Below are 42847 nucleotides of genomic sequence, written 5' to 3'. Positions count from 1 at the left end.
CCCCCCGTGGCACGGACCCGAGGACGCCCCTGCCACACACCGGCAGACAGTCGCGCGGCCGGTCCCTTCAGGTGACCGGCCGCGGCGGATGGATCAGAAGCGGTAATCGAAGCCCAGCGTGAAGTAGCGGCCACGCAGGTCGTACTGGCTGAAGTCGTACGGCGCGCGGATGCCCGGGAACGAGGCGTCGTACGGCGGCGTCTTGTCGGCCAGGTTCTGCACCTTGGCGTACATGGTCAGCTTGTCGATGCCGGTGTAGGCCAGGTACAGGTCGTACTGGCTGTAGCTGCCGACACGCTGCTGCACGGCCTTGGCGGCGGTACTGGCTTCCTGGCGGTAGCTGCTGGTGTAGTACCAGGTCACGGCTGCGTTGAAGTCGCCGTACTTCCAGTCCAGCGTGGTGGTGGCCTTGTCCTTGGGCAGTGTTGCGCCCAGGTTGCTGCCGGCGTAGTCCACCAGTGGGCCGCCGACCACGGTCGGGCGACGGTAGTCGCGCACGTGGGTGTAGGCCGAGGACACGGTGAAGTCACCCAGCGCAGCGGTCGGGATGCGCTGGCGCAGCTCGACGTCGATGCCCGAGGTCTTCAGCTCGCTCAGGTTCTGGTAGCGGTTGTAGACCGCCTGCAGCTTGCCGCGCTCATCGCGCTGCACGGCGCCGGCCACGTTGTCGTTGACCAGGGTCTGGGTGTTGTTGGTGCCGACCAGGTTGTCCAGCTGGATGCGGTAGTAGTCCACGCTCAGGTTGGTGTTGGCCCACGGCGACAGCACCACGCCGAAGTTCACGCTCTTGGTGCGCTCGGGCTTCAGTTCGTTGTTGCCGACGGTGAAGAAGGTCGGGTTCTGCCGCGAGCCCGGCACGTCCGGGTCACGCGGATCGACCACGCTGCCGTAGGCGATGCTGGTGCTGTTGGAGTTCTCCGACAGCGACGGCGCACGGAAGCCCTTCGACGCCGAGGCACGCACCAGCAGGAAGTCGAGCGGCTGCCAGCGCAGGCCGATCTTCGGCGAGAACGCATCGCCGAAATCATCGTAGTGATCGGCGCGCGCGGCAGCGGACAGCTCCAGCGTCGATGCCAGCGGCACGTTCACTTCGGCGTAGGCCGCACTGACCTGGCGTTTGCCGTGCACTTCGGCGATGGCCGGGCGCACCTGCAGGCCGGCGTCGATCTGCCACGGGTTGTTGGAATCGAGCTTCTCGCGGCGCCACTCGGCACCGGCGGCGAATCCGATCTCGCCGGCCCAGGTATGGCCCAGGCTGCCGGAAATCTTCGCATCGATGCCCTGCAGCTTGGACTCGGCCGGACGCAGCGTGGCGATGTTGATCGAGTCGCGCACCGACTGCGGCGTGGCGGCCGGGTTCAGCAGGTTGTAGCTGCCGGTGGCCAGCGCATCGGCCAGCGCCCAGCGGTTGGCGAAGCCACCAGAGACGCTCTCGCGCTCGCTGCTGCGCGCGCCGAACGCTGCGACTTCCCAGTCCCACTTCGCGGTGGTGCCACGCAGGCCGAGCACGCCGCGGTAAGCGGTGGAGCGATTGGTCTTGAGGGTGCCGCCCAGGTCGAAGAAGGTGTACTCGATCGGGATCGCACGGCCGTACGGGTTGTACGGGTTGCTGGCCGGCAGCAGCGACGACACCGGCTCGGCCAGGCCACTGTCCGCGTTCAGTGCGAAGCGGCCGCTCTCCAGAGTGAAGAACGGGCTGCTGCCAAACCATGCGGTGCTCTTGATCTGGCTGTACAGCACTTCGCCGAAGGCTTCGACGTTGTCGTTCAGGCGGAAGGTGCCATTGGCATAGGCCTGGTAGCGCTTGGTCGAAGGGATCAGCGTGGTGAACGGCGCCTGGTTGAAGCCGCAGGTATCACCGGCCAGGCCGTCGATCGGCGCGCTGGCAACACGGGTGGTACCGGTCGGGCAGTTGCCGTTGGCATCGAGCATCGGCACCGACACGCCGTTGACCAGGTAGCGCGCGCCCTTGGCCGACCAGCCGTTCCAGCGGCCGCCGGGCTTGTCGGTGTAGATGCCGCTCTTTGTCAGGTTGCGTTCGTCCTGATCCAGGCGTTCGCGGTTGTAGCCCTGCAGGCTGAAGAGGATGTTGTAGCCATCGGTATCGAGATCACCGAGGCCGCCGACGAACTTCAGGTTCTGCTCGTGCAGGCCGCCCTGGTCGGCGCCGCCGAAGCTGCCGCCGATCTCGGCGCCTTCGAAGTTCTGCCGGGTGATGATGTTGACCACACCGGCCACGGCGTCGGAGCCGTAGACCGCCGAGGCGCCATCCTTGAGCACTTCGATGCGTTCGACCGCGACCAGCGGAAGCGCGTTGAGATCAACAAAGGTGTCGGACAGGCCACCGGCCGGGAAGCCGTAGTTGGCCAGGCGACGGCCGTTGAGCAGCACCAGCGTGTTCTTCTGCGACAGGCCACGCAGGCCGATGCCGGCCGAGCCGGAGGCCCAGCCGTTGTTGGTGGTTTCGTTGCTGGCGTTGCCGGTGTTCGCCGAGATCGAGCGCAGCACATCGGCCACGGTGGCCTTGCCGGTCTGTTCCAGCTGCTGGCGGCCAATCACCTGCACCGGGTTGGAGGCCTCGGTATCGGTGCGCTTGATGTTGGAACCGGTGACGCGCACGGCAGCCAGGGTGCTGGCTTCGCCACTGGCGTCGGCGGAGGTTTCGGCGGCGGCGGACAAAGGCGCGGCCAGAGCGACGGCCAGGGCCGCCACGAGCAGGGTGTGCTTGGGCATGACGATGTGGGGGAGGTGGTAAGGGCGACGAAGTTCCGCAGTAGTCCATGCCTGGCCGGGGTCCGGCCAATAACATCTCTTCATACGGATATAAGAGAAACTATCATCTCTTCATCCGGATGGAAAGACTTGCTTCACGAAAGTCCAACATCCGCTCAGGCTGGCCGGCCACCTGCGGCGTACAATCGCGTCATGGAAATCTTCAAAGTCTTCATGCTCGAGGCGGCGCACCGCCTCCCCAACGTGCCGCCGGGGCACAAGTGCGCGCGCCTGCACGGCCACTCGTTCCGGGTGGAACTGAAGGTCGAGGGCGAGCCGGGTGCGCAGACCGGCTGGATCATGGATTTCGGCGACGTGAAGGCGGCCTTCCAGCCGATCTACGACCGCCTGGACCATCACTACCTCAATGACATCCCCGGCCTGGAGAACCCGACCAGCGAGAACCTGGCGGTGTGGATCTGGAACGAGCTCAAGCCGAGCCTGCCGGCGCTGAGCGAGATCACCGTGCACGAAACCTGCACCTCGGGTTGCCGTTACCGCGGCCCGACGGCCTGATCAACCCATTGATCTGAAAGGTGTTTCAAAGGCGCCGTGGGCGCCTTTGTTATTTTTGTTGCATTGCCGCATCAACGGCGTATGCTGCACTGCGTCAAGCCACTCCCTGATGCCCCCATGGCCACCGCCTTCAGCGATCGCTTCAGTGATGCCACCCGCCAGCTCGCCGCCGCGGCAACGCGCGCGAACCGGTTGGCGTTGGAGAACGCGGAAAGCATGTTCGGGGTGCAGCTGAAGGCGATGGAGCGCAACCTGACCGCGACCGGCGGCTGGCTCGGCGAGCTGGCCCGCAGTGACGACGCGGCCGGGGTGCTCAACAAGGGCGCACAGCTGTGGCAGGACAACCTGCAGCGGCTCGGCCAGGCCCAGCAGGACGTGGTCGGGCTCGGCCTGCAGGCCGGCAAGGCCTGGTCCGAACTGGTGCAGGGCTACAACGAATCAACGGCGGACGCGAACAACCACTGACGCGACGCAACGCTCATTGCGTGGGTCCCTCCCCCCACGCAATCCGGACCCGGCAGATCCCTCCCTCTGCCGGGTCTTTTTTTGCCTGGCGTCTGGATTGAAGAGCGCTTCTTCGCCTGGATTCCCTGCGAGCTGAGGGGCCCCGCCGGGGCAGGCAGGGGGCTGGGCAAATGTCCCCCGGCGCCGGCCGTTGGCCGTCACCTCCTCCTTTACTTTGCCCAGACCCCTGCCCCCCCCGACGAGGCTCGGCGTGCGGTGAGGAGAGCGCAACGCGCGCGGGCGACTTTCAAGGAGGCGCCGACGAACTCCGAACGCAGGGCGGATGCCCTTGCGTGCGAAGTAAAGGGGGAGGCGACGGCCACAGGCCGGCGCCGGAGGACATTCGCACGCAAGGGCATCCGCCCTGCGCCGCACAGATTGAACCCGCCACACGCGATGCAGAAACCGCTCAGCGCCCGCGACCACCGTGCCAATGCTGGTGCCACGCCTGGAACATCAGCACGTTCCACAGGTGCGTGTGCCACTTGCGCTCGCCACGCAGGAACGCCTCCCAGATACCGCGCACGCGCGCAACATCGAAACACCCCTGGTTGCGCAACAGCTGCGGGTCCAGCAGCGCCTCCGCCCAATCGCGCAGCGGGCCCGCCAGCCAACGCGCCATCGGCGGGCCAAAACCGCGCTTGGGGCGGTACACCAGCGGTTCCGGCAGGTAGCGCGCCAGCAGGTGCTTGAGGATCCGCTTGTGCTCACCGTCGTGGTACTTCAGGTGCTGCGGCAGGCGCCAGGCCAGGCGCACCACTTCCATGTCCAGCAACGGCGCACGCGTCTCCACGCCCGCCGCCATGCCCGCACGATCGACCTTGGCGAGGATGCCCTCGGCCAGATCCATGCGGAAATCCAACAGCTGGATGCGCGCCTCGGCCGGCAGCGCGGTGTCCTGCTGCTGGAAGATCGTCATCGGCTCACGTGCGCCCAGCACCACCTGCGCCGGCTGCCGCCAGCGGGTGACACGTTGCAGGTAATGCCCTTCCACATCGTTGGCGGCAACCTCGGCCACCAGCGCACGCCAACCGCCCAGGCGGCCACGTTCGACGTTCATGCGGTTGCCACTGCGTCGCGCCAGATCACGCACCCAGTCCGGCAGGCCACCGCACAGCCGTGCATTGCGCAGCGCCCGGCCATAGCTGGGATGACCGAAGAACAGTTCATCGCCACCGTCGCCGGTCAGCGCCACCGGCTTGCGCGCGCCCAGCAGTTCGCTGGCCAACAGGGTCGGCAGCTGCGAGGCGTCGGCGAACGGTTCGCACCAGACCTGCGGCAGGCGCTGCAGCAGGTCCAGGCCCTGGCGCGCATCCATCCGGTGCAGATGGTGCTGCACGCCCAAGTGGCGAGCGACCTGCGAGGCCCAATCGCTTTCGTCGTGGCCGGGATCGTCGAAGCCGACCGTCCAGGCCTCGATCGGCAGCGTCGACTGCGCCTGCATCATCGCGGTCACCAGCGACGAGTCGGTGCCGCCGGACAGGAACGCACCGCAGGCCAGCGGCGAATGCATGCGTGCCGCGATCGCCTTCTGCAACACCACTTCCAGCTGGTCGGTGGCCTGTTCCAGGCTCGGCGCCGGCTGCAGGGGTTCCTGCAGCGCACTCTGCATCGCATCGCGTGCGCACCAGTAGCGCGCGCCCCCTTCCGCCGCCTGGCTGGAACCGCCGGCAGCGTGGTCATCCAGATCGACGCGCAGCACTGCGCCGGCCACCAGCTTGTGGATGCCCCGGTAGATGGTGTGCGGCGCCGGCACATAGTCGTGGCGCAGCAGCAGGCTCAGCGCATCCTGGTCGATGCTCGGCGCGAAACCGGCGAAGGCCTGCAGCGCCTTCATTTCCGAGGCGAACAGGAACTGGCCCTGGAACCAGCCGTAATACAGCGGCCGCTCGCCCACCGGATCACGCGCCAGCCACAACGCTCGCGACTCACGGTCCCAGACGCTGAAACCGAAGGCGCCCTCGATGCGCGACAGCGCCCGCTCTACGCCCCATTCAACGATCGCCTGCAGCAGCAGCCGGGCGTCACTGCAGCTGCGTGGCAGCTCGCGCAGCTGCGCCTGCAGGTCGGCGCGGTTGTACAGGCGGCCGTCCAGGCACAACACGTAACGGCCGCAGTCCGAGCTCAGCGGCTGCAGCGGGGTATCGGTCGGCGCCCGGCAGTGACCCAGCGCCAGGCCGGCCTCGGCGTCGGTCCAGTAACCGATGCGGCCCCGGCCACGCTGCTGCAGGGCGCGCAGCATCGGCGCCAGCTGCTGCAGCAGATGTTCGTCCTCGGCGGGCGGCAACCAGGCCCCGACCACGCCGCTCATCGGGCACCTCCGCAGCGGCAGCGGCGGGACGGGTTCAGCAGGCAGGGGGCGGCGAGCGACATGGGAACGGCACGCGGAGCGGAGGAGACTCCATGCTCGGCGCCCCACCTGCCCCGCGTCAGTCGCTTTGCTGTCAGCGATGGTCACCAGACGTATCACGAAGGTAACGTTTTGTAACGGCAACAAGCTATGCTGGACGTCAAGTTGTTGCCAGGCCTGAGGCCCGGCCCGAGCGCCAGCAACCCCGGCTGAATGGCGCCCGCCCCCGGGACCCGGGCGGCCCGCAGGCTGGGATAGCATCGCCGCGCTCGTGCCGTGGCGGTACGTTTGCGCCCACGGAGGCCTTGAAAATGCTGGATATCGTACTGGTTGAAGACGATGCCCGCCTGGGTACGATGGTCAGCGACTATCTGCAGCGGCATGGCTATCAGGTAGCCCATGAGCGCAGTGGTGAGCGCGCGGTGGCCCGGATCCTGGCCGAGAAGCCGGCCCTGGTCCTGCTCGATGTCGGCCTGCCCGACCAGGATGGTTTCGAAGTGTGTCGGCAGATCCGGCCCCACTATGACGGCATCATCTGTGTGCTGACCGCCCGCACCGACAACATCGACCAGGTGCTGGGACTGGAGCTGGGGGCCGACGATTACATCGGTAAACCCATCGAACCGCGGGTGCTGCTCGCCCGCCTGCGTGCCCACCTGCGCCGCCATCGCCGGGTCGAACCGCGCGACGGCAGCCTGCGCTTCGGCGAGCTGAACATCGACCCGTCCACCCGCAACGTGCACCTGCAGGGCGGCCTGCTGGAGCTGACCACGGCCGAGTTCGACCTGCTGTTCCTGCTGGCCAGCAACGCCGGCCAGATCCTGGACCGCGATGCGCTGCTGCGCGGCCTGCGTGGCATCGCCTTTGACGGCCTGGACCGTTCGATCGATGCGCGCATCTCGCGCCTGCGCCGCAAGCTGGGCGACAACCCTGAACAACCGGAGCGGATCAAGACCGTCCGTGGACGCGGCTACCTGTTCAGCCGCTCGGCATGGGGATGAAGCGCACGCACTCGGCGATGCGCGGCCACGCCTTCCACTTCCTGCGCTACGGCATCGGCTTCCTGGTCGCCCACCTGCTGCTGATCGTGCTGGGCCTGTGGGCCTGGGATGCGCTGCTGGAAGACCGCACCGAAGCCAGCCTGCTGGCCGAGATGCGTGGCACCCATGCGCTGCTGCAGCAACGCTTCGCGGAAACACCACGTGACCAGTGGCCGGCGCTGGCACGAGGGCTCGACGCCGACTTCGCCTATGCCCTGCGAATGGTGCCGCTGGCCGAGGCGGAGAAAGCGCTGTCGGCCAGCCAGCGACCGCCGTTCAACAACGGCCGTGTGCAGATCGACCTGGAACACATGCGCAGCCTGCAGCGGATCGGCGACAGCGACTATGCCGTGATGCTGGGGCCACTGGATGAAGCGTTGCCTGAGGAAGGCTGGCAGGACAGCGAAGTGTCCGGCGTGGCGATCCTGCTGCTGATCCTGATGGTGGCCGTGGCGCTGCCGATGTATGTAATGGTCTACCGCCTGTGGCGCGATGTGTCGCAGCTGGCACAGGCGGCGCGGCAGATGCGCGACGGCCAGCTGGATACGCGTGCGCCGCGTGCCGGCACCGCGCTGGTGCGGCCGCTGGCCAATGCCTTCAACCACATGGCCGAGCAGCTGCAGCAGCTGCTGGAGAGCCAGCGCGTGCTGGCGCAGGCGGTCGCGCATGAAGTGCGCACGCCGTTGGCGCGGATGCGCTTCGGCCTGGCCGACCTGGAGGACACCGCACTCGACGAGATCCAGCGCGATGCGCTGGGTGGCCTGCGCACCGACGTCGATCGCCTGCAGCACCTCACCGATGCCGGCGTCGAGTACGCCGCGCTGGGCCGCTGCCATCAGCTGACCCGCCAGCGCCTGCAGCTGGCGGCACTGGTCCGTGGCGTGGTGGCCCAGTTCGCACCGCTGCCGCTGCCGGTACAGCAGGCGCTGTCGCCAGCAGGCCTGGTCAACGTCAACCGGCATATGCTGGAACTGGCGCTGCGCAACCTGCTCGGCAATGCCCTGCGTTACGCACGGCGGCAGATCCGTATCGCCAGCACGGTCAACGACGGCTGGCTGTGCCTGCAGGTGGAGGACGACGGCCCCGGCATCGCGCCCGAACTGCGCGGCCAGGTGCTGCAACCCTATGTGCGGCTGGACCCGGGCAGCCCCGGTTTCGGTCTCGGCCTGGCACTGGTGCAGGTGGTGGCCGACAAGCATGGCGGCCACGTTGAAGTGACCGATTCGGAGCTGGGCGGTGCCTGCATCCGCCTGCACCTGCCGCTGGAAAGCGGCGGTGCCGTGGAGAGCGAGACGACCTGCTAGACCGCCGGTTCCGCGCGCGGCAGGGCAAACACGAACAGCGCGCCCTGCTCACTGTCGCGCAGTTCGATGCGGCGGCCATGCAGCTGCACGATGCGCTGCACGATCAGCAGGCCCAGCCCGCCGTTATCGCCGCGCCGCGCGCCCAGCGCGGCCGGCGCCTGGAACAGCTGCGCACGCAACGCGGGAGCTACTCCGGGGCCATCGTCGGCAACGCTCACCTCAACGCTGTCCTGCGTCGCGCGCAGGCGCACCTCGATCTGGCCACCCTCGGGCGCATGCCGCAACGCGTTGTCGAGCAGATTGGTCAGCACGCGCTCGACCAGGCCCAGGTCGGCACGTACCAGCGGCAGGCCGGGCGGGAACGCGGCGTGCAGGTGCTGGTTGCGCGCCTGCGCGGCCAGCTCGAACTTCTGCAGTACGTCCTGCAGCAGTTCCGGCAGCGCGAACACTTCCCACTCCAGACGCACTTCGCCATGCTCCAGCCGCGCCAGCTCGAACAGCGCGCGCGCCAGCCGACCAACCTTGGCGCTCTGCGCCAGCGCGATACCGAGGTAACGGCGGCGCTCGTCCGGGGACAGCGTGGCGTCCTTCAGCGCCAGCGTTTCCAGGTAGCCGTGCAGCGACGACAACGGCGTGCGCAGATCATGCGAGATGTTGGCCACCAGTTCGCGCCGCTGCAGGTCCTGCTGGCGCAGCTGCTGCCATTGCTCCCCCAGGCGCTGCGCCATCTGCGCATGCGCGTGTTCCAGGATCACCAGTTCATCGCGCTCACCGGGCCGCAGTGGCTCCGGCGGCGGCAGTGGGGTCGGCGCGTCGATGTCGAACGCCTGGATGCGTCGGGTCAGGCGCCGCAGCGGACGCGTCACCCAGTAGAACGCCACCAGCCCGGCAAACAGGCCGAGGCCCCCCACCAGCACGACTGACCACAGCGTGGTGTTCCATTGGCTGCCCGCGGCAAGATCGTCGGCGAGCATCTGCCGGTGCTCGCCGACCAGCACCACGTATACATAGCCGGCCGGCCGGCCCTGCACGATCAATGGTGCGGCGCTGAACACCTTGCGGCCATCGGCGCTGCGCGGGTCATCGCCGAGGATCGGCAGTGGCGCACCAGCCAGCAGGCGGCGCAGCGGTGCCACGTCCACCTTGTTTCGCACCAGATGACCACTGGGCGCATCGTGACCGAGGATGCGGCCCTGGTCGTCCAGCAGGTAGACCTCGACGCTGGGATTGACCGCCATCAGCTGGCCGAACAGCGCACGCACCGCCGCATCGCGCATGCCGCTGGTGTCCATCAGTTCGCTGCGCTGGGCGATGTGTTCGGCCAGGCCCAGCGACAGCCGCTGCACCACTTCCTGCTCATGGCGGGTGTTGGCGCGCATCTGCAGTGCCAGCAACGCCATGCAGCACATCAGCATCAGCGCGGCGATCACCACCGCCAGCTTCTGCCACAGGTTGGGCTTGATCATGCCGCCGCCCCGGCCGGATCGACCAGCTTGTAGCCGCGTCCCCACACCGTCAGCAATCGCCGCGGGTTCGCCGGGTCGGGTTCGATCTTGCTGCGCAGGCGGTTGATGTGGGTGTTGACCGTATGCTCGTAGCCATCGTGCTGGTAGCCCCAGACCTGGTTGAGCAGTTCCATGCGCGCGAACACCTGGTCCGGATGACGGGCGAAGAACAACAGCAGATCGAACTCGCGCGGCGTCAGCTCCAGCGCGTTGCCATCCACCGAGGCGGTACGCGCGACCGGATCGAGTTGCAGCCCACCCAGCTCGATCGCGCCGGCATCGATGCGCGCGCTCTGCGCCATCGCCTCGGCGCGGCGCAGCAGCGCGCGCACCCGTGCCACCAGTTCCGGCATCGAAAAAGGTTTTGCCAGGTAATCGTCCGCGCCGAGTTCCAGGCCGACGATGCGCTGCGTTTCGCTGCCACGTGCACTGATGATGATGATCGGTACATAGCGCGCCATCGCGCGTGCACGCTGGCACACCTGCAGCCCATCCACGCCGGGCAGCATCACGTCCAGCACCAGTGCATCCCACGGGCCGTCCTGCTCGAGCAGGCGCAGGCCGGCATCGCCGCTGGCGGCATGGGCGACGTCGTAACCCTCATCGCCCAGATGCATGCGCAGCAGGTCGGCGATGTGGGCATCGTCTTCAACGATCAGCACGCGTTTGGTGGACATCGGCAGCTCGGGGCCAGTGGGGAGGCTGGCTGCATTGTGGCGCGGGACGGCCGCCGATACCTCACGAAAAATTGAATCCTGCGTGAGGATTCGTTGACCCGGGCGGGCGCAGCATGGCCCCGTCGCCCCTTCCCGGAGTCCGCCATGTCCCTCTCCCGCCGCCATCTGCTGGGCCTGGGCGGTGTTGCCACCGCCGCCGGCCTGCTCGGCCTGGGGGCCTGCAGCCGCGCCGCCCCGGCCGCCGCCGAAGCGCGTCCGTCGCGACAGTTCGAGGTCATGCGCAGCGATGCTCAGTGGCGCCAGCAGCTGACCCCGGCGCAGTACGCGGTGCTGCGCCAGCAGGCCACCGAGCGCCCGTACAGCAGCCCGCTCAACAAGGAACATCGGCAGGGCACCTTCGCTTGCGCCGGCTGTGCACTGCCGCTGTTCTCCTCGTCCACCAAGTTCGAGAGCGGCACCGGCTGGCCCAGCTTCTGGGCACCGCTGCACAACGCCATCGGCGAAGACCGCGACGTCACCTTCGGGATGCTGCGGGTGGAGGTGCATTGCCGCCGCTGCGGCGGCCATCTCGGCCATGTGTTCAACGATGGGCCACGCCCGACCGGGCTGCGCTACTGCATGAACGGTGCGGCGATGGTGTTCGTTCCCGGTGCCACTGATGGCACTGCCGACGGCTGGCGGGTGCCGGTCGGTTCTTCCCCTGCTTCCGGAGCCTGACGATGCTGCTGTTGCTGCTTGCCTACCTCGGGGGCGCGCTGACCCTGCTCAGCCCCTGCATCCTGCCGGTGCTGCCGTTCGTGTTCGCGCGTGCCGATCGCCCGTTCCTGCGCAGCACGCTGCCGTTGCTGCTGGGCATGGCGCTCACCTTCACCGTGGTCGCCAGCCTGGCCGCGGTGGGCAGCCAATGGGTGGCGCAGGCCAACCAGGTTGGACGCTGGATCGCCCTGCTGCTGATGGCGTTGTTCGCGGTCGCCCTGCTCTGGCCGCGGCTGGCCGACCATCTGCTGGCGCCGTTCCAGCGTGTGGGTGCACGCCTGAGCGCGCGTGCCGATGCCGCTGATGCCGCGGGGCACGGCGGCGCGTGGACCTCGCTGCTGATCGGCATCGCCACCGGCCTGCTGTGGGCACCGTGCGCCGGGCCGATCCTCGGCCTGGTGCTGACCGGTGCTGCCCTGCATGGCGCCAGCGTCGGTACCAGCACCCTGCTGCTTGCCTATGCATCGGGTGCGATCACCGCGCTGGCGCTGGCGGTGTGGGTCGGCGGCCGCGTGTTCCGTGCGCTGCAGGCGCGGCTCGGCCTGGGTGACGTACTGCGCAAGGTGCTGGGCGTAGCCGCACTGCTGGCCGTCGTAGCGATCGGCCTCGGCTGGGATACCGGCCTGCTGACCCGTCTTTCGACGGTCAGCACCGCGCGCATCGAGCAAAGCCTGCTGGACGCAGTACCCGGCGCGCAGCCGGCGGCACCACCGATGATGATGATGGCCGGCGCCAATGCAGGTGCCGATGCACCGCTGCCGGTGGAAGGCACCCTGCCCGCGCTGGACGGTGCCACCGGCTGGCTCAACAGCCCGCCGCTGAGTGCACAGCAGCTGCGCGGCAAGGTGGTGCTGGTCGATTTCTGGACGTACTCCTGCATCAACTGCCTGCGCGCGATGCCGTTCGTGCACGAATGGGAACACCGCTACCGCGACCACGGCCTGGTGGTGGTCGGCGTGCACACGCCGGAATTCGCCTTCGAACGTGACCCACGCAACGTGATGAAGGCGGTGCAGCAGCTGAAGGTCGAGTACCCGGTGGCGCTCGACAACCAGTACACGATCTGGCGCGCGTTCAACAACCGCTACTGGCCGGCGCAGTACTTCGTCGACGCGCAGGGCAATATCCGCGGCCACCAGTTCGGCGAGGGCAACTATGCGCGCTCGGAACAGATGATCCGTCGCCTGCTGACCGAAGCCGGGCAGACCAACCTGCCACCACCGGCCGATCCGGCTGCCGCCGACCTGAAGGGCGTGGCCGTGCAGGCCGACATGGGCAACCTGCGTTCGCCGGAAACCTACCTGGGCCACGCCCGCGCCGAGCAGTTCGCCTCGCCCGGCGGGCAGCGCAGCGACACCGCGTTCGACTACACGCTGCCCACCACTCTGGCGTTGAACCAATGGGGACTGTCCGGGCGCTGGACCGTCACCGACGAGGCCGCACAGCTGCAGCAGGCCGGTGGCCGCATCGCATTCCAGTTCCACGCACGTGACCTGCACCTGGTGCTGGCACCGAACGAGGACGGCAAGCCAGTGCGCTTCCGCGTCTGGCTGGATGGCAAGCCGCTGCCTGCCGCCGATGCCGGCAGCGATGTCGGCGCCGATGGCAGCGGCGTGGTCAACGAACACCGCCTGTACCAGCTGGTGCGCCAGCACGGCGCGGTCGGCCCGCATCGCTTCGAGATCGAATTTCTCGATGCGGGCGTGCAGGCCTATGCCTTCACCTTCGGTTGAAACGGGAGCACACGATGAAACTCTCTTTTGAACAAGGTATCGCCGCCGGTGTCGCCGGCTTGGTAGCTACTGCATTGATCGCTGGCGTGCTGCTGGTCGACCACGGCGCAGTCGCGGCACCGCTGGAAGCCAGCGCGCAGGCCAAGGCACTACCGGCGCCCAGCGGCGACGCCGCGTTCCGCGATGACGCCACCCATGCCAGCGTGGTGTTCGCCGGCGGTTGCTTCTGGGGCGTGCAGGGCGTGTTCCAGCACGTCAAAGGCGTGAGCAATGCGGTGTCCGGCTACATCGGTGGCAGCGCGGCCAATGCGCGCTATGAGCGCGTCAGCGGTGGCCAGACCGGTCATGCCGAGGCGGTGAAGATCGACTACGACCCGCGCCAGGTCAGCTATGGCCAGCTGATGCAGGTGTTCTTCTCGGTGGTGCACGACCCGACCCAGCTCAATCGGCAGGGGCCGGACCAGGGCAGCCAGTACCGCTCGGCGATCTTCAGTGATGACGCACGCCAGCAGGCGGCCAGCCGCGCCTACATCGCCCAGCTCGGCCAGGCCGGCAGCTACCGCGCACCGATCGTCACCCAGCTGGTCAGCGGCCAGCGCTTCTACCCGGCCGAGAGCTACCACCAGAACTACATGACGAACTACCCGCAGGCGGCCTACATCCGCTACTACGACGCACCGAAGCTGGCCGCACTGGGCAAGCAGTTCCCGGCGCTGTACCGGCGCGACGCGGCACTGGTGCCGATGCGGTAACGACCCGGGTAGTGCCGGCCGCTGGCCGGCTCCTGCGGATCTGGGGATCGCCGGCCAGCGGCCGGTACCACCTCCAAAAAAAGACGCACGGCCATCCAGCCGTGCGCTTGGGAAGTATCGGCCGTGCCCCGATCAGGCCCGTCCGACAACGACATGCTAGGCTCGCCATCATCATGGGTACAGAACCAGATGGTGGGAAGTTCGATGGATACAGATGACCAGAGCGCGATGATCCCACCCCGCTACCAACGGCTGTCCGACGAACTGGCCGAGGCCATCCACGGCGGACGTCTCCCGGTCGGCAGCCGCCTGCCTTCACTGCGGCAGATGGCCCTGCAGCGAAGGCTCAGCCTGAACACGGTGATCGCGGCCTATCGCCAGCTGGAGGACGCCGGCCTGGTCATTCCGCGGCCCAAGGCCGGCTTCGAGGTGGCGCCGCGATTGTCGGTGCCGGAACGTTCGTTGCGCGACACGCCGTCTGCGCCCACCGCGCCGCTGCAGCAGGTGTTGATGGCGCGCGTGCTGGAGGCACAACGTCGCTCCGGAGTGATCGACCTGGCCTTCGCCGGTCCGCGCGGTCGCCAGTTCTATCCGGGCGCGCAGCTGGCCCGGCATACCGCGCAGGTGCTGCGCCACGGCCAGCAGACAGTGGAAACCTACGCGCGCCCAAACGGCTCCCCCAGGCTGCTGGCGCAGATCGTGCGTCGCGGTCCACGCATGGGCCTGCACACCCATAGCGAGCGGCTGCTGCTGACCCACGGCGCGATGGAGGCCCTGCAGCTGGCGTTGCGCGCGGTCACCCAGCCCGGCGACGCGGTCGGCATCGAGGCGCCGTCCTACTTCAACCTCTACCCCTTGCTGGCCAACCTCGGCCTGCAGGCCATCGAGCTGCCCACCCACCCGCAGCACGGGCTGGATGTCGACGCATTGGATGCGCTGCTGGAGCACACGCCGCTGGCCGCACTGGTGGTGATGCCCACCGTGCACAATCCGCTGGGCTGCACCATGCCGACACCCGCCAAGCAACGCCTGGCCGAACTGGTCAACGCACGGCAACTGCCGCTGATCGAGGATGCGGTGTACGCCGAGCTGCAGTTCTGCGAACCGCCGGCGCCCTTGCTGAAGGCCTTCGATCGCGATGGCTGGGTGATGGTGGTCGGTGGGTTCTCCAAGACACTGGCGCCGGATTACCGTATCGGCTGGCTGGATGGCGGCCGCTTCGCCGAGCGCATCGCGCTGCTGAAATTCCAGTCCACCGGTGGCGAGCCTCAACTGCTCGGCGATGCGGTGGCGGCGTATCTGGAAGCCGGAAGCTACGAGCATCACCTGCATCGCATGCGCCGGCTGTACCGCGAACAGGTGGGACGGCTGCGCCAGCTGGTGGCCGAACACTTCCCGGCCGGCACCCGTGCCACCGAGCCGCAGGGCGGCTTCCTGCTGTGGCTCGAACTGCCGGGCGTGGATACGCGTGAGCTGTTCGAGCGTGCGCTGGCAGAGGACATCGTGTTCATGCCCGGCCAGGTGTATTCACGTGGTGCGCGCTATCGCCACTGCCTGCGGCTGTCGTGCTGCCAGACGCTGGATGCGCGCTTCATCGGTGCGGTGGAGCGGCTCGGTGCGATCGCGAAGGAGCTGGCGGCTGCGGCACGGTAACGCCGGTCGCTGGCCGGCAACCTCGGGATCGCCGGGTGGATGCAGTTGCCGGCCAGCGGCCGGCACTACCCAGGGTCACTCGAGCAGGTACGCGCTCAGTGCTTCGCCATCCGCTCCCGGCAGATACGGCAGCCGCCCCCAGCACGGCATCGGCAGGCGCTGCTGCAACGTCGCGATGTTCTCATCCTGGCGCTGCATCACCGGGTCGATGTGGTTGCCGATCCAGCCCAGGCACTCCACGCCGCTGGCCTGCAGCGACTGCGCAGTCAGCCGTGCGTGGTTGACGCAGCCCAGCCGCATGCCGACCACAAGTACTACCGGCAGATGCAATGCACGCACCAGGTCAAGCTGGTCCAGCGTGGTCGAGACCGGCGCCAGCCAACCGCCAACACCCTCCACCACCACGACATCGGCCTGCGCACGCAGACGTTCGAACGCGGCCACGATCGGTGCCAGCTCCACCTGCACGCCATCCTCGGCAGCGGCCAGCTCCGGCGCCAGCGGTTGCCGCAGCGCGTACGGATTCAGGTCGGCATAGTCCGGCACCGGCCAACTGGCCGCCTGCAGCGCCAGCGCGTCCTCGTTGCGCAGGCCCTGCCCCAGATCCTCACTGCCACTGGCCACCGGCTTCATGCCGACTGCACGCAGGCCGCGCCGGCGCAGTGCATGCAGCAGCGCGGTGCTGGCCGCGGTCTTGCCGATCTCGGTATCGGTGCCGGTGACGAACAGGGCAGGCGGCAGCGTGGCGGGCAACGGCATCGATAAGCTCCAGCGGGGCAACAGAGCCTGCATTATCGCCGGCCCGGCGCGCTTGCTAGACTGCGGGCATGTTCGCCAATGCCTCGCTTACCGGCAGCAAGCCGGAACAATACGCCCAGCTGCTGGAACAGGCCCGCGGCCTGGTCTACGCCGAGTCCGACCGCATCGCCAACGCGGCCAACCTCTCCGCACTGGTCTATCACGCTCTGCCCGACCTGAACTGGGTGGGCTTCTACCTGTACGACGGCAAGGAACTGGTGGTCGGCCCGTTCCAGGGCCTGCCGGCCTGCGTGCGCATCCCGCTGGACAAGGGCGTGTGCGGTGCCGCCGCCAGCCAGCGCGTGACCCAGCGCGTGGAGGACGTCGATGCCTTCCCCGGCCACATCGCCTGCGATTCGGCCTCGCGTTCGGAACTGGTGGTGCCACTGCTGCGCGGCGATGAACTGATCGGCGTGTTCGACATCGACAGCCCGAAAGTCGGCCGCTTCGATGCCGACGACCAGGCCGGCCTGGAAGCCATCGCCCGCGTGTTCGTCGAGGCGCTGGGATGAGCGCACCGAAGCTGCGCAACATCGGCCCGAAGAGTGCGGCGTGGCTGCGTCAGGTCGGCCTGCGCAGCCGCGAGGATCTGGTTGCGATCGGCGCGGTCGGTGCCTTCGTCAAGGTCAAGCGCGCCGGCTTCAAGCCCAGCCTGAACCTGCTCTATTCACTGGAAGGCGCGCTGCTGGACTGCCATTGGCAGGAACTGAGCGAGCCGCAGCGTGAGGCGCTGGTGCAGGATTACGAAGCGCGCATCGCTGCGCATCCGCTGAAGGCGGCCGGCCCCGCTTCGGGCCCGGTGCATGAGCAGCACTTCGATGCTGACGACGACGCTGAGGACAGCGTGGCCGAGCGCGCGGACGAGGATTGAGGCCTCCGCGTTCCTGGGGATGCCGGCCAGCGGCCGGCACTACCACTGTGATGCGGGATCGGTAGCGCCGGGTCATGCCCGGCGAGTGCGGTCAGGGCTGCTGCAGCTCCAGCAGTTCGCCCACCAGCCCGACCTCGCCGCGCTCCAGCCACACCCGCAGGCGTGTGCCGTGGTCAATACGCAGGGCCCAGCATAGCGACATCGGCAGGCCGCAGACCTGTGACAGCACCATGCGCAGCGGGCCGCCGTGGCTGACCACCAGCGTCGGCACCGGATCGTCATCATCCAGCAGGCGATCCAGCGCGCGCGCGATGCGCCGCTCGAAGTGGCCCCAGCTTTCGCCGTTCGGCGGCGGGAATGCATGCGGGTCGGCATGGAAGGCCGCCAATGCGTCCTCCGGCAGGTCGAACAGCGACTGCCCGTCCCAATCGCCGAAATCCAGCTCTTCCCATTCCTCGTCCGCTTCCACGTCCAGCCCGCGCGGCGTGGCCAGGGCCATCGCCGTGTGCAGCGAGCGCAGCCGCGGCGAACTGATCACCCGCTCCCAGGGCTGCGCAGCGTAGGCGTCGACCAGTTCCTGCGGCAGGCGGGCCAGCTGCGGTGGATCGCTGCGGCCATCGAGGAACTCATCGCGACCGTTGCCGGCATGGCGGACCAGGTCGAGGATCATGCGTGCGTCCTGTACAGGCAACGCGGGAACAGCGGAAAACGGGCGGACATCGGCAACGGCACCACGGGATCGAGGGACCATTCTAAGGGCACAGCAAAGGCAGTCGAGCAGGCTCGACGCTACGGGCCGCCTGCGATGCCGTAGACTGCGCGCACTTCCAGGTGACCTGCGGCCACGGCCGGCAGGTTGAAACGGGAAGCCGGTGACGCGTGATTCCACGCCAGGCCGGCGCTGCCCCCGCAACGGTAAGCACGTCAGTTCCAGGCAACAACGCCACTGTGCCGCAGGCATGGGAAGGCGCCTGGACGGTGGCCTCGCGCCACCCGGCGGCAAGCCCGGAGACCGGCCAGGAAGCCTCAGGTCGCGATGCGGTGGGCATGGCGCTGGATGACCGCAGCCTGCGCTGCGGCGTCGGCGCATGCCTGCCTTCGCGGCTCCTCCCCTTCGCCACGCGGGCGTGCGTGGCACCTGGAGTCCCCCATGAAGCTGCAGTCCCGAATGCTGTCCCTGGCCGTGCTGGCCGCCCTGCCCGCGCTGGCCCAGGCCGCCGATGACACCACCGCGCTCGACCAGATCCTGGTCACCGCCACCCGCACCCCGATCGCCCTGCAGGACAGCATCGCGCCGGCCCAGGTGATCGACCGCGCGCAGATCGAATCCAGCCAGGCCACGTCGCTGCAGGAACTGCTGCGCGGCCGCGCCGGCATCAACCTGACCAACTCCGGCGGCCTCGGCAAGCAGAGCTCGCTGTTCCTGCGCGGCACCAACTCGGGCCACACCGTGGTGCTGGTGGATGGCGTGCGCATCAACAGTGCCGACCTCGGCCTGGCCATGTACCAGGACCTGCCGCTGGCGCAGATCGAGCGCGTCGAAATCGTACGCGGCCCGCAGTCCAGCCTGTACGGTGCCGACGCCATTGGTGGCGTGATCCAGATCTTCACCCGCCGCAACCAGGGCGATTTCGCTCCGCACTTCCAGCTCGGCGGTGGCAGCAACGGCCTGCGCGAAGCCAGCGGCGGCATCGGCGGTGGCACCGAACGCGGCTGGTTCGGCGCCGACATCGCCTACCAGCATTCCGACGGCATCGATGCCTGCCGCGGCTCCGCCTCGGTGTTCACCGCGGGCTGCTTTGCCGACGAGCACGACCGCGACGGCTACCGCAACCTGTCCAAGAGCCTGCGCGGCGGCTACAGCTTCAACGACCAGTGGACCGTGGAAGGCAGCGCACTGCGCGCCGACGGCAAGAACCACTACGACGGTTACTACAACTATTCGGAAACCCGCCAGCAGGTGCTCGCTGGCAAAGTGCGCTACACCCCGTCTGAACGCCTGGCTTTCACAGCCAACGTCGGCCGCAGTGACAACGAGTCGGACAACTTCGGCGCACCGGGGGTGTTCGGCAGCGCCCAGACCCATCGTGACAGCGCCTCGCTGCAGGGCGACTTCGGCGTGGCCGAGGGCCAGCTGCTGAGTGCAGGCGTGGATTGGAGCGAAGACAACCTGGACGGCAGCAGCGCCGGATATCTCGTCGACAGCCGCCGCAACACCGGTGTGTTCGTGCAGTACCAGGGCCGCTTCGGCCGCCACCAGCTGCAGGCCAGCGCGCGCAATGACGACAACCAGCAGTTCGGCAACCATGCCACCGGCAGCGTGGGCTGGGCGATGGAACTGGAGCACGGCCTGCGCGTCAATGCCAGCTACGGCACGGCGTTCAAGGCGCCGACCTTCAGCGACCTGTACGACCCGTGGAGCGGCGTGCCGACGTTGAACCCGGAGAAGTCCAAGAGCGCCAACCTCGGTGTTTCGCAGCAGGGCCAGGGCTGGCACTGGGGCCTGGACGTCTATGAGACCCGCATCGATGACCTGATCACCTACGATGCCTCCACGATGAAGATGCGGCAGGTGGAGAAGGCGCGCATCCGTGGTGCCGAGCTGACCGGTGGCGTGCTGTTGGCCGGCTTCGACATCAACGCGCAGCTGAGCTATACCGACCCGCGCAACCGCACCCACGGCAGCACCCAGTTCGACAACTGGCTGCCGCGCCGCGCGCAGCAGACCGCACGCCTGGACATCGACCGCCGCTTCGGTGACGTCCGCGCCGGCCTGACCGTGCAGGGTGCGGGCAAGCGCTATGACAACGCCAGCAACTCGGTGAAGGTTGGCGGCTACGGTACGCTGGACCTGCGCGCCGAGTACGCGCTGACACCGTCGTGGTCGCTGCTGGCGCGCGCCGCCAACGTGTTCGACCGCAAGTATGAAACCGTGGCGTGGTTCAACCAGCCGGGCCGCGAGTACCAGCTGAGCGTGCGTTACCAGCCGAAGTGACCGCGACGGTCATGGTAGTGGCGGGGGGGGGGGGGGGGCCGGCGGGGGCGGGGGGGGGCGGCCCCCGCGGGCGGGGCCCCGCTCCTGGTTGGCCGGGCCGCGCCCCGCAAACACACTCACTGGCGGCCCCCCACCCCGGGGGGCGGCCCCGCGGCCGGCACTACCCATTGCGTCAGCCCGGGTTACCGGCCGGCGACCAGGGATGTCCGTTGCATCAGCCCTGCAACCCCGGCAACTCACGCAGGTCGTCGATCACCGCCACCGCATGCGCGGTGGCCAGGTCCAGGCCGCGCGGATAGCCATAGCGCACCAGCGCGATCGGCATGCCGGCCGCTTCGGCGGCACGGTAGTCGGTCAACGAATCACCCACCATCAGGCAGGTGTCCGCCGGCAACCCGAAGTGCGCGGCGATGTGCCGCAGCGGTTCGCCACTGGGCTTGCGCTGCGGCAGCGAATCTCCGCCCAGCACCAGCGCGAACGCATCACCAATACCCAGATGCTGCAGCAGCGGTGGCACCAGCGCTTCGGGCTTGTTGGTGCAGATCGCCAGCGGCACGTTGCGCGCACGCAGCTGCGTCAGCGCTTCGGCCACGCCATCGAACAGGCGCGGGCTGCGCAGCAGGCACTCACGGTAGTGCACCATGAACACCGGCATCACTTCGGCCAGGTCCACCTCGCGGCCGGCCGCATGCACGGCCTGTTCAACCAGGCGGCGCACACCGTCGCCGATCCAACCGAGCACCGTGGTTTCCGGCACGCGTGCCACACCGATGTCCTCCAGCGTGCGGTTCAGTGCTTCGGCGATATCAGCTGCGCTGTCGACCAGCGTGCCATCAAGGTCGAACACGACCAGCGGATAGGGATACGACAAGGGACGGCACCTGCATGACGTGGGGCCGTCCATTGTACGCCGCTGGTTTTTGCGCCGATCCGCCTCAGCCGATCCGGCGCGCGCGGGTCGCCAGGAAGGTGGGCAGATAGCGATCGATCAGGAAGCGCGGCTGCGGCTGCCAGTCTTCCATGAAGCGATCGATGACGAAGCCGGCATCCAGCTGCCCACCGATCAGTTCGGTCAGGCTGTGGCCGAAGGTCAGCGCGTCACCCCGTGCCAGCTTCGCCTCGCGCTCGGCCGGCGCCAGGTCTTCCAGGTCCGAATAGGGAATGGCGTACTGTGGCCGGATCAGGCCTTGTGCATCCAGCTGCGGATCGCGCGCGCCAACGAACAGCACCGGGTTGTAGAAGCTGGCCATCAGCATGCCATCGCGTGCCAGCACGCGGCGGCACTCGGTCCACACCGGGCGCACATCAGGCACGTACAGGTTCGAGATCGGGTGGAACACCACATCGAAACTGTCGTTGGCAAACACGTGCAGATCGCGCATGTCGCCCTGCACGGTGCGCAGCTGCAGGCCATCGCGCGCGGCGACCCTGCGGTCCTGTTCCAGCTGCCCGTCGGAGAGATCGAACACGGTGACGTCAGCGCCCGCAGCGGCCAGCACCGGTGCCTGCTGGCCACCGCCTGAGGCCAGGCACAGGATGCGACGGCCCCGCACATCACCCATCCAGTCCAGTGGCAACGCGCGGGGCGTCAGGTGCACCTGCCAGCGGCCTTCGCGCGCGGCGGCAATCGTTGAGCTTTCCACCGGGCGCGACCATTCGCGCACTTCGCTGGCCTGGCGGTCCCAGGCAGCACGGTTGTGGTCGATCAAGGCCTGTCCATGGTTCATGTGTTCTCCTTGCCCGGTGGGCGCCAATCCAGATCCTGGAAGGCCGGGCTGGCGAAACACTCGCCCAGGAAATCCAGGAATCGCCGCATGATAGCGGGCTGCTGGCGCCGTGACGCGTACACGGCATGAATGCCGAGTTCGTCCAGGCTGAATCCGGGCAGCAGTTCGATCAGCTCACCGCTGCGCAGCAACGGCGCCACCTGGTAGGTCGGCAGCATGGCGATGCCGGCACCGGCGCGCACCGCCTCCAGCAGCAGCGAGGCCTCGTTGGCACTGATGTTGCCGCCCACCGCCACCGACAGCGAACGCCCATCGCGGTGCAGCTGCCACAGGCTCTTGCCGACGTAGTGGTGAGTCAGGCAGTTGTGCGCAGCCAGATGCTCCGGCGCGGTCGGCGTGCCACGCGCCTGCAGGTAGGACGGCGTCGCGCACAGTACCGAGCGGCAGGTGGCCAGTCGCCGTGCGATCAGGCTGGGGTCGATCTGGCGCGCGATGCGCACGGCCAGGTCCACCCGCTCCTCCACCAGGTTCACGGTGCGGTCGACCAGCAGCAGCTCGATGCGCGCCGCTGGGTGGCGCGCCACGAAGCCGGCCACCGCCCGCGCCAGGTGGCTTTGCCCGAACGAGACACTGGCGGTCACCCGCAGCGTGCCATGCGGCTCGGGATCATCACTGGCCAGCTCGCCCTGCAGTTCTTCGCCGATCGCCAGCATCTGCCGGAAGCGCGCCAGCGCCGCCTCACCGGGGCCGGTCAGGCTGACCCGGCGCGTGGTCCGGTGCAGCAGGCGTGCGCCCAGCCAGCTCTCGACCTCGGCCAGGTAGCGGCTGACCATCGCCCGCGACATGTCCAGCACCTCGGCGGCGGCGGTGAGGCTGCCGCGCTCGGCCACCTCGACGAACACGGTCATGGCGGTCAATCGGTCCATATGCTCGATCCATGCAACAAACAAGCGCGTTATACGCTGTTTTTCGAGCAACTGCAGCAGCCTAGAGTGGCCCCATTCCCACCCCACACCGCCCCACGGAGTCCTGCCATGAAAATCGCCCTCGTTGGTTCCACCGGCAACATCGGCCGCCAGATCGCCCGCCACGCGCTGGCCCGCGGCCACGAACTCACTGTCATCGTGCGCAGCGCGCAGGACCTGCCGGCCGAGCTGGCCGGTGCCCATCCGGTGATCGCCTCGCTGGATGACCAGGACGCGCTGGTTGCCGCCATCACCGGCCACGACGTGCTGGCCAGTGCCTACGGCCCGCGCCCGGGCGATGACATCGGCCGCGTCGGCGAGATCGCCGCGCAGCTGGCCGCCGCCGCACGCAAGGCCGGCGTGCCCCGCCTGGTGGTGGTCGGTGGCGCCGGCAGCCTCGAAGTCGCACCCGGCGTGCAGCTGGTCGATACCCCCACCTTCCCGGAGGCCTACAAGCCGTACGCACTGGCCCACCGTGAGGCGTTCAACCGCCTGCAGGCAGTGGATGACCTGGACTGGACCTTCTTCTCGCCGGCCGCCGAAATCGGCCCGGGTGAAGAGCGCGGCCAGTACCGCGTGCAGGCCAAGGCCTTCCTCGCTGATGCCAGCGGCCACAGCCGCATCAGCTACGCCGACTACGGCGCGGCGTTCGTCGCCGAGCTGGAAGCGCACCAGTACCCGAAGCAGATCATCACTGCGGCGTACTGATGCCAGGCCGCCGGGCATGGCCCGGCGCTACCCACCTGTGAGCCAGGCCCACGCCCGGCTCGCCGTCCGCCACAAGGAATGCCCCATGCGTACCGCTGCCCTGCTGCTTCCCCTCGCCCTGGCCGCCAGCTTCACCAGTGCGCCACTGCTCGCCGCGCCGGCCGCCGCAGCGCCGGCCACAGCCACGAAATCCCAGCTGCACCTGCAGACCTTCCATCCCGGCCCGCAGGCGATGTTCTCGGTGTCCTCGGTGCTGATCGAAGGCCGCCACGACGCGATCCTGGTCAATGCGCAGTTTGGTGCCAGCGACGCGCGCAAGCTGGTCGAGCTGATCCGCGCCAGCGGCAAGCAGCTGACCACCATCTACATCAGCCACGGCGATCCGGACTACTACTTCGGCCTGGCCACGCTGCAGGACGCGTTCCCGCAGGCGCGCATCGTCGCCACTGCGCAGACCGTCGCCCACATCCAGCAAACCCAGGCCGGCAAGCTGGCCTACTGGGGACCGAAGATGGGCGCCGACGTGCCGGCGCGCATCGTGGTGCCGCAGGTGCTGGACGGCGATGCCCTGCAACTGGAAGGCCAGCGCCTGCCGCTGATCGGCCTCGATGGCCCGACCCCGGACCGCACGGTGCTGTGGGTGCCGTCGCTGCGCGCGATCGTCGGTGGTATTCCGGTGGTGGCCGGTGAACACGTGTGGATGGCCGACACGCAGACGCCGAAGTCGCACACCGACTGGCTGCAGACCCTGCAGCGGCTGCAGGCACTGAAGCCGAAGGTGGTGGTGCCGGGGCATTACGCGCCGGGTGCGGCGTTGGATGCCAGTGCGCTGCGCTTCACCTCGGACTACATCCGCGCGTTCGATGTTGAGGCGGCAAAGGCGAAGGACAGTGCGGCACTGGTGAAGGCGATGCAGGCGCGCTACCCGAAGCTGGCGGGCGTGGCGTCGCTGGAGTTGAGTGCGAAGGTGGCCAAGGGCGAGATGCAGTGGCCATGAGGTAGGGAGTTTTCTTTTGCAGGGCTGCGCCCTGCACCTGCTCAATGCAACGGCAACAGCCGAAGCAACAGCAACAGCTGGCTATCCGTGGGATTCCGTGGGATGGCGGGGTGGGTCCGGTTGCGGGGGACGCCGTGAATCCGTCCATGGAGGCTCGGTCGCGCCATCCATGGCGCTCACGCCCCCGCAACCGGACCCACCCCGCCTTCGACAGTTCTCTGCGATCTGCCTAGATGGCATGTCTCCGCAACCTGTCTGGATGGCATGACCTGCTCTTGGTAGGTGTCGACCTTGGTCGACACGAAGATCAGCTAGGTGGGGACTCGTTCGGCCCGTGCTCGAACAATTCGCCCTGCACCATCGGTTCCTTTTCGCGGAAGCCGCCCAGCCCGACGCCGACCAGGCGGTAACGTGTCTCCGCCGGCAGGTCGACGCGGGCGCGCAGGGCCAGGGCGATGTCGCGCAGTTCTTCCATCGATTCCGGCGGGCGCTCCGGGGTGAAGCTGCGGGTGAGGATGCGGAACTGCGCGGTCTTCAGTTTCAGCACCACGGTGTGGCCGACGCGTTCGGTCTTGCGCGTGGCATTCCAGGTCTTCTCTGCCAACTGCACGATCGCCTCCCCCAGGTCTTCCAGCGGCAGATCCTCGGCGAAGGTGTCCTCGGAGGAAATCGACTGCACCTGCTGGTCCGGCTCCACCGGCCGCTCGTCGATGCCGCGTGCGCGGTTGTACAGGCTGCGGCCGAAACTGCCGAACGCCTCTTCCAGGTCGATCAGTGCCCACTGCCGCAGGTCGCCGCAGGTGACGATGCCGCGCGCGGCCAGCTTGCCTTCCATCACCTTGCCGACGCCGGGCACGCGGTTCACCGGCAATGGCAGCAGGAAGGCGTCCACCCGCTGCGGTGGAATCACGAACTGGCCGTCGGGCTTGCGCCAGTCCGAAGCGATCTTGGCCAGGAACTTGTTCGGCGCGATCCCGGCTGAAGCGGTCAGGTTCGTCTCCTCGCGGATCTGCGCGCGGATGGCACGGGCGATATCGGTGGCCAGTTCGATGCCGCTCTTCGGCTCGGTCACGTCCAGGTAGGCCTCGTCCAGCGACAGCGGCTCGACCCGGTCGGTATGGCGCAGGAAGATCGCGCGTACCTGTTGTGACACCGCCTTGTAACGCGCGAAGTCCGGCGGCACGAAGATCGCGTCCGGGCATAGGCGCTCGGCACGGACGGCAGGCATCGCCGAACGCACGCCAAACACGCGTGCCTCGTACGACGCCGCGCACACCACCGAGCGCGCGCCGCGCCATGCCACAACCACCGGCTTGCCGCGCAGTGACGGATCGTCGCGCTGCTCCACCGACGCGTAGAACGCGTCCATGTCGACGTGGATGATCTTGCGCAGTCGGGTCATGTCAGGCGGAAAGGGCGGGGGCGTGCCGAACGGGCCACACGCCGAAGTATGGTCGTTGCACATCAACAGGATGCGCGTATTCCATTGAAAACACTACGGTTGCGTACGGTTGAAATGTTTGATCGGCGCAGTTTCCACGGGCATCCTCGAGCGCTTGTTTCCCTGTTTCCCCGCTTCCAGGATTGTGCTTCATGACCCGTCTCCACGCGTTCAACCGCGAACAGCTGCTGGCCAGCGCACGCGGTGAACTGTTCGGCACCGCCGCCGGCCGTTTGCCCAACGATCCGATGCTGATGTTCGACCGCATCACCGACATCCGCGAGGACGGCGGACCGCATGGCAAGGGCATGGTACGCGCCGAACTGGATATCCGCCCGGACCTGTGGTTCTTCGGCTGCCACTTCATCGGCGACCCGGTGATGCCCGGCTGCCTCGGCCTGGATGCCATGTGGCAGCTGACCGGCTTCTTCCTGACCTGGCTGGGCGCCCCCGGCAAGGGCCGCGCCCTGGGCTGCGGCGAGGTGAAGTTCACCGGCCAGGTACTGCCGGAGGCCAAGCTGGTGCGCTACGAGATCGACATCAGCCGTGTCATCAACCGCAAGCTGGTGATGGCCCAGTCGGACGCCCGCATGTACGTGGATGACCGCGAAATCTACAGCGCGCGCGACCTGCGCGTCGGCCTGTTCACTGAAACCGGGAGCTTCTGATGCGTCGCGTCGTCATCACCGGCATGGGCATCACGTCCTGCCTCGGCAATGATCTGGATACCGTTTCGGCTGCGCTGCGCGAAGGGCGCTCGGGCATCACCGCCCTGGCCGACCACGCCGAAGCGGGCCTGCGCAGCCAGGTAGGCGGTCGCGTCGACCTCGACCTGGAGGCGCTGATCGACCGCAAGCAGAAGCGCTTCATGAGCGATGCGGCGGCCTTCGCCTACCTGTCCATGCGCGATGCGATCGCCGATGCCGGGCTCAGCCCCGAGCAGGTCAGCAACCTGCGCACCGGCCTGATCGCCGGTTCCGGCGGCGGCTCCAGCGAATGGCAGATCGGCGCAGTCGACCTGCTGCGCGAACGCGGTGTGCGCAAGGTCGGCCCGTACATGGTGCCGCGCACGATGTGCTCGACGGTCTCGGCCTGCCTGGCCACCGCCTACCAGATCAAGGGTGTCAGCTACTCGCTGTCGGCCGCCTGCGCGACCTCGGCGCACTGCATCGGCGCCGCCGCGGACATGATCCGCCATGGCGCGCAGGACATCATGTTCGCCGGTGGCGGTGAAGACCTGCACTGGTCGATGAGCGTGATGTTCGATGCGATGGGTGCGCTGTCGACCAGCTTCAACGAGACCCCGGCCAGCGCCTCGCGTCCGTACGACAAGGACCGCGACGGCTTCGTCATCGCCGGTGGCGGCGGCATGCTGGTGCTGGAGGACTACGACCACGCCGTTGCGCGCGGTGCGCACATCCATGCCGAGCTGATCGGCTATGGCGTGACCTCCGATGGCGCCGACATGGTCGCGCCGTCCGGTGAAGGCGCGGTGCGCTGCATGAAGATGGCGCTGCAGGGCGTCGATCGTCCGCTGGACTACCTCAACACCCACGGCACTTCCACGCCGCTGGGCGACGTCACCGAGCTCAACGCGATCCGCGAAGTGTTCGGCGATGCGGTGCCACCGCTGTCCTCGACCAAGGCGTTGTCCGGCCACTCGCTGGGTGCGGCCAGCGTGCATGAGGCGATCTACTGCCTGCTGATGATGCGCGATGGCTTCGTTGCCGGTTCGGCCAACATCGGCGAACTGGACCCGAAGGTGGAAAGCTTCCCGATCCTGCGCGAGAGCCGCGAGCAGAAGCTGGATACCGTGATGTCCAACAGCTTTGGCTTCGGTGGCACCAACGCGGCGCTGGTGTTCGGCCGGGTGTGATGGGAAGGCGTGCCGACCAACGGTCGGCACCCGTAGAGTCGAGCTTGCTCGACTGCATTGAAAAGCGTGCCAACCAAGGTTGGCACCTACCGGGGCGTTTGGGCGTGCCAACCAAGGTTGGCACCTACCGGGGCATTGGGTGTGCCAACCAAGGTTGGCACCTACCGGGGCATTGGGTGTGCCGACCCACGGTCGGCGCCCACCGTTACCTCGGCAGCAGCGGCAGCAGCAGCGCGTGCGCGTCCACCAGCGAGCCGACGATGCGGTGGCCCAGTGCGCGCAGCTCTTCATCCGGATGCACCAGGTCCGGCACCTGGATCACGGTCATGCCGGCCGCCAGCGCTGCACGCGTGCCGGCCGGTGAGTCTTCCAGCGCCAGGCAGCGCTCGGGCACCTGGCCCAGCCGCTGCGCGGCCAGCAGGTAGATATCCGGCGCCGGCTTCGGCCGCGCCACATCACCACTGGTGATCACGGCATCGAAATACGGCAGCAGGCCGGCAGCGGCCAGCTTGCGGTTGGCCCGCGGCTGCCGCGTGGTGGTTGCCACCGCGCGCGGTACCGCGTGCGCTTTCAGCAGCTCCAGCAGCTCCAGAATGCCCGGACGCAGCGGCAGGCCGGTCTGTGTGCGTGCTTCGTACAGCTCATGGCAGCGTGCGGCCACCGCTTCGATCACGCTGTCCTCGATACCCTGCGCACGCAGCAGCGCGTGCGTGTCACGGTCACCGAGGCCGACCATGCGCAGGAACACGGTCTCGTCCAGGCCCAGCCCGAATTCGTCGGCCGCCTCGCTCCAGCAGGCCAGCGAGACCCGCTCGCTGTCGATCATCAGGCCGTCCATGTCAAAGATGACGGCGTCGGGCAGGAACGGCAGCGCAGCGATGGTGGTCATGGAGCGAACAGCGTATCCAGATCGGTGGAGGTGAGCTGCCGCCATTGCCCCTCGTCCAGTCCCTGCAGGTCCAGCCCGCCGACGCGGCTGCGGTGCAGGGCCTGCACGTGGTTGCCGGTGGCGGCGAACATGCGGCGTACCTGATGGTAGCGGCCTTCATGCAGTACCAGGCGTGCGCGACGCGCATCCAGCACTTCCAGTTCAGCCGGCAGCAGGGGGGTCTTCTCGGACTCCAGCATCAGCGTACCGCTGGCGAACAACGCCACTTCGTCGCCGCGCAGGTCGTCGCTCAGTTCCACTTCGTAGACCTTGGGCAGCTTCGACTTCGGCGAGATGATCCGGTGCAGCAGGCCGCCATCGTCGGTCAGCAGCAGCAGGCCGCTGGTCTCGCGGTCGAGGCGGCCCACGGTGGACAGCACCGGATCGCGGTCGCGGAAGCGCGGCGGCAGCAGGTCGTAGATCAGGCGGCCGGTGTCCTTGGTCGAACAGGTGTAGCCGGCCGGCTTGTGCAGCGCGATCGACAGCCCCACCGGCGGGTCCAGCGGCTCGCCGTCGACCCGGATCGCCTCGTGCGGCACCTGGTCGTCGGCATACAGCACCTCGCCGTCGGCGTCGGTGACGCGGCCTTCGCGGAACATCCACTGCACCTGCTTGCGGCTGCCATAGCCCAGGTTGGCGATAAGCTTGACCAGCTTCACTTGCCCTTCCCCTTCACCGCTTCCACCAGCTTGAAGCCATCACGCTCGGCGATCACGCGCACCGCGCCAAAGCTCTCGTTGAGCGTGTACTCGTACGGCAGGTGGCGGTTGGCCACCACGTACAGGCGTCCGCCCGGGCGCAGCGCCTGCGCGGCCACGGCGATGAAGCGCTGGCCGATGTCCGGGCGATCGGCGCGCGAGGGCGTGTGGAACGGCGGGTTGCTGATGATGACGTCGTAGCCCGGCTCGATGCCGGCGGTGACGTCCTGCCACAGGAAGCGCAGCGGCAGCGCGCGCGGCGGCGGCGCCAGGTTCAGTTCGGCCAGGGCCAGCGCACGCTGCTCGGCTTCGTACAGATCCAGCGCGGTGATCTTCGGGCAGCGTTCCAGCAGCTCGCGCGACAGGTAGCCATAGCCCGCGCCGAGGTCGGCGGCACGCCCGGCCAGGTCGGCCGGCAGGTGCTCGGCCAACAGCGCCGACGCCGGGTCGATGCGATCCCAGGCGAACACGCCCGGGCGGCTGAGGAAACGGCCGCCGACGATCGGCCGCACCGCATCCAGTGCCGACCAGCGCTTGGCCAGGTCGGCGTCGTGCTGGCCCTGCATCGGGGCGGTCCAGTACACGCGACAGTGGTTCTTGGTCAGGCTGCCGCCGAGGCCGGTCAGTTGCTTGAGGTCACCCTCGCCCGAACGTGCGCCTTCGTTGTTGGACTGGCAGGCGACGATGCGGCCGCCGTCGGCGACCAGCGCCAGCGCGCGCGCGAACAGGGCACGGGCCTCCTCGCGCTGGCGCGGCGGCAGCACCAGCACCAGCGGGTAGCGGCCCTTGCCGGCCACATCATCCAGCTGGCCGCTGACGGTCCAGCCGGCGGCCTGCTGCAGCGGCTGTGCGAACGGGGCAAAGCTCTGCTCGCAATGCACTTCGCGGTTGCCGGCCACTTCGCGCAGCGGCCAGCCGTCGCGGGCACGCAGGAAGGCCACCGGGCCCTCCGGCCAGCGCAGGGCGCCTTGGGAGAACGGCAGGAACAGGGTCTGCAGGGGGGCGTCGTCGCTGGAGGCCATCGGCGCGGGTACTTCAAGCGTGAGGGCCGTCCATTGTACCGGCTTGGCCGGGCCGGCCCCGGCGGCCGCTTTGCGAAACCCGAACGGGGCCTTGATCTGCCAGCAACATTGAAACGTTCAGGGTAGAGGCTCCCCCGGAAACCCAGGAGAACCTGCATGCGAGCCTTGTTCGTCGGTGGCGTGGTCGACAACAGTGAAATGGACCTGGAAGGCAGCCATCCGCCCGTGCATTACCCCGAGGACACCGGCGGTGGCCACTCGCGCTACCGGCTGCACCAGGTCGGCCATGGTGCCGACGGAAGCGTGGCCTATGCGGTGTACGGCGCACCGGACCTGGCCGACGACGAGGTGGCCCGGGTCGCTGAAGAACGCGCCTACGCGCGCCGTTTCGAGGCGACGCCTACGTTGTTCGAGCATTGATCCCAACAGCCACGCATGGCGTGGCTCTACTGCAACCTCTGGAAAATCCACGCTGTGCGTGGACGGCATGAGGCCTGGCCGATGACGAGGTCACGCACATCCATGCGTGGCCCTTTCCATTTCCGTAGATCCACGCCATGCGTGGATGGGGTTGGCAGGTTGCCGTCAGACCCTGGGCGGCAACCTGCGGATGCTGGCGATCTCGTCCAGCCACACGTGGTGCTGCTGCACCGGCGTATCGTAGTCATCCAGGCGCAGCTGGCCGTTGCTGCCTTCGTCGCCGGCCTCGTTGCGGTATTGCTGCACCGTCGGTTTCACGGCGACGGTGCCGAGCAGTCGGCGACCATCCTGCAGGGTCAGTTCCACCTGCGTTTCGCCTTCCAGCTGCGGCAGCAGGGCTTCCAGGCGCGCGATCTGCGCCGGATCGGTATGGATGCGGGGAGCTGTACGGGACATCGGCGACCTCCTGCGTGCAGGGTCGCCGATCGGCCGTGAATGCTCAGTGCAGCGCGCTGTCCGCGCGTGGCACCTGCACTTTGCGTACCGCAGCCACCAGCTGTGCCACCGAGTACGGCTTGGCCACGTGTTCCTGGAAGCCCGACGCCAACGCTCGGCGCCGGTCATCGGCACGTGCCAGCGCGGTCACGGCAACCGCCGGCAGGGTCATCGCATCCACGCCCATGTCCTCGCGCAGCGTGCGCACCAGGCCATAGCCATCCATGCCCGGCATGCCGATGTCGGTGAGCATCACGTGGTACTGCAGGTGCCCGGTATCGGCCAGCAGCGCCAGCGCTTCACCGGCCGAGCTGGCTGCCGACACGCTTGCGCCCTGCTCTTCCAGCATGCGCCGCAGGTATTCCAGCACTTCCGGCTGGTCTTCCACCGCCAGCACGTGCATGCCACGCAGCGGATACGGCTCGACGATCACCGGCTCCAGGATCGGTCCGCTGATCACTTCGCGCAGCGGCCGCCGTTCGGCATCGGGAATGTGCTGCGGCAGGCGCACGGTGAAGGTGGCGCCGTGGCCATGGCCCTCGCTGGCAGCGGTGACGGTACCGCCATGCAGTTCAACCAGCTGCTGCACGATGGCCAGGCCCAGGCCGAGGCCGCCATGGCGTCGGGTGGTGGTGCCATCGGCCTGGCGGAAGCGGCTGAACAGATGATTGAGGAATTCGGGCGCGATGCCGTCGCCGGTGTCGCGCACGGTGATCACCCAGTGGTTGCCGTCGGCCTGCAGCTGCAGATCGATGCGGCCTTCGGCCGGGGTGAACTTGATCGCATTCGACAGCAGGTTCCACAACACCTGCTGCAGGCGGGTGGCATCGCCCAGCACCAGGCTGGGCTGCTCCGGCAGCTGCAGGCTCACGTCCAGCGCCTTGCCTTCGGCGACCAGCTCCTGCGCGCCGATGGCTTCGCCCAGCAGGTCGCGCAGGTCCAGTATCTCCACCTCCAGCTGCACCTTGCCCAGCAGCATGCTGCTGAGGTCGAGCATGTCCGAGATCAGCCGCTTCTGCGCACCGGCGCTGTTGGCGATCACGTTCAGGCCCTTGTACAGCGGGCTGGTGTTGTCCACGCGCTGCAGCAGCAGTTCGCTCCAACCGAGGATGGTGGTCAGTGGCGTACGCAGTTCATGCGACAGCGTGGCCAGGAACTCGTCCTTCAGCCGTGCCATGTTCTCGGCTGCGCTGCGCGCGGCACGCTCGGACTGCAGCAGCTCCTCGCGGGCCAGTTCGATCTCGCGGCGTTCGGTCACGTCCGGGCTGCTGCCGGCCAGGCCGATGAAGCGGCCCATCCGCGAGAAGCGTGGACGCGCGTTCATCTCCAGCCAACGCCAGTCGCCATCGGCGCGTCGGGCCCGCACCAGCGCATGCATCGACCGCTGTGCCTTCAGCGCTTCCTGCAGTTCGTACTCGAACACCGACGCATCGTCCGGGTGCACCAGGCCACGCCAGACGTCTTCCGGCACGCGCGTCTCGTCGCCGCCGAAGAACTCACTGAAAGCGCTGTTGACGAAACGGGCGTGGCCGCGCTCGTCGAGCACCCACACCGGCATCGGCAGGCCATCGGCCAGCGCACTGAAGCGGGCTTCGCTTTCGCCCAGCTCCACTTCCATCTGCTTGCGCGCGGTGATGTCGAAGAACAGGATGCCGACCTTGTCCTCACCCGGGCGGCCCACGCGCACCGCATCCACCGCGAACGAGCGGCCCAGCGCACGCGCTTCCATCTCGAACTGTGCCGGCCGGCCACTGCGGGCAACTTCGCCGTAGATGCGGAACCAGTCTTCCTCGTGGCCCGGTTCCAGCGCCGTCATGCGCTGGCCACGCGCATCCTTCAGGCCGGTGTGGCGCTCGAAGGCGTCGTTGACCTCGATGAAACGATAGTCGACCGCACGATCGCCCTCGAACAGCACCTGGATCACGCAGAAACCGGCGTTGATGCGCTCAAGCACGCCATGATGCAGGTCGGGTTCGGGCGCCGGCACCATCATCGGTGGGCGCTCCACGAGGGGCGGCAGTGTGGACAAGGGCGTCAGTGCAGGCCGGGTTGGAGGCACAGCATCTTCCAAAGGGCGTATTCACAGCGTCAAGCGCCGTCAGTCATGGTTGACGACGATGAATTGGCGGCAACCACTCTTGTGCATGACGCAATCTGCCATTGCGGCGGCCCGGCCGCAGGATCACACTCGATCCGTGATCAACATCGTCCCCATCGCGGGGACGCAGGAGACCGTCATGAAACGCTCACTCGCGATTGCCCTGCTGGCAGGCGCCCTGGTGGCGGGCGGCGCCAACGCTGCACCGCGCACCGTGACCGATGCGGACGCGCCACGTGCGTTGCAGGCCGATGGCCCGGTCAGCGTGAAATGGGAGGACCCGGCCAAATTCACCGAGATCCGCCAGAGCACCAACCGCTTCGAGGCCGAGCGTGGCGACTGGGTACAGCAGCTGGCACGCTACCTGCAGACCACCGCCGCCAAGCCGCTGCAGCCTGGGCAGACCCTCGATGTGACCCTGGTCGACATCAAGCGCGCCGGTGACTACGAGCCGTGGCACGGCCCGCGTGGCCGCGACATCCGGATCATGCGCGACATCTACCCGCCGCGGATCAGCCTGCAGTACACGTTGAAGGATGCCAGCGGCCGTATTGTCAGCGAGGGCGATGCGCGCCTCAGCGATACCGGCTACCTGCACAACCTGGGGCTGAAGAGCGACAGTGACCCGCTGCGCTACGAGAAGCGCCTGATCGATGACTGGGTGAAGCGGCAGCTGGCCAGCCAGGCCACCGCCGCGCGATGATCCCGGGCGGCGCGACCCACCGGTAGGTGTCGACCTTGGTCGACACGCATTCAAAGCGCCGACCAAGGTCGGCCGCTACCAGAGCCGAGCGCGCCGACCAGTCCCTACCGGTAGGTGTCGACCTTGGTCGACACGCATTCAGAGCGCCGACCAAGGTCGGCCGCTACCAGAGCCGTGCGCGCCGACCGGTCCCTACCGGTAGGTGTCGACCTTGGTCGACACGCAATCACGGCGCCGACCAAGGTCGGCCGCTACCAGAGCCGCGCCCGGCGACCACTGCGCGTAAAGCCCGTCGGTAGGTGTCGACCTTGGTCGACACGCATTCAAAGCGCCGACCAAGGTCGGCCGCTACCAGAGCCGTGCACGGCCAGCGTTCGGTCAATCCTGATAGACCTTCGCCACGCGCTTGACCGCGCAGGGCAGCTGGTACGCACTCACGCCGCAGCGCGGCGCCAGTTCGGACAGCGTCGGTGCACTGCCCCACAGTTCCACCACGCTGCCGATGCCGGCCTGCGCGTGCGCGGTCAGGTCCACGGTCAGCATGTCCATCGACACGCGCCCGATCAGGGCACCGGGCTGACCATCGATCAGCACCGGGGTGCCATTCGGGGCGAACTGCGGATAACCGTCGGCATAGCCGAGCGCGACCACGCCCACGCGGGTGCGTGCCTTGGCCACGAAGCGCGCGCCATAGCCCACCGGCTCACCGGCCTCGATCCAGCGTTCGGCGATCACCTTCGACTGCATCGTCATCACCGGGCGCAGGCGCTCGGTCAGCGCGGTGTTGTCCGGCAGCGGGTTGGCACCGTACAGCATCAGGCCCGGGCGCACCCAGTCGCTGCGTACATCCGGCCAGCCCAGCAGCGCCGGCGAGTTGCACACACTGGTCTCGCCTTCCAACCCGTCAGTGGCGCGGGCGAAGGTCGCGGCCTGCTCGTGGGTGCGCTCGCTGTCCAGCTCGTCGGCGCGTGCCAGGTGGGTCATCAGCACGATGCGTTCGACCTGCGGCAGCGCCAACAGGCGTGCATGCGCCGCACGGAAGCTGTCCACGTCCAGGCCGAGGCGATGCATGCCGCTGTCCAGCTTCAGCCACACCGTCAGCGGGCGCGGGCTGTCGAACGCGACCAGGGCTTCCAGCTGCCACGGCGAGCCCACCGCGAACCAGAAATCGTGTTCGGCCACCAGCGCCATGTCGCTGGGCTCGAAGATGCCTTCCAGCAGCAGGATCGGCGCACGGATGCCGGCCTGGCGCAGTTCCAGCGCCTCTTCGATGGTGGCCACGCCGAAACCATCGGCCTCGCCTTCCAGTGCCTGCGCACAGCGCACTGCGCCGTGGCCATAGGCATCGGCCTTGATGATCGCCAGGGCCTTGCCACCGCCCAGTTCACGGGCGAGCCGGTAGTTGCTGCGCAGGGCGCCCAGATCGATCAGCGCGCGGGCAGGACGCATGTGCGGTTCTCTTGTTGCGGCGCGTGACCGTACTGGCCGTAGCGGAAAATATCCAGGCCTTCGGTGCTGATCTGCGGCTGGCGCGCGCTCATCAGGTCGGCCAGGTAGCGGCCCGAGCCGCAGGCCATGGTCCAGCCCAGCGTGCCGTGGCCGGTGTTGAGGTACAGGTTGCGGAATGGCGTGGCGCCGATCACCGGCGTACCGTCCGGCGTGGCCGGGCGCAGGCCGGTCCAGAACTGCGCGCGCGTCAGGTCGCCTCCCTTCGGGTAGAGATCGCTGACCACCAGCTCCAGGGTCTCGCGACGGCGCTGCGACAGCGACAGGTCGAAGCCGGCCACTTCGGCCATGCCACCGACGCGGATGCGGTCGTCGAAGCGGGTCACCGCCACCTTGTAGCTCTCATCGAGGATGGTCGAGGTCGGCGCCATCGCCGGGTCGGTGATCGGCAAGGTCAGCGAGTAACCCTTCAGCGGATACACCGGCAGGCGCATGCCCAACGATGCGACCAGCGCCGGCGAGTAGCTGCCGAGCGCGACCACGAAGCGGTCGGCGGTTTCCAGCTTGCCGTCGATGCGCACGCCAGTGATGCGGTCGCCATCGAATTCCAGGCCGGTGATGTCCTGGTCGAAACGGAACTCGACACCGGCATCCACGCACATCTGCGCCAGGCGGCGGGTGAACAGCTGGCAGTCGCCGGTCTGGTCACGCGGCAGGCGCAGCGCGCCGACCAGGCCATCGACATGGGCCAGGGCCGGTTCGGCCTGGATGATGCCGGCGCGGTCCAGTACCTCGTACGGCACGCCGTACTGGGCCAGGATCTCGATGTCCTGCGCCGAGGCATCCAGCTGCTGCTGGGTGCGGAACAGCTGGGTGGTGCCCAGGTCGCGGCCTTCGAACTCGATGCCGATCTGCGCGCGCAGCTCGTTCAGGCAGTCGCGGCTGTACTCGGACATGCGCACCATGCGCGCCTTGTTGATCGCGTAGCGCTCGTGGGTGCAGTTGCGCAGCATCTGCCACAGCCAGCGGTACTGGGCCAGGTCCATGCCCGGCTTGATCGCCAGCGGCGCATGCTTCTCGAACAGCCAACCGATGGCCTTCTTCGGCACGCCCGGGGCGGCCCATGGCGAGGTGTAGCCGAACGACAGCTGGCCGGCATTGGCAAAGCTGGTTTCCAGCGCCGGGCCGGGTTGGCGGTCGATGACCGTGACTTCAAACCCGGCCTGTCGCAGGTACCAGGCACTGGTGGTGCCGATCACGCCGCTGCCGAGAACTAGGACTCGCATGGGACTTCTCCAACCCGATCATTCCCTGCACTGGAGCGTGCCGGGACCATAATTGGGGAAGTATAGACAGCCATTCCCAGTTGATTTGCCTGATTTGCAATCAACCGGCAGGATGTTCTCCTGCAATTCATTCCCCAAGGTTGACGGCCATGGCCACCCGTACCCGCGAACTGGACAAGATCGATCGCAAGATCCTGCGCATCCTGCAGGCCGAGGGCCGTATCTCCTTCACCGAACTGGGCGAGCGGGTCGGCCTGTCCACCACCCCATGCACCGAGCGCGTGCGCCGGCTCGAGCGCGAAGGGGTGATCACCGGCTACCACGCCCACCTCGACCCGGCGGCGGTGAAAGCCAGCCTGCTGGTGTTCGTGGAGATCAGCCTGGCCTACAAGTCCGGCGACATCTTCGAGGAGTTCCGGCGCGCGGCCCTGAAGCTGCCCAACGTGCTGGAGTGCCATCTGGTCTCGGGCGACTTCGATTACCTGCTGAAGGCGCGGATCAGCGAAATGGCCTCCTACCGCAAGCTGCTCGGCAGCACCTTGCTGACACTGCCGCATGTACGAGAGTCGAAGAGCTACATCGTGATGGAAGAAGTGAAGGAAACGCTGAGCCTGCCGATTCCGGATTGAGTCCGGAACGGTAGTGGGGCCAGATCCCGTGCAGCGGGCTCTGACCCCCGGGTCCGTCAGCGCTGCTGCGGATGCTTCTGCGAGCGCTGTTCCTGCTGCTTGCCGCCCTTGTGCGGCTGCTGCGGGTCCATCTGTTGCTGTTGCTGCTGTTGCTGCGGGTTGCGGCCCTGCGGTTCCTTGCCGGGATGACGGTTCTGCTGGTTTTTCATGATCGCGATCCAGTGGACGAAGGACATGCGGCGGCGCAATGCCGGCGCACGGTCACGTTGGTCCCGGAACGGTTAATCGCAGGCGAAAAAGCAGTGATCTGCAGCAGGTTGTTTTCGTGCGTTCAGGCCGGACAGCGTGCGGTAGCAGCCAACCTCGTCTGGCACCCGAGATCAGCGCTTGATCTGCTGGCCATCGCCGGCCGGCACGCTGTCGTAATAGCGGCCGGTACGCGAATCGAACACGCGGTTCGGACCGGCCGGGCGTACCCCGGGGACGATGCGGCCATTGCGGTCGTACACCTTGTCGGCCGGCTTCGGTGCCGGGGTGGGCGCGATCTGGGCGGGACCGGTGGACCTGATCGGCTGCGCCGGCTGCGCCGACGGCAGGACCTGCGGCTGCGGGCGGGCGGCCTGCGGCGGCGGCATCACCGGCTGCGGTGCCACGGTGGTGGCACTGCGGGTGGCGGTCGGGCTCGACGACGTCGGTACCTGGGCCTGCGCGACCAGGGGCAACAGGGCCATCAACAGCAGGGAAAGGGTCGGTTTCATGTCACGCTCCGGCGTGGATCACATTCACCTTGCGCCTGCACCTGTGTGCCGGCCATGAACGGCCATCACACTTGCAAGCGCGCGCCGGCACCCCCACGTTTTCCGCCATCCCCAGGCCATCAACCCCACGGAGCGCCGCCATGACTGCCTTCGACCTGACGCCCCCCACCGCCACCCAGACCGAGGCGCTGATCGCCGGCCTCAGCAGTGAAGAGCGCCGCGTGCTGCTGCAGCACGGTACCGAGGCGCCGTTCTGCGGCGTGTTCCTCGACAACAAGCGCGAGGGTGTCTACTGCTGCCGGCTGTGCGCACTGCCGCTGTTCCGCTCCAGCACCAAGTTCGATTCCGGCACCGGTTGGCCGAGCTTCTTCGCCCCGTTCGACCCGGCACACGTGCGCGAAATCCGCGATACCAGCCACGGCATGGTCCGCACCGAGATCACCTGCGCGCGCTGCGGCAGCCACCTGGGTCACGTTTTCCCGGACGGCCCGCCGCCCACCTACGAGCGCCACTGCCTGAACTCCGTCTCACTTTCGTTCACCGGCAATGGCGAGCCCTGGCCCGACCCGTTGCAGCGTGGCGGCGCCGAAAGCGGCGTGGCGGGCTGAAACACCCCGCTGACCGATTTCACAGAATTCCCTCTTCAGAAATCCGGGCGACGGGCCGACAAGGAGATATCCCCTCTCCTTGCGTCGCCCCATGCTCATCATCGTTGGATTCCTGGTCGTCATCGTCAGCGTGATCGGGGGCTATCTCGGTGCCCACGGCCGCCTGGGTGCCCTCTGGCAGCCCTACGAGCTGGTCATCATCGGTGGCGCCGCGCTCGGCGCCTTCCTGGTCGGCACTCCGGCCAAGACGGTCAAGCAGACCCTGCAGGCCATGGTCGGCGTGTTCAAGGGCCCGCGCTACAAGCAGCAGGACTACATCGATGTCCTCAGCCTGCTCTATGAACTGCTCAACAAGGCCCGCCGCGAAGGCTTCATGGCGCTGGAAGACCACGTCGAGCGCCCGGCCGAAAGCGCGCTGTTCGGCAACTACCCCAAGGTGCAGGCCGACCACCACCTGATCGACTTCATCACCGACTGCCTGCGCCTGATGATCGGCAGCAACATCGAGCCACACGAGCTGGAGCCGCTGCTGGAACTGGAGCTGGAAAAGCACCACGCCGAGGCCATGGCGCCGTCGCAGGTGCTGACCAAGGTCGCCGACGGACTGCCCGGTTTCGGCATCGTCGCGGCGGTGCTCGGCATCGTCATCACCATGGGTTCGATCGGCGGGGATATCGTCGAGGTCGGCGGCCATGTTGCCGGCGCGCTGGTCGGCACCTTCCTGGGCATCCTGCTGGGCTACGGTTTCGTCGGCCCGATGGCGGCCGCGATGGAAGCGCGCGCCGAGCAGGACAGCCGCATCTACGAATCGGTGAAGACCGCGCTGCTGGCCTGCCTGCGTGGCTACAACCCGAAGATCGCGCTGGAATTCGCCCGCAAGACGCTGCCGTCGAACGTGCGCCCGGCCTTCTCCGATTTCGAGCAGCACCTGAAGACGGTCAAGTAAGCCATGGCCGAGACCAAGCCCACCGTCATCGTCCGCCGGGTCAAGAAGGCCGGCCACGCCGCCCATCATGGCGGTTCGTGGAAGGTGGCCTATGCCGACTTCGTGACCGCGATGATGGCCTTCTTCCTGGTGCTGTGGCTGATGGCCACCACCAACAAGAACGACCGTGCGGCCATTTCCGAGTACTTCCGCAACCCCAGCCCGCTGAGCGGGCAGAACGCCACGCCGGCGCCCGGCATGGCCGGCCCAGGTGGCGCCAGCACCTCGATGATCAAGCTGGGTGGTGCCACCGACATCTCGCGGGGCAGCAGCAACGATCCCTTCCAGAACCAGAAGGAAGCCGTGCCGCAGCCGGTGGACCAGCAGCAGCGCGACAAGCAGCAGCTGGAAGCGCTGATGAAGGAACTGCAGGAAGCGATCAGCAAGAGCCAGGCACTGGAGCCGTTCAAGGACCAGCTGCTGCTGGATCTGACCCCGGAAGGCCTGCGCATCCAGATCGTGGACAAGCAGAACCGGCCGATGTTCGACCTCGGCAGCGCCACGCTGAAGCCGTACACGCAGCAGATCCTGCACGAGCTGGCCAATTACCTGAACCACGTGCCGAACCGGATCAGCCTGACCGGCCACACCGACATCACCGCCTATTCGGCCGCGCGCGGCTACGGCAACTGGGAACTGAGCGCCGATCGTGCCAACGCCGCACGGCGCGCACTGGTGGACGGCGGCCTGGAGGACAGCAAGATCACCCGCGTGGTCGGCCTGTCTTCGTCGGTGCTGTTCGACAAGGCCGACCCGCAGAATCCGATCAACCGCCGCATCAGCATCGTGGTGATGACCCAGGCCGCCGAAGCAGCCGCCCTGGCCGGTGCCGGCCCGCAGGTGGGGCTGTCGGCCCCCGCCGCCGACCCGGACGTGCAGGCCGCGCAGGGGCCGGCAAAGTAAACGGTAGGTGCGGACCTTGGTCCGCACATCCGGGAAAAGCGTGCGGACCAAGGTCCGCACCCACCAGGGGCATGACCCGGCGCACCCGCTACAATGGCGGTCTTTCCGTTTCCAGGTGACTCCACCCCATGTCCCAGAACTCCAAGGCCAAGCGCGACAAGCGCAAGAAGCAGCAGGCCAAGCGCCCGTTCCTCCGCCTGAACGCGCAGCAGCAGGTGCAGAACCATGCCGTGCTGACCAACGAAGACGGCCAGGTGGTTGCGGCCATCGGCCTGCAGGGCCGTGAGTGGCTGCTGGCCATCGGCGGCCAGACCATGGGCAATGCCGAGAACCCGGTGCCGATGCTGGCCATGCTCAAGCACCTGGCCAACGTGCAGGAGAAGGAAGGCCGCAAGGTCAACCTGGAGTACTCCGAACTGCTGCAGAAGCTGCTGGACACCCTGGCCGCCGAATCCGAGCAGACCGCCGACGAGTACCTGGACAAGCTGGTCGCCGAGTTCGAAGGCGTCGACGCTGCTGAGGGCGAGGAAGGCGAAGCCGCCGAGGGCGACGTGGCCGAAGAAGCCGCTGCCGAGGCCGCTCCGGCCGCTGACAGCGACAGCAAGCCGCAGGCCTGAACCGGCCGCGGCGGTGACGGTCTACGTCGATGACGCGGTGCATCCCTGGCGCGGACAGCGCTGGGCGCACCTGATGGCCGACACCCTGGCCGAGCTGCACGCGATGGCGGCGCAGCTCGGCATTCCCCCGCGGGCCTTCCAGAACAAGGCCAGCGGCGCCCACTACGACGTCACCGCCGAGCTGCGTACGCAGGCGATCGCGCTCGGCGCGCAGGCGATCTCAAGGCACACCGACCGCGCGCTGGTCAAAGCGGTGATCGCCAACGCCAGGGCGCAGTACCGGCCGTAGATGGGAGCGCCGGGCATGGCCCGGCGCTACCAATCAATCTCAGAACGGGTCGCTGCCCAGGCGGATTTCCACGTTCAGCAGCGAGCACAGCGCCAGCATCGCGTCGTCGTCGCGGGTCAGCGCCATCACGCCGGTGAAGCCGTCGCTGCCGGCATCCACGCTCCACAGCGTGTAGTTGTGCTCGCGCAGGCGGTCGAAGGCGGTGGACATCAGCTGCACGCCGTCCAGGTCTTCGGCGAAGTCCTCGTCGTCCAGGTCGCCGCCCCAGTCCAGCTGCAGGTTGAAGCGCGCCGACAGCTCGTTCACCGCCGACTGCAGCGATTCCAGGTCATCTCGTTCCACCTCGAAACCGGACTGCCAGGCGATGGCCGTGAACAGCGCCGGCAGCCAGTCGCTATCCGCTTCCAGCGGCTGCCCGTCCTCGGCCAGGTGCTCGCGCCAGCGGTTGAACTGCTGCAGGGCCAGCTCTTCGTCGCCCGGGTTGATCAGTACCAGCAGGTTCCAGACCCGCGCCTCGAAGCCGTCTTCGTCGAAGTCGTGGATGTCTTCCTCGAAGTCGAAATAGTCGCTGTTGTCGGGCATGGCGGAACTTCCTCTGGGGCAGGCCGGCATTCTACGGTTTATCCTGTGCCGCTGAAGCCGGCCTTGGTGGCCGTCACTGTGAATGAAGCGATGAGCGATACCCCTCCCGACCACCTGGCGATCAACCCGGCCAGCCCCTTCCATGATGCGCAGGCGCTGGAGCGCGGCGTTGGCGTGCGTTTCAACGACGTCGAGCGCGACAACGTCGAGGAATACTCGGTCAGCGAAGGCTGGATCCGCGTGCAGGCCGGCAAGGCCCGCGACCGCCGCGGCAACCCGATGACCATCAAGGTCAAGGGCAAGGTCGAGGCGTATTTCCTGGAAACGAAGCCGGAATAACCGGCTTGTGTAGAGTCGAGCCATGCTCGACTGCTTTCCGTTCCGGGGGGCTGTCGGCGGGGGGGCCGGGAGGGGAGGCTCGGGGGGCTCGTCAGTAGGCG

At 67.9% G+C, this 42847-nt stretch carries 44 protein-coding genes and 1 riboswitch; of the genes, 24 read left to right on the top strand and 20 right to left on the bottom strand.

Annotation, left to right across the window (positions count from 1 at the left end; translation table 11 throughout):
• Nucleotides 1–93: 93 nt before the first annotated feature.
• Complete coding sequence (locus V3B64_RS12595) at nt 94–2733, bottom strand: TonB-dependent receptor (protein WP_329914212.1); 2640 nt, start codon at nt 2731–2733, stop codon at nt 94–96.
• A gap of 192 nt (nt 2734–2925) precedes the next feature.
• Here V3B64_RS12595 and queD point away from each other — a divergent pair, with 192 nt between their 5' ends.
• Together queD and V3B64_RS12585 are read left to right on the top strand one after the other, a co-directional pair.
• On the top strand, nt 2926–3288 hold the full coding sequence (gene queD / locus V3B64_RS12590; RefSeq protein ID WP_005407953.1) for a 6-carboxytetrahydropterin synthase QueD: 363 nt from the start codon (nt 2926–2928) through the stop codon (nt 3286–3288).
• A 117-nt stretch (nt 3289–3405) separates the two neighbouring features.
• Nucleotides 3406–3753 (top strand): phasin family protein, encoded by a 348-nt coding sequence (locus V3B64_RS12585; RefSeq protein ID WP_100437947.1) that lies wholly within the window; start codon nt 3406–3408, stop codon nt 3751–3753.
• Nucleotides 3754–4201: 448 nt separating this feature from the next.
• Here V3B64_RS12585 and asnB read toward each other — a convergent pair whose 3' ends face one another.
• Nucleotides 4202–6103, bottom strand: coding sequence for an asparagine synthase (glutamine-hydrolyzing) (gene asnB / locus V3B64_RS12580; RefSeq protein ID WP_121504809.1), 1902 nt, complete (start codon nt 6101–6103; stop codon nt 4202–4204).
• Nucleotides 6104–6453: 350 nt separating this feature from the next.
• On the opposite strand from asnB, the gene V3B64_RS12575 reads away from it, so the two are divergent.
• Both V3B64_RS12575 and V3B64_RS12570 read left to right on the top strand, forming a co-directional pair.
• Complete coding sequence (locus tag V3B64_RS12575) at nt 6454–7143, top strand: winged helix-turn-helix domain-containing protein (protein ID WP_010484092.1); 690 nt, start codon at nt 6454–6456, stop codon at nt 7141–7143.
• Nucleotides 7140–8486 (top strand): ATP-binding protein, encoded by a 1347-nt coding sequence (locus tag V3B64_RS12570; RefSeq protein ID WP_121504808.1) that lies wholly within the window; start codon nt 7140–7142, stop codon nt 8484–8486. Before V3B64_RS12575 ends, V3B64_RS12570 begins: the two co-directional genes overlap by 4 nt.
• On the opposite strand, the gene V3B64_RS12565 is transcribed toward V3B64_RS12570, so the two are convergent.
• A complete protein-coding gene (locus tag V3B64_RS12565; RefSeq protein WP_121504807.1) occupies nt 8483–9952 on the bottom strand; it encodes a HAMP domain-containing sensor histidine kinase in 1470 nt (489 codons plus the stop codon). The two genes, V3B64_RS12570 and V3B64_RS12565, sit on opposite strands and share 4 nt — an antisense overlap.
• Nucleotides 9949–10668: a response regulator transcription factor gene (locus V3B64_RS12560; RefSeq protein WP_014035866.1), complete on the bottom strand. Its 720-nt coding sequence runs from the start codon at nt 10666–10668 to the stop codon at nt 9949–9951. The genes V3B64_RS12565 and V3B64_RS12560 overlap by 4 nt, the downstream gene beginning before the upstream one ends.
• Nucleotides 10669–10812: 144 nt before the next feature.
• Here V3B64_RS12560 and msrB (V3B64_RS12555) point away from each other — a divergent pair, with 144 nt between their 5' ends.
• The 4 genes from msrB (V3B64_RS12555) to V3B64_RS12540 all read left to right on the top strand — a co-directional run bounded on the left by msrB (V3B64_RS12555) (nt 10813) and on the right by V3B64_RS12540 (nt 15562).
• Nucleotides 10813–11385 (top strand): peptide-methionine (R)-S-oxide reductase MsrB, encoded by a 573-nt coding sequence (gene msrB, locus V3B64_RS12555; RefSeq protein ID WP_049424854.1) that lies wholly within the window; start codon nt 10813–10815, stop codon nt 11383–11385.
• 2 nt (nt 11386–11387) lie between these two features.
• Nucleotides 11388–13157: a cytochrome c biogenesis protein DipZ gene (locus tag V3B64_RS12550; RefSeq protein ID WP_329914211.1), complete on the top strand. Its 1770-nt coding sequence runs from the start codon at nt 11388–11390 to the stop codon at nt 13155–13157.
• A 14-nt stretch (nt 13158–13171) separates the two neighbouring features.
• The gene (gene msrA, locus V3B64_RS12545) at nt 13172–13909 is read left to right on the top strand and encodes a peptide-methionine (S)-S-oxide reductase MsrA (protein WP_121504805.1); all 738 of its coding nucleotides are present in this window, start codon (nt 13172–13174) and stop codon (nt 13907–13909) included.
• A gap of 204 nt (nt 13910–14113) precedes the next feature.
• Nucleotides 14114–15562 (top strand): PLP-dependent aminotransferase family protein, encoded by a 1449-nt coding sequence (locus V3B64_RS12540; RefSeq protein WP_121504804.1) that lies wholly within the window; start codon nt 14114–14116, stop codon nt 15560–15562.
• A 75-nt stretch (nt 15563–15637) separates the two neighbouring features.
• Here V3B64_RS12540 and bioD read toward each other — a convergent pair whose 3' ends face one another.
• The gene (gene bioD, locus V3B64_RS12535) at nt 15638–16321 is read right to left on the bottom strand and encodes a dethiobiotin synthase (RefSeq protein WP_134951882.1); all 684 of its coding nucleotides are present in this window, start codon (nt 16319–16321) and stop codon (nt 15638–15640) included.
• Nucleotides 16322–16389: 68 nt separating this feature from the next.
• On the opposite strand from bioD, the gene V3B64_RS12530 reads away from it, so the two are divergent.
• Both V3B64_RS12530 and V3B64_RS12525 read left to right on the top strand, forming a co-directional pair.
• Nucleotides 16390–16872 (top strand): GAF domain-containing protein, encoded by a 483-nt coding sequence (locus tag V3B64_RS12530; protein WP_005407940.1) that lies wholly within the window; start codon nt 16390–16392, stop codon nt 16870–16872.
• A complete protein-coding gene (locus tag V3B64_RS12525) occupies nt 16869–17231 on the top strand; it encodes a TfoX/Sxy family protein (RefSeq protein ID WP_329914210.1) in 363 nt (120 codons plus the stop codon). Before V3B64_RS12530 ends, V3B64_RS12525 begins: the two co-directional genes overlap by 4 nt.
• Nucleotides 17232–17322: 91 nt before the next feature.
• On the opposite strand, the gene V3B64_RS12520 is transcribed toward V3B64_RS12525, so the two are convergent.
• Complete coding sequence (locus V3B64_RS12520) at nt 17323–17901, bottom strand: histidine phosphatase family protein (RefSeq protein ID WP_032128728.1); 579 nt, start codon at nt 17899–17901, stop codon at nt 17323–17325.
• A 142-nt stretch (nt 17902–18043) separates the two neighbouring features.
• Nucleotides 18044–18267, top strand: a riboswitch (cobalamin riboswitch).
• A gap of 114 nt (nt 18268–18381) precedes the next feature.
• On the opposite strand from V3B64_RS12520, the gene btuB reads away from it, so the two are divergent.
• A complete protein-coding gene (gene btuB / locus V3B64_RS12515) occupies nt 18382–20226 on the top strand; it encodes a TonB-dependent vitamin B12 receptor (protein WP_329914209.1) in 1845 nt (614 codons plus the stop codon).
• Nucleotides 20227–20440: 214 nt separating this feature from the next.
• On the opposite strand, the gene gph is transcribed toward btuB, so the two are convergent.
• The 3 genes from gph to V3B64_RS12500 form a co-directional block, all read right to left on the bottom strand.
• A complete protein-coding gene (gene gph / locus V3B64_RS12510) occupies nt 20441–21097 on the bottom strand; it encodes a phosphoglycolate phosphatase (RefSeq protein ID WP_329914208.1) in 657 nt (218 codons plus the stop codon).
• A gap of 64 nt (nt 21098–21161) precedes the next feature.
• Nucleotides 21162–21953 (bottom strand): class I SAM-dependent methyltransferase, encoded by a 792-nt coding sequence (locus tag V3B64_RS12505; protein ID WP_087921417.1) that lies wholly within the window; start codon nt 21951–21953, stop codon nt 21162–21164.
• The gene (locus V3B64_RS12500; protein WP_329914207.1) at nt 21950–22879 is read right to left on the bottom strand and encodes a LysR family transcriptional regulator; all 930 of its coding nucleotides are present in this window, start codon (nt 22877–22879) and stop codon (nt 21950–21952) included. Before V3B64_RS12500 ends, V3B64_RS12505 begins: the two co-directional genes overlap by 4 nt.
• 108 nt (nt 22880–22987) lie before the next feature.
• On the opposite strand from V3B64_RS12500, the gene V3B64_RS12495 reads away from it, so the two are divergent.
• Nucleotides 22988–23626, top strand: coding sequence for an NAD(P)H-binding protein (locus V3B64_RS12495; RefSeq protein ID WP_032128733.1), 639 nt, complete (start codon nt 22988–22990; stop codon nt 23624–23626).
• Between the two features lie 85 nt (nt 23627–23711).
• On the top strand, nt 23712–24623 hold the full coding sequence (locus V3B64_RS12490; RefSeq protein WP_329914206.1) for an MBL fold metallo-hydrolase: 912 nt from the start codon (nt 23712–23714) through the stop codon (nt 24621–24623).
• A 307-nt stretch (nt 24624–24930) separates the two neighbouring features.
• On the opposite strand, the gene dinB is transcribed toward V3B64_RS12490, so the two are convergent.
• Complete coding sequence (gene dinB / locus V3B64_RS12485; RefSeq protein ID WP_329914205.1) at nt 24931–26025, bottom strand: DNA polymerase IV; 1095 nt, start codon at nt 26023–26025, stop codon at nt 24931–24933.
• Between the two features lie 191 nt (nt 26026–26216).
• Here dinB and fabA point away from each other — a divergent pair, with 191 nt between their 5' ends.
• A complete protein-coding gene (fabA, locus tag V3B64_RS12480; protein WP_005407930.1) occupies nt 26217–26732 on the top strand; it encodes a 3-hydroxyacyl-[acyl-carrier-protein] dehydratase FabA in 516 nt (171 codons plus the stop codon).
• Complete coding sequence (fabB, locus tag V3B64_RS12475; RefSeq protein ID WP_014645811.1) at nt 26732–27940, top strand: beta-ketoacyl-ACP synthase I; 1209 nt, start codon at nt 26732–26734, stop codon at nt 27938–27940. Before fabA ends, fabB begins: the two co-directional genes overlap by 1 nt.
• Before the next feature lie 205 nt (nt 27941–28145).
• Here fabB and V3B64_RS12470 read toward each other — a convergent pair whose 3' ends face one another.
• Genes V3B64_RS12470 through V3B64_RS12460 form a run of 3 tightly spaced genes read right to left on the bottom strand, consistent with a single transcriptional unit; the run spans nt 28146 to nt 30588 of the window.
• Complete coding sequence (locus V3B64_RS12470) at nt 28146–28829, bottom strand: HAD family phosphatase (protein ID WP_049398344.1); 684 nt, start codon at nt 28827–28829, stop codon at nt 28146–28148.
• The gene (locus V3B64_RS12465; RefSeq protein ID WP_005407927.1) at nt 28826–29527 is read right to left on the bottom strand and encodes a pseudouridine synthase; all 702 of its coding nucleotides are present in this window, start codon (nt 29525–29527) and stop codon (nt 28826–28828) included. Before V3B64_RS12465 ends, V3B64_RS12470 begins: the two co-directional genes overlap by 4 nt.
• Nucleotides 29524–30588: a class I SAM-dependent methyltransferase gene (locus V3B64_RS12460; protein WP_032128737.1), complete on the bottom strand. Its 1065-nt coding sequence runs from the start codon at nt 30586–30588 to the stop codon at nt 29524–29526. The genes V3B64_RS12465 and V3B64_RS12460 overlap by 4 nt, the downstream gene beginning before the upstream one ends.
• 156 nt (nt 30589–30744) lie before the next feature.
• On the opposite strand from V3B64_RS12460, the gene V3B64_RS12455 reads away from it, so the two are divergent.
• Nucleotides 30745–31008: a hypothetical protein gene (locus V3B64_RS12455; RefSeq protein ID WP_005407925.1), complete on the top strand. Its 264-nt coding sequence runs from the start codon at nt 30745–30747 to the stop codon at nt 31006–31008.
• Between the two features lie 165 nt (nt 31009–31173).
• On the opposite strand, the gene V3B64_RS12450 is transcribed toward V3B64_RS12455, so the two are convergent.
• Together V3B64_RS12450 and V3B64_RS12445 are read right to left on the bottom strand one after the other, a co-directional pair.
• On the bottom strand, nt 31174–31464 hold the full coding sequence (locus tag V3B64_RS12450) for a DUF3247 family protein (protein ID WP_032128738.1): 291 nt from the start codon (nt 31462–31464) through the stop codon (nt 31174–31176).
• A 43-nt stretch (nt 31465–31507) separates the two neighbouring features.
• The gene (locus V3B64_RS12445) at nt 31508–33496 is read right to left on the bottom strand and encodes an ATP-binding protein (protein ID WP_049424820.1); all 1989 of its coding nucleotides are present in this window, start codon (nt 33494–33496) and stop codon (nt 31508–31510) included.
• A 244-nt stretch (nt 33497–33740) separates the two neighbouring features.
• Here V3B64_RS12445 and V3B64_RS12440 point away from each other — a divergent pair, with 244 nt between their 5' ends.
• Nucleotides 33741–34304 (top strand): DUF3016 domain-containing protein, encoded by a 564-nt coding sequence (locus V3B64_RS12440; RefSeq protein ID WP_010484117.1) that lies wholly within the window; start codon nt 33741–33743, stop codon nt 34302–34304.
• A 378-nt stretch (nt 34305–34682) separates the two neighbouring features.
• Here V3B64_RS12440 and alr read toward each other — a convergent pair whose 3' ends face one another.
• On the bottom strand, nt 34683–35753 hold the full coding sequence (gene alr / locus V3B64_RS12435) for an alanine racemase (protein WP_329914204.1): 1071 nt from the start codon (nt 35751–35753) through the stop codon (nt 34683–34685).
• Nucleotides 35732–37036 carry a D-amino acid dehydrogenase gene (locus V3B64_RS12430; RefSeq protein ID WP_125892441.1) on the bottom strand — a complete coding sequence of 435 codons (1305 nt, stop codon included), beginning with the start codon at nt 37034–37036 and terminating at the stop codon, nt 35732–35734. The genes alr and V3B64_RS12430 overlap by 22 nt, the downstream gene beginning before the upstream one ends.
• Nucleotides 37037–37185: 149 nt before the next feature.
• Between V3B64_RS12430 and V3B64_RS12425 the strand changes: the two genes are divergently transcribed.
• Nucleotides 37186–37665: a winged helix-turn-helix transcriptional regulator gene (locus V3B64_RS12425; protein WP_005407919.1), complete on the top strand. Its 480-nt coding sequence runs from the start codon at nt 37186–37188 to the stop codon at nt 37663–37665.
• 56 nt (nt 37666–37721) lie between these two features.
• On the opposite strand, the gene V3B64_RS12420 is transcribed toward V3B64_RS12425, so the two are convergent.
• Together V3B64_RS12420 and V3B64_RS12415 are read right to left on the bottom strand one after the other, a co-directional pair.
• Nucleotides 37722–37901 (bottom strand): hypothetical protein, encoded by a 180-nt coding sequence (locus V3B64_RS12420; RefSeq protein ID WP_004140556.1) that lies wholly within the window; start codon nt 37899–37901, stop codon nt 37722–37724.
• A gap of 144 nt (nt 37902–38045) precedes the next feature.
• Nucleotides 38046–38423: a classical arabinogalactan protein 4 gene (locus tag V3B64_RS12415; RefSeq protein WP_201118084.1), complete on the bottom strand. Its 378-nt coding sequence runs from the start codon at nt 38421–38423 to the stop codon at nt 38046–38048.
• A gap of 140 nt (nt 38424–38563) precedes the next feature.
• Here V3B64_RS12415 and msrB (V3B64_RS12410) point away from each other — a divergent pair, with 140 nt between their 5' ends.
• From msrB (V3B64_RS12410) to V3B64_RS12390, 5 genes are all read left to right on the top strand, one after another.
• Complete coding sequence (msrB, locus tag V3B64_RS12410; protein WP_005415117.1) at nt 38564–39031, top strand: peptide-methionine (R)-S-oxide reductase MsrB; 468 nt, start codon at nt 38564–38566, stop codon at nt 39029–39031.
• A 91-nt stretch (nt 39032–39122) separates the two neighbouring features.
• A complete protein-coding gene (gene motA, locus V3B64_RS12405) occupies nt 39123–39977 on the top strand; it encodes a flagellar motor stator protein MotA (protein WP_032128746.1) in 855 nt (284 codons plus the stop codon).
• Nucleotides 39978–39980: 3 nt separating this feature from the next.
• Nucleotides 39981–40919, top strand: a complete 939-nt coding sequence (motB, locus tag V3B64_RS12400; protein WP_049398339.1) for a flagellar motor protein MotB — start codon at nt 39981–39983, stop codon at nt 40917–40919.
• A 128-nt stretch (nt 40920–41047) separates the two neighbouring features.
• On the top strand, nt 41048–41536 hold the full coding sequence (locus V3B64_RS12395) for a hypothetical protein (protein ID WP_005407913.1): 489 nt from the start codon (nt 41048–41050) through the stop codon (nt 41534–41536).
• A 13-nt stretch (nt 41537–41549) separates the two neighbouring features.
• Nucleotides 41550–41825 (top strand): DUF4031 domain-containing protein, encoded by a 276-nt coding sequence (locus V3B64_RS12390; protein ID WP_049398338.1) that lies wholly within the window; start codon nt 41550–41552, stop codon nt 41823–41825.
• A gap of 39 nt (nt 41826–41864) precedes the next feature.
• Here the strand turns inward: V3B64_RS12390 and V3B64_RS12385 are convergent, their stop codons facing one another.
• Nucleotides 41865–42407 (bottom strand): hypothetical protein, encoded by a 543-nt coding sequence (locus tag V3B64_RS12385; RefSeq protein ID WP_005407911.1) that lies wholly within the window; start codon nt 42405–42407, stop codon nt 41865–41867.
• Between the two features lie 90 nt (nt 42408–42497).
• Here V3B64_RS12385 and V3B64_RS12380 point away from each other — a divergent pair, with 90 nt between their 5' ends.
• Nucleotides 42498–42746, top strand: coding sequence for a DUF3297 family protein (locus V3B64_RS12380; RefSeq protein WP_012509930.1), 249 nt, complete (start codon nt 42498–42500; stop codon nt 42744–42746).
• Nucleotides 42747–42847 lie beyond the last annotated feature (101 nt).

This window comes from Stenotrophomonas sp. SMYL86 (genome assembly GCF_036320025.1).
GTDB lineage: Bacteria > Pseudomonadota > Gammaproteobacteria > Xanthomonadales > Xanthomonadaceae > Stenotrophomonas > Stenotrophomonas maltophilia_A.
This window is presented reverse-complemented; position numbering and strand designations above follow the sequence as displayed.

Coding starts and splice junctions, on each gene's coding strand:
- V3B64_RS12595 (WP_329914212.1), bottom strand. CDS start 2,733: ATGCCCAAGCACACCCTGCTCGTGGCGGCCCTGGCCGTCGCTCTGGCC.
- queD (WP_005407953.1), top strand. CDS start 2,926: ATGGAAATCTTCAAAGTCTTCATGCTCGAGGCGGCGCACCGCCTCCCC.
- V3B64_RS12585 (WP_100437947.1), top strand. CDS start 3,406: ATGGCCACCGCCTTCAGCGATCGCTTCAGTGATGCCACCCGCCAGCTC.
- asnB (WP_121504809.1), bottom strand. CDS start 6,103: ATGAGCGGCGTGGTCGGGGCCTGGTTGCCGCCCGCCGAGGACGAACAT.
- V3B64_RS12575 (WP_010484092.1), top strand. CDS start 6,454: ATGCTGGATATCGTACTGGTTGAAGACGATGCCCGCCTGGGTACGATG.
- V3B64_RS12570 (WP_121504808.1), top strand. CDS start 7,140: ATGAAGCGCACGCACTCGGCGATGCGCGGCCACGCCTTCCACTTCCTG.
- V3B64_RS12565 (WP_121504807.1), bottom strand. CDS start 9,952: ATGATCAAGCCCAACCTGTGGCAGAAGCTGGCGGTGGTGATCGCCGCG.
- V3B64_RS12560 (WP_014035866.1), bottom strand. CDS start 10,668: ATGTCCACCAAACGCGTGCTGATCGTTGAAGACGATGCCCACATCGCC.
- msrB (WP_049424854.1), top strand. CDS start 10,813: ATGTCCCTCTCCCGCCGCCATCTGCTGGGCCTGGGCGGTGTTGCCACC.
- V3B64_RS12550 (WP_329914211.1), top strand. CDS start 11,388: ATGCTGCTGTTGCTGCTTGCCTACCTCGGGGGCGCGCTGACCCTGCTC.
- msrA (WP_121504805.1), top strand. CDS start 13,172: ATGAAACTCTCTTTTGAACAAGGTATCGCCGCCGGTGTCGCCGGCTTG.
- V3B64_RS12540 (WP_121504804.1), top strand. CDS start 14,114: ATGGATACAGATGACCAGAGCGCGATGATCCCACCCCGCTACCAACGG.
- bioD (WP_134951882.1), bottom strand. CDS start 16,321: ATGCCGTTGCCCGCCACGCTGCCGCCTGCCCTGTTCGTCACCGGCACC.
- V3B64_RS12530 (WP_005407940.1), top strand. CDS start 16,390: ATGTTCGCCAATGCCTCGCTTACCGGCAGCAAGCCGGAACAATACGCC.
- V3B64_RS12525 (WP_329914210.1), top strand. CDS start 16,869: ATGAGCGCACCGAAGCTGCGCAACATCGGCCCGAAGAGTGCGGCGTGG.
- V3B64_RS12520 (WP_032128728.1), bottom strand. CDS start 17,901: ATGATCCTCGACCTGGTCCGCCATGCCGGCAACGGTCGCGATGAGTTC.
- btuB (WP_329914209.1), top strand. CDS start 18,382: ATGAAGCTGCAGTCCCGAATGCTGTCCCTGGCCGTGCTGGCCGCCCTG.
- V3B64_RS12505 (WP_087921417.1), bottom strand. CDS start 21,953: ATGAACCATGGACAGGCCTTGATCGACCACAACCGTGCTGCCTGGGAC.
- V3B64_RS12500 (WP_329914207.1), bottom strand. CDS start 22,879: ATGGACCGATTGACCGCCATGACCGTGTTCGTCGAGGTGGCCGAGCGC.
- V3B64_RS12495 (WP_032128733.1), top strand. CDS start 22,988: ATGAAAATCGCCCTCGTTGGTTCCACCGGCAACATCGGCCGCCAGATC.
- V3B64_RS12490 (WP_329914206.1), top strand. CDS start 23,712: ATGCGTACCGCTGCCCTGCTGCTTCCCCTCGCCCTGGCCGCCAGCTTC.
- dinB (WP_329914205.1), bottom strand. CDS start 26,025: ATGACCCGACTGCGCAAGATCATCCACGTCGACATGGACGCGTTCTAC.
- fabA (WP_005407930.1), top strand. CDS start 26,217: ATGACCCGTCTCCACGCGTTCAACCGCGAACAGCTGCTGGCCAGCGCA.
- fabB (WP_014645811.1), top strand. CDS start 26,732: ATGCGTCGCGTCGTCATCACCGGCATGGGCATCACGTCCTGCCTCGGC.
- V3B64_RS12470 (WP_049398344.1), bottom strand. CDS start 28,829: ATGACCACCATCGCTGCGCTGCCGTTCCTGCCCGACGCCGTCATCTTT.
- V3B64_RS12460 (WP_032128737.1), bottom strand. CDS start 30,588: ATGGCCTCCAGCGACGACGCCCCCCTGCAGACCCTGTTCCTGCCGTTC.
- V3B64_RS12455 (WP_005407925.1), top strand. CDS start 30,745: ATGCGAGCCTTGTTCGTCGGTGGCGTGGTCGACAACAGTGAAATGGAC.
- V3B64_RS12450 (WP_032128738.1), bottom strand. CDS start 31,464: ATGTCCCGTACAGCTCCCCGCATCCATACCGATCCGGCGCAGATCGCG.
- V3B64_RS12445 (WP_049424820.1), bottom strand. CDS start 33,496: ATGATGGTGCCGGCGCCCGAACCCGACCTGCATCATGGCGTGCTTGAG.
- V3B64_RS12440 (WP_010484117.1), top strand. CDS start 33,741: ATGAAACGCTCACTCGCGATTGCCCTGCTGGCAGGCGCCCTGGTGGCG.
- alr (WP_329914204.1), bottom strand. CDS start 35,753: ATGCGTCCTGCCCGCGCGCTGATCGATCTGGGCGCCCTGCGCAGCAAC.
- V3B64_RS12430 (WP_125892441.1), bottom strand. CDS start 37,036: ATGCGAGTCCTAGTTCTCGGCAGCGGCGTGATCGGCACCACCAGTGCC.
- V3B64_RS12425 (WP_005407919.1), top strand. CDS start 37,186: ATGGCCACCCGTACCCGCGAACTGGACAAGATCGATCGCAAGATCCTG.
- V3B64_RS12420 (WP_004140556.1), bottom strand. CDS start 37,901: ATGTCCTTCGTCCACTGGATCGCGATCATGAAAAACCAGCAGAACCGT.
- V3B64_RS12415 (WP_201118084.1), bottom strand. CDS start 38,423: ATGAAACCGACCCTTTCCCTGCTGTTGATGGCCCTGTTGCCCCTGGTC.
- msrB (WP_005415117.1), top strand. CDS start 38,564: ATGACTGCCTTCGACCTGACGCCCCCCACCGCCACCCAGACCGAGGCG.
- motA (WP_032128746.1), top strand. CDS start 39,123: ATGCTCATCATCGTTGGATTCCTGGTCGTCATCGTCAGCGTGATCGGG.
- motB (WP_049398339.1), top strand. CDS start 39,981: ATGGCCGAGACCAAGCCCACCGTCATCGTCCGCCGGGTCAAGAAGGCC.
- V3B64_RS12395 (WP_005407913.1), top strand. CDS start 41,048: ATGTCCCAGAACTCCAAGGCCAAGCGCGACAAGCGCAAGAAGCAGCAG.
- V3B64_RS12385 (WP_005407911.1), bottom strand. CDS start 42,407: ATGCCCGACAACAGCGACTATTTCGACTTCGAGGAAGACATCCACGAC.
- V3B64_RS12380 (WP_012509930.1), top strand. CDS start 42,498: ATGAGCGATACCCCTCCCGACCACCTGGCGATCAACCCGGCCAGCCCC.